Here is a 55,188-nt window from a genome sequence, read left to right on the forward strand (position 1 = left end):
ACGCTGCTGTCGCCGGCCAGCACCGAGTTCGTGCTCGGCGTGCTGCGCGCGCTCAGCGGCTACCACGACGGCGTACGCCGGGTGATGTCCTCGCCGGAGCGGGCCCGGGTGGCCAGCAAGTACGGCGCGGACTGGCAGGACGGCCTCGCGTCCCGGCACGAGGCCGGCGTGATCTTCGACGGGGACGGCCGGCCCGCGGTGGTGTTCGCGCTGTTCGCGGACCGGCTCGGCGACGTGCTCAACTACGGCTCCACGCACCCGGCCGTGCAGGCGCACGCGGTGCTCGGGCCGGCGCTGCTCAGGCTGGCGACGCCATAGCGTCGACCAGGCGCTGGCACGGGCCGGTCAGGTTCCACTTCTCCGCCAGCGCGAACAGCGCCTCCGCGTCGGCCGGCGCGGACGGCAGCGCGAACGCGGTGACCGGCAGCGGCACGTCGGTGGCGACCCGGACGACCGGCCCGGCGGCGCGCAGGTAGTCCCGGGCCGCGGCCAGCTTGGTGCGCAGACCGGCGGCGAACCCGGCGGCCGGGTCGTCCAGCGCGGTCAGGATGTCGTCCAGGCCGCCGTACCGCTCGACCAGCCGCGCCGCGGTCTTCTCGCCGACACCGGCCACGCCGGGCAGCCCGTCGCTGGGGTCGCCGCGCAGCGCCGCGAAGTCCGCGTACCGCTGGGGTGCCACGCCGTACTTCGCCCGGACCAGGGCCTCGTCCGCGTCCTCCAGCTTCGCCACGCCGCGGCCGCAGTAGAGCAGCCGGGTGCCGCGCGCGTCGTCGACCAGCTGGAACAGGTCCCGGTCGCCGGACGCGACCTCGACCGGGCCGGGCTGGGTGACGGCCAGCGTGCCGAGCACGTCGTCCGCCTCGTAACCGTCCACGCCGAACGCCGGGATGCCGACCGCGGCCAGCAGCTCCAGGATGATCGGGACCTGCGGCACCAGCGTGTCCGGCACCTCCTCGACGGCCGGTGCGACCGCGACCCGGTGCGCCTTGTACGACGGGATCAGCGCGACCCGCCACTCCGGCCGCCAGGACGCGTCCAGCGCGCAGACCACCCGGTCCGGCCGGCGGGTGCGGATCAACGTCGCGAGCATGTCGGTGAAGCCACGGACCGCGTTGACCGGGCTGCCGTCCGGTGCGCGGGCCGCCGACTCGGGAATGCCGAAGTAGGCGCGGAAGTACAGACTGGGCGCGTCGACGGCGAGCAGCGGTCGCTGGTTCACACCCGTCACACTAGCCGTCATGCGAAGGTAGTCCTCGGGAGCCACTGACTTACGGACGGTGAACGTGCGCGAAAGCTTCTCACACAACGGCCCCCCGGTCTGTGCCGCACAAGCGCGCCGACCTATTGTCTCCGGGTGTCCCCGACTCCTACCTCTCGGGCCGCTACTGTGACTTCTGACAGCGCCGCCGAAGCCCCGCAGACCCCCCGACGGCCGCTGCGCGTCGGCATGATCGTCATCAGTCAGTACGAGTCGGACCCCCGCGTCCGCCGCCAGGCCGAGGCGCTGGTCGCGCGCGGTGACGAGGTGACCGTGCTGGCGCTGGAGGCCGAGGGCCGCCCCCGCGAGGACGTGGTCGAGGGCGTCCGGGTGATCCACCTGCCGGTGAAGAAGTACCGTGGCTCGTCCGCCAAGGCGTACCTCGGCCTCTACGGCTCGTTCGGCGCCCGCGCGACCGCGTGGCTGACCCGCCACCCGCGCCGCTTCGACGTGCTGCAGGCCCACTCGATGCCGGAGGCGCTGGTCTTCGCGGGCATCGCGCAGCGGCTGGCCGGCGTGCCGCTGCTGCTCGACGTGCACGACCTGACCAGCAAGCTGTTCGCGGCGAAGTTCGAGGGCAAGAGCGCGATCATGTCCGGCGTGCGGCTCTCCGAGCGCGCCGCGCTGCGCTTCGCCACCGAGGTCATGACCGTGCACGAGCCGTACGCGGACCTGGTCCGTGCGGACACCAGGAAGCCGGTCTCGGTCGTGATGAACTGCCCGGACGAGCGCCTGTTCGCGCCGCGCCCGGAGCCGCGCCGCTGGGACCCGGACGGCGAGGTGGTGTTCAGCTACCACGGCCTGATCGCGCCGCGGCACGGCCTGGTCAACGTGGTCAAGGCGCTCAAGGGCGTGCGCGAGACGCTGCCCGGCGCGCGGGTGCAGATAAGGGGTGGCGGCGACGGCATCGACGAGGTCGCGGCCACCGCGCGCGAGCTCGGCCTGGAGGACGCGGTCGACCTGCCGACCCGGCTCTACTCGATGACCGAGATCGTCGGCGAGCTGACCGACGTGCACATCGGCCTGGTCCCCAGCATGCTCGACCAGTGGACCGAGGGCGTGCTCCCCACCAAGCTGCTGGAGTACTCCGCGCTCGGCGTCCCCTGCGTGACGTTCCGAAACCCGGTCATCGAGCGGTACTTCCCGGAGGACTCGGTCACCTACGTCGACCCGGCCACGCCGGAGACGCTGCGCGAGGCCATGATCGCGCTGGCCAAGGACCCGGACCGCGCACTGGAGCAGGCGGCCCGCGCCGGCAAGGTGATGGAGGGCCTGCGCTGGAGCGCGCAGAAGGAGATCTACTTCAGCGTGATCGACCGGCTTGCGGCCCGGAAGAACCGTGGTTGAGCAGACGACGGTGACGGCCGGGCGTCCCGCTGCGCCGGGCATGGCGCGCAGCGGGATCGCCAGCCTCGCCGCGCTGGTCGCGCTGGGCCTCACCCGGCTCGTGCACGGCGCGCTGGTCGCCCGCGCGACCGAGCCGGAGGTCTACGGCCTGGTCGGCTCGCTGGTCGCGGTCAGCACGATCGCCAGCCTGCTGCTGCCGGCCGGCCTGGCCAGCGCCGCGTCCCGGTTCATCCCGTTCCAGCAGGGCCGGGGCGACGCCGGTGCGGTCGGCGCGGTCGACCGCATGCTGTCCCGGCTCGGCCTGGTCGCGGCCGTGGTGCTCGGCGCGGGCGCGGGCGGGTTCGCCTGGCTCGTCTACGACCTGGACCCGATCGACGTGGTCCAGGTGGTGCTGCTCTGCGTGACCTTCTGCGCGTACACCGTGCAGAAGGCCACGCTCTACGCGTTCGGCGAGGTCGCACACTACGCGAAGCTGGAACTCGCCTCGTCCGTGATCGCGATCGGCGCCACCGTGGCGGTGGTGCTGACCGGCGTGCCGCTCTACATCCTGCCGCTGGCGCTCGGCTACGCGCTGTTCGGCCTGGCCGGCTGGGCCCGGCTGCGCGCCCCCCGCAGGGAACTCCCGCACGGGTACGTCCCGGACCGTCGCGAGATCTGGGTCTACATCGCGCTCGCCTGCGTCGGCACGGTCTGCGCGAGCGGCTTCCTGCAGAGCACCCAGCTGCTGGCCGGCTGGGTGGCCACGCCCGGCGTGGTCGCCTACTTCACCGCCTCGGTCACGCTGGTCGCGCCGTTCTACTTCCTGCCCCGCGCGCTCGGCATGGTGCTGTTCCCGGCGATGGCCCGGGCGCACGGTGCCGGCGACGCCGAGGCCGTGCGCACACAGGCCGACCTGTCCACCCGCGCGCTGCTGGCCGCGCTCGCGCCGCTGTTCGCCGGCGCGATCCTGCTGGCGCCGGAGGTGCTGGCGGTCTACGGCGGCGGCGAGTTCGCGGACGGCGCGCCGATCCTGCGCCTGATCCTGGCCGGTACGTACCTCGCGGTCATCCCGGTCGCGGCCGTGAACTCGCTGTCCAGCGGCGAGCACGTCCGGGTTCCGACACTGGCCGCGGTGGCCGGTGCCGGCACCGGCCTGCTGGCGGTGGCGCTGCTGACCCCCGCGTTCGGCGCGACCGGCGTGGCGGCCGGCTACGTGCTCGGCACCGCGATCACGGCCGGCGTCCCGCTGATCACGGCGTGGCGCCTGCTCCGGATGTCCTGGTTCGGCCCGGTCTTACGTGCACTCAGCGTAGTCGGATCGGCACTTGTCCTGGCGGCCGTCCTGGACCACCTCGACGCGGGTGTCCCGCTGGACGTCACGGCCGCCCTGCTAGGCGCTTTGATCGGTGCATCGGTGCTGGTCGGAGACCTTCGCAAGCTGTGGCGCGAAGGCCGCGGCACGCCCGCCACCCCGGGTAGCGGTGACGCAGCGTGAAAGGTAGCCTTTCGGCGGACGGTGGTCCCACACCGGCGTCCGCGATCCATGAATGTGGCCGGAGACCGCTCCATGGACCGGTGCGGTCCATGGTCGCCGCCACTGTCCCTGTCCGACGGCGTTCGGCCCCCACCGGGTCGACAATGACCGCCACCGGCTCGGTGGCGGCGGGAAGAGTTCAGGTTGTCTTCGATGGTTCTCGCGCGTGACGCCGAGCGGGATGATGCGGCGCCGACGGCGCGACGTCTGATCCCCCGCTGGCTGTCCGGAGTCCTGCTCGTCCTGCTGTCCCTCCTCCTCGTCGAGGTCGTGATCGAGGCGTGGGTCCAGGTGCTGTTCAGCAGCACCACGATCGACGCCCAGAACCGGGTCGTCGAAGACCTGCCGACCTGGCCCAAGACGCTCAAGAACGCCATCTACCTGTCCATGCTCGCGATCAGCGCACTGGTCCTCGCGCTCGAGTGGCGGCGGTGGCGCGAGTTCACCTCCAAGGCCGACATCGCGCTCGCCGTGCTCGGCGTGGTGCTGATCCTCGCCGGTCTGGTGAATGGCTCCGAGCTCTCACTGATCGCCCAGGCCGGCTACGTCTACCTGCGCGGCGTGATCGTGTTCTACGCGTGGCGGGTGGCGTTCCCGTCGCCGAAGCACATCCGCTGGGCGCTGATCCCGGTCGGCGCGCTCGTCGTCGTCAACTCGGTCCTCGCGATCTGGCAGACGCTCGCGGGCTACCAGGCGTACCAGATGGTCGGCTGGAACAACATGACCTGGGCCCGGATCAACCGGGCGCACGCGCTGATGGACCACCCGAACCACCTGGGTCACTTCCTCACGCTCGCGCTGCTCGGCCTGCTCTGCTGGTTCCTGGTGCGGAAGAACGTCGGCTGGAAGCTCTGGCTGCTGTTCGGCTTCATCGCGCTGGCCGGCTCCGCCACCCAGTCCCGCGAGTCCGCGCTCGGCTTCCTCGGCGCCGCGATCGTGCTGGCGATCCTGCGCCGCGGCAAGTACGTCGTGATAGCGGTCGCCACCGCGATGGTGCTCGCGTTCGCGGTCGGCCAGGTCGCCATCTCCCCGGAGAACCGCACCGAGCTGGCCCGCCGCCTGGCCGGTGTGACCAGCGCGCTCTCGCTGCCCAGCGGCGCGGAGCGGGAGGGCTTCTGCGTCCAGGGCAACGCCGGCTGCGAGGACGAGAACAGCATCCCGCAGCGCGAGGTGCGCGTGCTCTACGCGCAGCAGGGCGTCAAGCTCTTCTTCAAGCGGCCCGTCCTGGGGTACGGCATCGGCCAGTTCGGCGGCATCGCGGCCTACACCGCGGACCCGAAGTGGTTCGAGGACACCCGCTTCGGCCCGGACGGCTTCGAGCTCTACGGCTCCAACGAGAAGCAGGTCGACTCGTTCTGGCTGCACCTGTTGGTGGAGACCGGTACGCTCGGCGTCCTCGCGTACCTGACCTGGCTGTTCTTCCTGGCCTGGCCGCTGCTGCGCAGCTCCTGGGCCGACCGGAAGGAACGCTGGAAGGAGAACCGGGCCGGCCCGACCACGCTGTGGGGCATCGCGGTGCTGGTCTTCGCGGTCCTGGTCGCGGCGCTGGCGCCGTCGCTGGAGGACCCGGTGTTCCCGGCGATGCTCTTCTCCGTGCTGGGCATCTCCTGGGTGATGCTGTCCCGCGCCGGCGCCCGGACCCCGGTCCCCGCCGCCGAGACCGCCGCACCCGCCGACGAGCCGACCGCTCGCCGTACCGACGAGGAAGTTTAGGGGGCGACCATGAGTGGAGTCGCGCTGATCGGCTTCGGGTACTGGGGGCCGAACCTGGCCCGCAACCTGCAGAACCATGCCGGTTCCCGCTGGCGTTACCTGGTGGAGCTGTCGCCTGAGCGCGCCGCGCGCGCCCAGGCGCTCTACCCGCAGGTGCAGGTCGTCAGCGATCTCGACATCGTGCTCGACGACCCCGAGGTGACCGCCGCGATCGTGGCCACGCCGGCCGCCACGCACACGCCGCTGACCCGGCGCCTGCTGGACGCCGGCAAGAACGTCATGGTGGAGAAGCCGCTGGCGCTCAGCACCGAGGACGCGGCCTCGCTGGCCACCCAGGCCGACCGGGCCGGCAAGGTGCTGATGGTCGGGCACGTCTTCGAGTACGTGCCCGCCGTGCTGGAGATGAAGAAGATCATCGACGCCGGCGAGATCGGCGACCTGCTCTACCTGCACTCCCAGCGCCTCAACCTGGGCCGGATCCAGAGCGACGTGAACGCGTTCACGTCGATCGGCCCGCACGACGTCTCGATCGCGAACTTCCTGGTCGGCAAGGGCGCGGAGTGGGTCTCCGCGCGCGGCGCCCGCTACCTGAACGAGAACGTCGAGGACGTCGTCTTCGTGACGGTCGGCTACCCGGGCGGCGTGCTCGCCCACATGCACGTCAGCTGGCTCGACCCGTCCAAGACCCGCAAGACCACGGTGGTCGGCTCGCAGCAGATGATGGTCTTCGACGACGTCGACTCCGAGACCAAGCTCCGGGTGTACGACAAGGGCGCGGACCGGCTCGACCCGGACGCGTACGGCGCCTGGCAGTACAAGCTGCGCGACGGCGCCATGCGGGTCCCGAGCCTGCCGATGGCCGAGCCGCTCGGCGCCGAGCTCAAGCACTTCCTCGAGTGCGTCGACACCGGCGCCCGCCCGCGGACCGACGGGTGGAACGGCGTCGAGGTGGTGGCCGTCCTGGAGGCCGTCGAGGAGTCGCTGCGCAAGGGCGGCGACCAGATCGGGGTCAACACGCACCGGCCGGCCAGCTGATGAGCACCGTGATCAGCCCGCTGTCCGTGGTCGCCGACGGCGTCACGCTGGGGGAGGGGAGCGTGGTCGAGGAGTTCTGCGTCATCGGCCGCTCCGGTCCCACCGGCGAGAAGACCGTGATCGGCGACGGCGCGACGCTGCGCACGCACACCGTGCTCTACGCGGGCAACACGATCGGGCCGCGGTTCGCCACCGGCCACCACGCGCTGGTCCGCGAGTCGAACACGATCGGCGAGAACGTGTCGATCGGCTCGCTCTCGGTCGTCGAGCACCACGTGACGCTCGGCGACCGGGTGCGGATCCACTCGCAGTGCTTCATCCCGGAGTTCTCGGTGATCGAGGAGGACGCGTGGATCGGCCCGCGCGTCACGCTCACCAACGCGCCGTTCCCGCGCTGCCCCTCCGTCTCCACCTGCATGAAGGGCGTGCACATCGAGCGCGGCGCCAAGATCGGCGCCAACGCCACGATCCTTCCCGGGGTACGGATCGGGGCGGGCGCGATCATCGGCTCCGGCACGGTCGTCACGCGTGACGTCGCGCCCGGCGCCGTGGTGGTCGGCAACCCCGGCCGCCAGACCAAGACCACGGACGAACTGACCTGTCCGGCCGGTCTCGACCACCGTCCCTACCCACCCCTCGAGTCCATCGGAGCGAGCGCATGACGATTCCCCTGGTTGATCTCAAGGCGTCCTACGAGCGCCACAAGGCCGGCATCGACGCCGCGATGGCCGAGGTCATCACGAACACCCGGTTCATCGGGGGCAAGGAGCTCGTCGAGTTCGAGGAGGCGTTCGCCACGTTCTGCGGCGCCCGCTTCGCGATCGGCGTCGGCTCCGGCACCGCCGCGCTGCACCTGGCGCTGGCCGCGCTCGAGGTCGGCCCGGGCGACGTGGTCGCGGTCCCGGCGCACACCTTCATCGCCACCGCGGAGCCGGTCGTCTGGCTCGGCGCCACCCCGCGCTTCGTGGACATCGAGCCGGAGACCGGCTGCATGGACCCGGCCGCGCTGAAGGCCGCGCTCGCCCCCGGCGACGTCAAGGCCGTCATCCCGGTGCACATCCACGGCCAGCCGGTCGACCTGGCCGCGATCGGCGCGATCGCGGAGGAGGCGGGCGTCCCGATCATCGAGGACGCGGCCCAGGCGCACGGCTCCTCGGTCACGCTGGCCGACGGCACCGTGGTGCGCGCCGGCGCGTACGGTGCGATCTCCTGCTTCTCGTTCTACCCGGGCAAGAACCTCGGTGCGTTCGGTGACGCGGGGGCGCTCACCACGAACGACCCGGAGCTGGCCCAGAAGCTCAAGAAGCTGCGCGACCACGGCCGGCTCAGCAAGTACGAGCACGACATCGTCGGCTACGCGCACCGGCTGGACACGCTGCAGGCCGCGATCCTCAGCGTCAAGCTGACCACGCTGGACGCGGACAACGACCGCCGCCGCGAGATCGCCGCCGGCTACCGGGCCGGCCTCGAGGGCGTCGGCGACCTGCGGTTCGTGACCGAGGCCCCGGGCCGCCGCGGTGTCTACCACCACTTCGTGATCCACACCGCCGACCGGGACGCGCTGCTCGCGCACCTCAAGGCGGCCGGGATCGGCGCGGGCATCCACTTCCCGCTGCCGCTGCACCTGCAGCCGGCGTTCACGTTCCTCGGCGGCAAGCGGGGCGACCTGCCGAACACCGAGGCGTTCGAGTCGACCTGCGTGTCGCTGCCGATCTACCCGGAGCTGACGGACGCGCAGCGCGACGAGGTCATTGCCGCGGTCCGCTCGTACTTCGACGGGAACTGATGTCCGAGTCCTTCGCGGCGGCGGGCGGGTCTGCGGACCCCCCGCCGTCGCTTCGCATCCTGGCGGTCACCAACCTGTGGCCGTCCCCCGGCGGGTTCCGCGGCGTGTTCGTCCGCGACCAGGTCGAGTCGCTGCGCGCGGCCGGCCACCACGTCGACGTCGAGGTGGTCGCGCAGCAGCGCGGCAAGTCCGACTACCTGACCGCGGCCCCGCGCGTACGCGCTCGTGCGGCCGCCGGCGGATATGACCTGGTGCACGTCCACTACGGACTGACCGCGCTCGCGTCCCGGCTGGTCAAGGACATCCCCCGGGTTCTCTCCCTGTACGGCAGTGACGTCAACGAGCCCTGGCAGCGCCGGATCACCCGGGCCACCACCGGCACGGTCGCGGCTACGATCTACCCGTCCCGGCGGCTCGCGGCCGCGGCCGGCGACCCGGACGGCTACGTCGTACCGAACGCGGTCGACTTCGACCTGTTCACGCCGCCCGCCACCGCGGACGGCCGGGAGAAGATCCGCGCCTCGTTCGGGATCGCGCCCGACGACCAGGTCGTGCTCTTCGGCGCCCTCCCGGAGAACCAGGTCAAGGGGTACGACGTGTTCCGCGCCGTGCTCGACAAGCTCTCCGCCACCGGCGCGCCGATCCGCGAGCTGGTGCTGGCCGAGGCCGGTCAGGAACGCGACGCCGTGGTCCGCAAGTTCGCCGCCTCGGACGCACTGCTGCTCACCTCCCGCCGCGGCACGGAGAGCGGCCCGCTGGTGGTCAAGGAGGCGGCCGTGATGGGTGTCCCGGTGGTCACGGTCGACGTCGGCGATACTTCGGAGATCCTGGACGGCGTCACCCCGTCCGCGATCGTGCCGTTCCCGGACCCGTGGGGGACCGCGGCCGCGACGGACGAACTGGTCTCGAACCTGGCGGCCGCGCTCGCGCCGATCCTGGCGGCCCGCACCCGAGCCGACGGCCGGGAACGGCTTCGCCGCCTCGCGCCGGACGCGGTCACCGCCACGCTGGTCGACGTCTACCGCCAGGTCCTCGCGACTGCGGGTGGCGCGCGATGACCACGCCGGCCAAGTCCTCCCCGGACACCCCTTCGATACCCGACCCCACGCCGCCGGCCCCGGCCCCTGGCTCATCCGCGCCGGTCCCGACGCCGTCCGGTGGGCGATCCTGGGCGCGGCGATGGCTGGCCGACCTCGGCCCGGCCGTCCTGGCGTACCTCGTCCTGCGGTTGATCTGCCTTGCCGTCCTGGCGGTCTTCGCCCGGCTGGCCGGCACGCCGCTCACCGCCGCGCTGACCGACTTCGACGCCGGCTGGTACGTCGGCATCGCCACCGGCGGCTACGACGAGGCGATCCCGGTCAAGCCGGACGGCTCGCTCGCCAGCACCAACCTCGCCTTCTTCCCGCTCTTCCCGGCCCTGATCGCGCTGTTCAACCCGGTGCTCCCCGGCGGCGCCGCGATCAGCGGGGTGATCGTCTCCTGGATCGCGGGCCTGTTCGCCGCCGCCGGTCTCGCCGCGATCGGCCTGCACCTGCGCGACCGCCGCACCGGCATCGCACTGGCCGCCGTCTGGGCCGTCCTGCCGCATGCGCTGGTCCAGTCCATGGGCTACAGCGAAACCCTGTTCACCGCGCTCGCCGCCTGGTCGCTGTGGGCACTGCTGCGCCACCGATGGCTGACCGCCGGCCTGCTGTGCGTCCTCGCCGGCCTGACCCGCCCCACCGGCGGCGCACTCGCGGTCGCCGTCGGCCTGGCCGCCCTCCTCGCCGTCATCCAGAACCGCGGCCGCTTCACCCGCGGCGGCTGGCGCCCATGGCTGGCCGGCGCACTGTCGCCGCTCGGCATGCTCAGCTTCATCGCCTGGGTCGGCCTCCGGCTCGGCCAGCCCGACGGCTACTTCCGCGTCCAGGGCGACGCCTGGGGCATGGCCTTCGACGGCGGCTTCTACACGCTGAAGACGCTGAAGGCGATTCTGACCGACTCCCAGCCGCTCGCGCTCTACATGGCGACCGCGGTCCTCGCGGTCGCGGTCCTGCTGCTGGTCCTGGCCTTCACCGAGCGGCTCCCATGGCCGCTGCTGGTCTACGCGGCCGTGGTCCTGGCGCTCGCCCTGGGCGGCGAGGGCTACTACCACTCCAAGTCCCGCCTCCTGATGCCCGCGTTCCCGCTGCTGATCCCGGTCGCGTACGCATTGGCCCGCGCCCGGATCCCGCAGCTGGCCGTGGTCGTCGCGGCGTTGACGGCGCTGTCCGCGTGGTTCGGGTCGTACCTCGCGCTGGTCTGGGAGTACTCGCCCTGACACGTTTTGTGGCCCGGCCCTCGCGGGGGCCGGGCTTTTTCATGTTCTGGGCCGCCGGGTTCGCGACTCGCCGGTTGCGCGTCGCCTCCGGGCAGGCTGGTCCCGGACTGCCTCGGGCAGGTCTCGAGCTTCGGGGGCGGAAGGCGGGGTTGCGCCTCATCGCCTCGGCCGCGGAGCTGCTTGCCGTTCCCGCGCCCGTTACGTCGGGCATGTTCGACCGGGCTGGCATGGTCAGGACTCGCTTTCTCCGAAAGCGTCTTTCGCACGTGCCTGCATGGCGTGCAGTGCGTAGCTATATATGGCGATAAGTCGGACAGTGCCAGCGATGATCTCTGCCCGGGCGCAACGGATAGAGATCTTTCCGCCTGCATTGCCGTTTCCGGAATCCGGAAACGGCAACACGGGCTTCGATCCCGGGCGATGGAAGATGGCGGACTCCTGACGGTGCGGCGGCCGCGCGGCACGCCCTGAACGGCGTGCGCGGCGCGGTGGCACCGCTGTGACTGTGGCACGCGCGCACCGGGCAACCAGGCGCGACGCCACTCATGCCACCCGGCAACGACAGCCGGGTCAACGACGCGCGGAGACGCTGACCTCCCGGTGCGAGAGAGGCGGCCCTTGGTCCACCACCCCCGCTGCCAGGATGGCACCCGGCAACGCAAGACCGGCAACGAAGAGCGGTATGCCGGGCGCGCAGCGCCCGGGGTCGTGGAGAAAGCCGACCACCGCGGAACAAGAGCCCGCGGGAGCAAGCCCGAAGTGCCCACGCCGGAAGCGGGAATATCCCACAAGCCGCTAAACCGACTCCTCCAGCAAGGCCCGACCGAGCGCCGTTATCTGATGCAACACCAGATTCGCATGCCGCCGGCTCGTGATCAGCCCAGCTTCGCGCAGCACCGTCGCGTGGTGACTGGCCGTCGCCGGAGATATCCCGACCCGCCGGGATATCTCGCCGGTCGTCGCCGCCGCCGCGACCGCGCGGAGCACCTCCAGGCGCGTCGCGCCGATCAGTGGTCCCAGGCGGCGGCTGCCGTCGGGGCTGCCGATGGTGGGGGCCTCGCGCTGGCGGTGGGCCGGGTAGACGAGCATCGGGGGCAGTTCCGGGTTGGCCAGGGCGATGGGGTCCTGCCAGCAGAAGTACGACGGGACGAGCAGCAGGCCGCGTCCGTCGAGGTGCATGTCGCGGTCCATCGGGTAGCCGTGGATCTGGAGGACCGGGGCGTTCCACTCGCAGCGTGGGCCGAGGTCGTCGAGGAGGTGGCCGGCGCCGTGGTCGAGCATCAGGGTGCCGCGCAGTGCGCGGTCGTCGGCGACGGCGCCGGAGATCTCGGTCCAGTACGGCGCGATCGCGACCTCGTAGTAGCGGCGCAAGCCGTCGCCGAGCGCGTGCATGGCCTGTGGGCGGCCGGAGGCCAGATCGTCGAGCCAGACGTCCGCGCCGGCCGGGTCCGGGATCATCCGGATCTCCTCGTTGACCCGGGCCGCCTCGGTGTGCTGGAGCATGTCGATGCCCTGGTCGAGCGTGGTGACGTCGCCGGGCGTGAGGAAGTCGGGGAAGTAGCGGCCGAGCGGGGAGATGGGCAGCAGCGTGCTGCGCAGCAGGCCGGTCATGTTGTGCCGGCCCAGGTCCAGGCGCACCTGGCGGTGCCAGCCCTCGTATGCGGCGTAGCCACGCCGGGTCTGCAGCCGGTGCAGGCTGCACACGATCTCCCACAGCGGATCGGGGCGCCGGGCGATGCGGGTGCGGGCCACGTCCTCAGCGGTGAAGTGGATCGACAGGGTGCCCATTGTCTGAGTGTCCACACAAGGATCGGCGGGGCGCTGCCGGCGGCGCGGCAACGCGGTACTCCTGAAGTTTAAAGGGGACGGCGACCCCCCGTCAGCCGCCGTCCCGCACCTAGAGTGATGGCAGGCGGACCGGTGGGCCATGGACGTTCGAGCAGGATCGAAATACGGACTTGATTTGCACGATCCGGGTCGATTTGATGGCAGGCATGTCGTTTCGGCTCCGGCGATTCCGGTCCGTCCTGGTCGCCGGTGCCGGTGCCCTGCTGCTCACCGTGGTCGCGGCCGCGGCCCCGCTGATCGCCGCGGTCTACGGCACCGGGCCGCAGGACACGTTCGCGGACGACCTCGACGCGTACGGGATGCCGTACGGCATCGCCGGTGGCGTGTCCACTGTGCACTGGCTCGGGCTGGAACCGGGCCTCGGTCGTGACCTGCTGATTCAGATCATCTACGGCGTACGTACGTCGCTGGCCGTGGTCGGCCCGGCCGTGCTGCTGGCCACGCTGCTGGGCACGGTGATCGGCGGGCTGGCCGGGCTGCTCGGCGGCTGGGTCGACGCGCTGCTCACCTGGATCACCGACGTGGCGATCGCGTTGCCGCTGCTGCTCTGCGCGATCGCCGTGATCCGGCCGTTGGAGCTGGCGTTCTACGGCCCGCGGGACGCGGTGCCGGGCTGGTTCCGGATGGTCACGCTGATCGGTCTGTTCGCGGTGCTCGGCTGGACCGGCGTGGCCCGGATGGTCCGCACGCAGGTGCGGTCGTTGCGCGAGCGGGACTTCGTGACCGCGGCGGTCGCGCTCGGTGCCCGGCCGGGCCGGATCCTGCGCCGCGAGGTGCTGCCGCATCTCGGCCCGCCGATCGTGGCCGGTGCGTCGCTGCTGCTGCCGATCTTCACGTCCGCGGGGGCGGCGCTGAGCTTCCTCGGGCTGGGCGTGCTGGAGCCGACGCCGGATCTCGGGCGGACCATCCAGCGCAGCCTCGGCTACCTGCAGACCGACCCGGCGTACGTGCTGTTCCCGGGTCTGGCACTGGTACTCGTGGTGTTCGTGTTCACGGCGCTGGGCGAGTCGGTGCGGCGTGCGTTCGACCCGGGTTCGGGCCGTTGATCCGCCGTCTGCTGCGCCGGTGCGTGCTCGCGCTGCTGACGCTGGCCGGGGTGAGCGTGCTGGCGTTCCTGCTGCTGTTCGCGGTGCCGCGGGACCCGGCCGCTGCGATGTGCCCGAAGAACTGCGACACCGCCCGTCTGGAGCGCATCCGCGAGGAGTGGGGACTGGCCGACCCCGTACCCGTGCAGTATCTGGCTTTTGCCCGGAAGCTCGTCACCGGCGAGGACGGCTGCCCGGCGCCGTGCCTGGGACGGTCCTATGTGACCGGTGAGCCGGTCGGTGCGATGCTGGCCCGCGCGCTGCCGGTCACCGCGAGCGTGGTGCTGCCCGCCGCGGTGCTCTGGGTGACCTCCGGTGTGCTGCTCGGCACGGTCGCGGCGGCCCGGCCCCGCTCGGCCGTGGACCGGCTGATCGGCGCGCTCTCGCTGGCCGGGCTGGCACTGCCGCTCTACCTGGTCGGTGCGGTGCTGCTGCTGATCCTGGTGTACGGCACCGCCGCGCTCCCGCCACCCGGCTGGACCGCGCTGAGTGACGACCCGGCACAATGGGCGTCCGGTCTGCTGCTGCCCTGGGTGACGCTCGGTGCGATGCTCGCGCCCGGCTACACCCGGCTGGCCCGGGCCCAGGTCGGTGACGCGCTCGGCTCCGACTTCGTGCGCACCGCCGAGGCCAAGGGCCTGACCGGGCGCGCGGTCGTCGGCCGGCACGCGCTGCGCGCCTCGGCCGGTCCGCTGGCGACGCTGGCCGCGCTCGACGTCGGTGCCGCGCTCGGCGGCACCGTGATCACCGAGATCACGTTCGGCCTGAACGGCCTGGGCCGGACCGTGATCGAGGCGGTACGCACGGACGACCTGCCGGTCGTGCTCGGCGCCGTGCTGCTCGGCGCCGTGTTCGTGATCGGTGCCAACACGATCGTCGACGGCCTCCAGGCCGCGATCGACCCCCGTTTGCGCAGATAGGAGATCGATGAGGAGAGCGGTGACCCGACGGCGAGTTCCACGACGGAGCCCGGGCTGCGGCGAGGCCCAGGCGCCGCCTGGCCGGACGTCGCACAAGCCCACATCCAACACCGGTATGCGGGCTCTCGCGTCGCGCACCCAGACGACACCTGGACCGCGCCTCGCACCCCGCCCCATCGTGACACTCGCCCTCGCACTGGTCCTGGCGGCCTGTGCGGCCTGCACCGACAACCCCCGCGACGGCGGTACGCCGCCGGACGGGGAGATCCGGCAGAACACCGGCGTGATCGCCACCGACCCGGCCGCGTCCCGTGGACCGGCCGCCGAGGTGCCCGGCGCCACGCGGGGCGGCACCGTCACCGTCTTCCGGGAGACCACGCTGGCCCGGCTGGACCCGCAGCGCATCTCCGCGTTCATGGGCCTGAGCATCTCCCAGCTGTACGCGCGGCGGCTCACCACCTACGCGGACGACGGCAACGGCAAGCTCACGCTGGTCGGCGACCTCGCGGAGACGCCCGGCACGGACGTGCACGGGGACTGCCGCACCTGGGAGTTCCGGCTCAAGCAGGGCATCCGGTTCGAGACCGGTGCGCCGGTCACCGCGCGCGACGTCGCGTACGGCATCGCCCGCTCGTTCGACATCACGCTCACCGGCGGGCCCACGTACCTGCAGGAGTGGCTGGCCGGCACGCCGCAGTACGACACGGTGTACGACTTCGCGGCGGACCGGACCGCGCTGCCGCCCGGCGTCGAGGTGCCGGACGACCGTACGCTGCGGCTGAACTTCCCCAAGGCGCACTGCGACCTGCCGTTCGCCGCGGCGCTGCCGGCCACCGCGCCGGTACCGGCCGACGCGGACACCGGGCTCGGCTACGACAAGAAGCCGATCGCGACCGGGCCGTACCTGATCGAGGGCCGCACCGGCGACACCGAGCTGCGGCTGGTCCGCAACCCGCAGTGGGACCCGGCCACGGACGCGGTCCGGCACGCCTACCCGGACCGGTTCGTGCTCGCGTTCGGCGCCGACCCGGTCACCCAGACCAACCGGATCCTCGCGGCACAGGGCGCGGACGCGGCCGCGGTCTCGTTCGACGGCGTGCCACCGTCGCTCATCCCGAAGGTCACCGGCGACAGCCTGCTGCGCTCGCCGACCCCGCGGCACAGCGTGCTGAACATCAACACCCGCCGCGTCACCGACCTGGCGGTCCGCCGGGCGCTGAACGCGGCCATCGATCGGGACGACCTGGTCAAGGCGCTCGGCGGTGCGGCCGTCGCCCGTCCGGTCACCACTCTGCTGGCGCCGAGCACGATCGGCTGGCGCGACTACGACGCGTACCCGTCCCCGGCGTCGCCGCCCGCGGGCACGCCGGAGCTGGTGCTGGCCCACCCGGACGACGCGGAGGGGCAGATCCTGGGCACCGCGCTGGCCAACAGCCTCCGCCGGGCCGGGTTCCGCATCCTCACCAAACCGGTCCCGGCCGACGGCTTCCTGAACGACATCAAGGAGCCGGACAACCCGTGGGACCTCTACCCGGACCACTGGGCGCCGGACTGGCCGAGCGGCGCCGCGGTCCTGCCCGCGCTCTACGACGGTCGCGCGATCAAGGCATCCGGCGGCAACAACGGTACGTCCTACCTGGACGCCCGCCCGCTGGACGCGGAGTTCGACCGCATCCTCGCCATGCCGCTGGACGCGCAGGGCGCGGAGTGGGCGACGCTGGACGAGAAGATCATGCGGGAGTACGCGCCGGCGGTGCCGCTCTACGTCGAGCTGACCTGCACCGTGCGCGGACCCCGGCTGGGCGGCCTGTTCGTCGACGGGGTGTTCGGCAGCCCGTCGTTCGTGAACGTCTTCGTCCGGTCGTGAAAAGCTTCGAACCACCTTTTCCCGCTTCCGGCGGGGGCTCAGTGTTTACTCCGGCTTAGGGGTGAGGGCCGGGGCGGCAGCAGGGCGTGCTCCCGCGGGCCCCGGTCCAATGCCACTCAGCTTAAGTTGATCACGGACTCTGACCTGGGTCCTACAACGCACCCCACCGTGTCTGCTCCCCGCCCGTCGAACCGCACGGGACACCATCTGCGCTGGCCGGAGATTCGTGGCCTCGCCAGCTCCGCTTCAAGATCAAATAAGCTGAGTGGCATCGGGCCCCGGTGCCGGCGTGGCCGGCGGCGGGGCCCCGCTCCGGCACGTGCTCGGGTGACGGGTGACACGGCGGTGCGCCGCCGGCGCTCAGTGCACCGCCGGCGCTCAGTGCACCGCCGGCGCTCGGTCCACCGCCGTGGCGAACGTGCGGTAGCGGCGCATCGCGATCAGCAGCCAGCCCACGCTGACCAGCCCGAGCACCGCGTAGGCCAGCACCGCGCCGATGCTGTCCCACAGCGTGTGCAGCGCGATCGCGCCCGCGAACGTGCCGGCGAACACGGCGAGGCGGCGGCCGCCGGGCCGGGCCGCGAGTGCCCAGAGCGCGCCGGCGGTCAGCCCGGTCCAGGCGATGTGCCCGGCCGGGGCGAGCACGCCGCGCAGGAACAGCGTCTGCTCGACCGCGCCGATGCCGCCCTTGGAGGACAGCAGCGCGGTGAACGCGTACCCCATCGTCTCCAGTGCGGCGAAGCCGACGCCGCTGGCCACGCCGATGACCAGGCCGTCCGCCGGGTCCCGGCGGCCGGACGACAGCGTGGCGACCAGGATGATCACCGGCACGACGAGTTTCGCGGTCTCCTCGATGACGGCCACGAACAGCATCGGGAGCGTGCCGAGGCTGCGCAGCGCGTCCCACTCCAGCCAGCCGGCCACCACCACGCCGATCACGCCGCCGATGAACGCGGTGCCGGCCAGCACGGCCGGTGACACCTGCCACCGGCCGCTCCGGCCCTCCGCGAAGACCAGGAACGACACCGGCACGACCGTGGCGCCGAGCAGGATCACCGACGGTACGAGGTTGGGGTTCTCCGTGCGGACCAGCGTGATCAGCACGAGCGCGTAGAGCCCGCCCAGCACGAGCAGCGTGCCGAGCCATGCGTACCGCCGCCACCGGCGCGCCCCTCGGGGCATCAGCGTCATGGCGGACAGTGTGCCGGAAAGGTGACCCCGGCGCCGTCCCGCGCGTTGTCCCCTCGAACCCCGAAACCGAGGAGTGGAGTACAGCGATGTTCATGGTGACCGGGAACGCGGCGGAGGTGATCCGCCGGCTCGCGGAGCGGGAGCGGGCACCGTCCGGTGCGGGGCTGCGGATCGCGGCTGACCCGCGGGCCGGCGAGCTCACCGTCGGGCTGTCGCCGCGCCCCAGCCAGGGCGACACGGTGTTGCAGGCGGGCGGCGCGTACCTGTTCCTCTGTCCGGTGGCGCTCCAGGCGCTGGACGACAAGGCGCTGGACGCGACGATGACCGAGGACGGCGACGTCGACTTCGTGATGGCCGACCAGCCCCGGTGAACGGAGAAGGGGCCGGGAAGACCCGGCCCCTTCTCGGCGAACGGCTCAGTGACCGCTGAGGGTGATCATCTCCTCGCGCGGGACGACCTTGATCCGCTTGCGGCCGTGCGGCTCGCCCAGGCTGATCTCGTGCGCGTCCAGCAGCTGCCAGCCGGCCCAGCTGGTGTGCCGGACACCCTTGCGGGTCAGGTACTCCACCACCGCGTCCGCGTCGCGCTGAGTGGCCTCCGGCAGCTCGTCCGCGAGCAGGCTGGTGATGGTCTCGTTCGCGTCGCCCTTGGTGTGACCGATCAGGCCGACCGGACCGCGCTTGATCCAGCCCGTGACGTACACGCCCGGGATGTGGTTGCCGTCGATGTCCAGCACCCGGCCCGCGTCGTGCGGGACCGTGCCGCTGCGGGTGTCGAACGGCAGGTCGGCGAGCGGGCGGCTGAGGTAGCCGATGGCCCGGTAGACCGCCTGCACGTCCCAGTCGGTGAACTCGCCGGTGCCGCGCACGTTGCCGTCGCCGGTCAGCTCCTGCGTCTCGGTCCGCAGCCCGGTGACGCCGGTCTCCGGGTCGCCCAGGATCTCCGCCGGGGCCTGCAGGAAGTGCAGGTGCAGGCGGCGCTTGCGGTCCTCGCGCGGGTCGCGCATCGCCCAGTTCTGCAGGATGTCCACGCACATCTTGACGTGCCGGGTCTTGCGCATCTCCTCGAGGCTGCCCTCGTCGAACTCGATGCCCTCGGGGTGCACGATCACGTCGACGTTGGGGGAGTGGTCCAGCTCCCGCAGCTCCATCGGGGTGAACTTCACCTGGGCCGGTCCGCGCCGGGAGAACAGGTGCACGTCCGTCACCGGGCTGGCCAGCAGACCCTGGTAGACGTTGTCCGGGATCTCCGTCTCGAGCAGCTCGTCCGCGGTCTTGGCGAGCACTCGGGCGACGTCCACGGCCACGTTGCCGGCGCCGATCACGGCGACCTTGGTGGCGGTCAGCGGCCACTCGCGCGGCACGTCCGGGTGGCCGTCGTACCAGCTGACGAAGTCCGCGGCGCCGAAGCTGCCGGGGAGGTCGACGCCCGGGATGTGCAGCACCCGGTCCTTGTCCGCGCCGGTCGCGAAGATCAGCGCGTCGTAGAACGGGCGCAGCTCCTCCAGCTTGACGTCCACGCCGTAGTCGACGTTGCCGATGAACCGGATCCGCGGGTTGTCCAGCACCTTGTGCAGGGCGTTGATGATTTCCTTGATCCGCGGGTGGTCGGGGGCGACACCGTACCGGATCAGGCCGTACGGCGTGGGCAGCCGGTCAAAGACGTCGACGGTCGCTGTCGGGTGGTTCTTCGACAGGATGTCGGCCGCGTAGATGCCGGCCGGACCGGCGCCGATGACGGCGACCCGCAGTGGGCGCTGCTCCTCCATGGTGGGTTTTCCCTCGCTCGATCGCGCGTAAGTCTGACCGCCCAGGTTAGGTCAGCCTTAGTTCGAATCTCGGCACCAGCGGGTGTGAGCCTGATCATGTTGTGGTGTTTTCGCAGCTCAGAGCGCCTGGTTGCCGCGGGGTTTCTGCTCAGTTCGCGGGACGGTACGCCGAACGTGGCGGCCATGAGGTTCGAGTCCATCGACGACGACTACCAGGTCGAGCACTGGACCCGGCAGATCCGGATGGGCTGCTGGATCGCCATCGTGATCTCGACGGTGGGCGCCGTGCGGGTCTTCCTGGACTGGCCCGAGGCGGACCGCTGGCTGGTCTTCGTGCTCGGCGCGGCCGCGCTCGCCCAGATCGGGCTGCTCGCCCTGCCCTGGGCCCGGATCATCACGCGCCGGCACGCCCGGGAGTGGTTGTTCCTGTGGTGGCTGCTCGAACTCCCGCTGCTCTACGTGTTCGCCCGCGGTGACGAGGCCGCGCTGGCGATCTTCCCGGCCGGCGCGATCGTCGTCATGGTGACCGCGGCCGTGCTCTACCCGCCGGCCGCGATCGCCGCCCTCGGCGTGCTCTCCACGGGCGCGTTCCTGGCGCTCGCGCGCGGTCAGTCGGAGGCACAGCCGACGATGATCGCCGGTCTGCTGGCCGTGCTGGTCTCCGTCGTCGCCACCTGCGTGCTCACCGCGCAGAGCCGGCTCGCGCAGGACGCCCGCCGCCGGGCGGCCGAGGACCGCACCGAGGCGCTGCTGCAGAACGCGTCCGACCTGGTGCTGGCGATCGGCGAGGACGGCGCGGTGACGTACGCCAGCCCGTCCGCGCGGGACCTGCTCGGCCGCGACCCGGCCTGGATCACCGGCGAACGGCTCGGCGCGATGGTGCACCCGGAGGACCTGGCGCAGGCGCGCGAGTTCATGGCCGCGCTGTTCGCCGGCGGGCGCGAGCACACCGGCCGGATCGAGACGCGGCTGCGGCACGGCGACGGCAGCTGGGTCTACACCGAGGCGATCGGCGTGAACCGGCTGTGCGACCCGAACCTGCGCGCGGCCGTGCTCAGCATCCGCGACGTCGGCGCCCGCAAGTACATGGAGGCGGAGCTGACCCGGCAGGCGTTCACCGACTCGCTGACCGGGCTGCCGAACCGCGCGCTGTTCCACGACCGGGTCACCCACGCGGCGGCCAGGCACCACCGCGAGTCCGGCCGGATCACCCTGATGCTGATCGACCTGGACGACTTCAAGCTGGTCAACGACGGTCTCGGGCACACCGCCGGCGATCAGCTGCTGCGCGTCGTCGCGCAGCGGCTCTCCGCGCAGCTGCGCCCGGCGGACACGCTCGCCCGGCTCGGCGGCGACGAGTTCGCGGTGCTGATCGAGGACCTGACCGAGATCGAGGCCGCGGAGCTGGCCGACCGGCTGGTCCGCGCGGTTCGCGAGCCGGTCACGCTCGGCGTCCGCGACGTCATCTGCACCGCCAGCATCGGCATCTCGGTGATCAAGGCGGGCACGCACGACCTCGGCGAGGCCGACGAGCTGCTGCGCGACGCGGACCTGGCGATGTACGCGGCGAAGGCGGCCGGCCGGGACGGCTACGCGGTGTTCGACCCGGCCACGCACGCGGACGTGCTGGCCGAGGCGGAGCAGCGGGCCGCGCTGGAGCGGGCGCTGCTGGAGGAGCAGTTCGTCGTGCACTACCAGCCGATCGTGGAGCTGCCGGCCCGCGAGCTGATCGGCTTCGAGGCGCTGGTCCGCTGGAACCACCCGGAGGCCGGGCTGGTCGGGCCGCTCACGTTCATCCCGCTGGCGGAGGCGACCGGGCTGATCGTGCCGCTCGGCCGCTGGGTGCTAGACCAGGCCTGCCGCCAGCTCGCGACCTGGATCGCGGAGCACCCGGAGGCCGCGGGGCTGCGGATGAGCGTGAACCTCTCGCCCCGCCAGTTCCAGCACACCGGACTGGTGTCCGAGGTCGCGTCGATCATCGAGCGCACCGGCGTACCGGCCGGCAAGCTCGTCCTGGAGATCACCGAGTCGCTGCTGATGAAGGACACCGAGGCCACCGTCCGTACGCTCGAGGCGCTGAAGGCGCTCGGCGTCCGGCTGGCGGTCGACGACTTCGGCACCGGCTACTCCTCGCTCAGCTACCTCAAGCGGTTCCCGGTCGACATCCTCAAGATCGATCGTTCGTTCGTGGACGGGATCACCGCGGACTCTGGCGACGCCACGCTGGCCGAGGCGGTCGTGCAGCTCGGCCGCACGCTGCAGCTGCAGACCGTGGCCGAGGGCATCGAGACCGCCGACCAGTGGTCCACGCTGCGCGAGCTGGGCTGCGAGTACGGCCAGGGCTACCTGTTCGCGCGGCCGGTCGCGGCGGACGAGATCGTGCCGTTGATCCGGCAGGCCCCCATAAAGGGTTAAACACCTCAGGCCGGGCCGTCCGCGGCCGATAAGGGCTCCGATGGACCAGACCTTCCGTCCGCTGATGGACGCGCTGAAGCGGCGTGGAGTCGACCCGCAGATGGTCGACTACGCCGCCGAGGAGGCGGAGCGCAGCGGACGCTCGATGCGCGCGGTGCTGATCAACGATCAGATCGTCACCGAGCAGGAGCTGACCGCCGCCGCGGCCGACGCGTACGGCGTCCAGACCGTGGACCTGGTCGGCTACCCGATCGAGCAGGCCGCGCTGCAGAAGATCCCGCTGTCGCTGGTCCAGCGGCATCGCGTCATCGGCATCACGATCGAGGGCAACGAGCTCACGGTCGGCGTCACCGACCCGGCCGACGTGGTCGCGCTGGACGACGTGCGCGCCGCCACCGGCATGGTGATCCGCCCGGTCGTGGTCGCGCGCACCGAGGTCCGCAAGATCATCGAGAAGCTGCAACGCGAGGAGAGCGACCTCGGCGACATGGCCGAGACGCTGCGCGTCGAGCAGCCGTCCGCGATGACCGCGGTCACCCAGGGCGACGAGGACGCGCCGATCGTCCGGTACGTCAACTCGCTGCTCGAACAGGCCATCCAGAACCGCGCGTCCGACCTGCACCTCGAGCCGACCGAGACCGATCTGCGGGTCCGCTACCGGATCGACGGCGTACTGCACGAGGTCGACACCGTGCCGCAGGCCGTGCAGAGCGCGCTGATCTCCCGGCTGAAGATCATGTCGAACGTCGACATCACCGAGCGCCGCATCCCGCAGAACGGCCGGATCACGATGCAGCTCAACAACCGCAAGGTGGACCTGCGCGCCGCCACGCTGCCGACGGTCTGGGGCGAGAAGATCGTCCTGCGCGTGCTCGACACCGGCGGCATCAACCTGGACCTGGCCGGCTTCGGCTTCACCGAGGACAACTACGAGCGCTTCTCCGCGTCGTTCGCCAAGCCGCACGGCATGCTCCTGGTCACCGGCCCGACCGGTTCCGGAAAATCCACCACGCTGTACGCCACGCTGGCGAAGATCAGCAAGCCGACCGTCAACATCATCACGGTCGAGGACCCGGTGGAGTACCGGCTGCCCGGCATCAACCAGGTCCAGGTCAACGCCAAGGCCGGCCTGACGTTCGCCGCCGTGCTCCCGGCCATCCTCCGCTCCGACCCCGACGTGGTGCTGATCGGTGAGATCCGGGACGGCACCACCGCCCAGTTCGCGGTCGAGGCCGCGCTCACCGGCCACCTCGTGCTCTCCACGCTGCACACCAACGACGCGCCGAGCGCCATCGTCCGCCTCACCGAGATGGGCATCGAGCCGTTCCTGGTCGGCTCGTCCGTCGACTGCGTACTGGCCCAGCGCCTCGCCCGCCGTCTCTGCGACTGGTGCAAGACCGAGTACTACCCGCCGGACGCGGAACTCGAGGCCGCCCGCTGGCCGTTCGACCAGTGGGACCCGCCCGCCCAGCTCTGGAAGCCGGTCGGCTGCCGCAGCTGCGCCGGCACCGGCTACAAGGGCCGGCTCGCGGTCCACGAGGTCATGCCGGTCACCGAGGAGATCGAGAAGCTCGCGGTGGCACGCGCCCCCGCCAGCGACATCCACGCCGTGGCGCAGGCCCAGGGCATGTTCGACCTCCGTATCGACGGCCTCCTCAAGGCCGCCAACGGCCAGACCTCCATCTCCGAGGTCCTCCGCGTCGCCATCTAGCCCTCACATCTCACGCCCCGTCGCCGTGCCCTCGGTCCCGCCGCACGTCGCTTCGGCCGGCACGAGAGGTTCGGGCAGATTCGGACGCCTGCGCGGCATAAGCGCTGAATACCATGCCGGTGGCGCGGCCGGGGGTGGCGGCGCCGGGAATCGCGGCTCGTGGTGACCGGCGGCGGGACCGGCTCCGCCGCGGCGGCCGGAGCGGAGCCAGCGGAGTCGGAGGCCTCCGCGCGGTTTGCCCGCTCCGAGCATGCGGGCCGCACTACGCCGGGAGCGGGAAAAACCGTTTCCGATCCTGGTTCGGCACCGCGGTGAGCCCGCCGATCGGGTGTGCGGTCCGGGAATGCCGCGGGCCGGGAATCCTACGTGGCGGTGCCTAAGGTCCGCAGGCCTTCTGCCGAAGTCATCGGTGTCCCGCTGAGAGGCGGGCCCCCCGTTCGACCTCGAAGGAGCCGCGGTGATCGTAGAGCAGACGCTCGACGACCTGGTGGCGGGCGGTGACCGGAATGACAACCGGGATTCCCTGGACGCCATGCTTCAGTCGCTGATTGAGGCGCAGGGCTCGGATCTGCACCTGACCGTCGGTGCCCCGCCGACGATCCGGGTGCACGGCGCGCTCAGCTACCTGCCCGACTACGAGCGGATGAGCCAGATCGACGTCGCGATGCTGGCCCGCGCGGCCACCAGCGACAGCCAGTGGGAGATCTTCCGGGACAACAGCGAGCTGGACTTCGCGTACAGCGTGCCGCACATCGGGCGATTCCGGGTCAACCTGTACCAGCAGCGCGGGTCGGTCGGCGCCGCCTTCCGGGCCATCGCGCAGCGGATCCGGCCGCTGGACGAGCTCGGCGTGCCCGACGCGGTCGCCCGGTTCGCGGCGCTGCACCGCGGGCTGGTGCTGGTCACCGGCCCGACCGGATCCGGCAAGACGACCACGCTGGCCGCGCTGCTGGACCTCGCCAACCGGACCCGCTCGTCGCACATCGTGACGATCGAGGACCCGATCGAGTTCCTGCACCCGCACAAGAAGAGCCTGGTCAATCAGCGCGAGGTGGGCGCGGACACGAAGGACTTCTCGACCGCGCTGAAGCACGCGCTGCGACAGGACCCGGACATCATCCTGGTCGGTGAGCTCCGCGACCTGGAGACCACGCAGACCGCGCTGACCGCGGCCGAGACCGGTCACCTGGTGCTGGCCACGCTGCACACGCAGAGCGCCACCCAGACCATCGACCGCATCATCGACATCTTCCCGCCGCACCAGCAGCAGCAGATCCGCGCGCAGCTGTCGATGGCGCTGCAGGGTGTGGTCACGCAGGCGCTGTGCGCGCGTGCGGACGGCACCGGCCGCACCATCATCACCGAGATCATGACGGCGACGCCGGCCATCCGGTCGCTGATCCGCGAGGGCAAGACCCACCAGATCCCGTCCTTCATGCAGGCCGGCAGCGCCGACGGCATGTTGTCGTTCGACCAGCACCTGGCCGAGCGGGTACGGCACCAGGTCATCACGATCGAGCAGGCCCTCGACCTCTGCCACTCGGCGGAGGAACTCCGCCGCCTGACCGGACGGATGTGACGTCGTGGCAGCCACGAAGACGTTCGACTACAGCAGCGTCGACGCCACCGGTAAACGCAGCAAGGGCAAGATCGACGCCACGAACGAGGCGGCGGCGGCCCAGCTGCTGCGCCAGCGCGGCATCGTGCCGCTCTCCATCGCGGAGGCCGGCCAGGGCATGAACCGGGAGGTGAGCATCCCCGGCCTGAGTGGCCGGGTGACGCTCAAGGACCTGTCCGTGTTCTCCCGCCAGTTCGCCACGCTGACCGCGTCCGGCATGTCGTTGCTGCGCACGCTCGCGGTGCTGGAGGAGCAGACGGCCAAGCCGAAGCTGCGCAAGGCGGTCGGCGACATCCGCACGGACGTCGCGGCCGGTGTTGCGCTGTCGGCCGCGATGGCGAAGCACGACCGCATCTTCCCGACCCTCATGATCGCGATGATTCGAGCCGGTGAGGCCGGCGGTTTCATGGACGACGCACTGGAGCGGATCGCGGTCAACTTCGAGAAGGACGCGGCGCTCCGCGGCAAGATCAAGAGCGCGCTTACGTACCCCGTGATCGTCCTTCTCTTCAGCTTCGTGCTGATCGCCGGTGTGCTGATCTTCATCGTTCCGGTCTTCGAGAACATGTTCCAGCAGCTCGGCGGCGATCTGCCGCTGCCCACGAAAATCATCGTCGACGCCAGCCACAGCCTGGTCTGGTCCGGGCCGCTGACCGTCGGCGTGATAGTCGCGGCCGTGGTCGGGATCAAGTACGCGCTGCGGACCCAGCCCGCTTTCCGGCTGTGGTTCGACCGGGCGAAGCTGCGTCTGCCGGTCTTCGGCGGCCTGTTGCGGAAGATGGCGATCAGCCGGTTCTCGCGCAACCTCAGCACGCTGCTCGGCGCCGGCGTGCCCGTACTCCAGGCGCTCGACGTCGTCGGCGCCACCACGGGCAACACCGTCGTGACCGAGGCCATGAAGGACCTCCAGGCCGCGATCCGTGACGGTCAGCCGATGTCGTCGTCGCTGCGCAAGCACGCCATCTTCCCGCAGATGGTCGTGCAGATGGTCGAGGTCGGCGAAGAGAGCGGCCAAATCAGTCAGATGCTCGGCAAGATTGCCGACTTCTATGACCGCGAGGTTGATGACGCTGCTGAGTCCCTCACCGCGTCGATCGAGCCACTGATGGTCGTCTTCATGGGCGTCGCGGTCGGCTCGATGGTCGTCTGCCTCTACCTGCCGATGTTCTCGGTCTACCAGAACATCGGCGGGGCTTCCTGAGACACGCATCCCCTGCAACACCCCCGGTCAAGGACGACCGGATCCCCCTCCCCCCGAGCGCCACAGGAGGCACTCAATGCAGCACCTCATCGCCAAGTCCCAGCAGAAGCGGGCGGAGAGCGACAAGGGCTTCACCCTGATCGAGCTGCTGGTGGTCGTCGTGATCATCGGCATCCTGGTCGCCATCGCGGTTCCGGTGTACCTGAACTACCGGAAGGGCGCGATGAACAAGTCGGCTCAGTCCGACATCCGCGCGGCGATCAGCACGGTGGAGCAGTTCTACACGGAGAACGGCAACAAGTACCCGGACACCGGCACGATGAACACCGAGGGCACCGCTCTGCAGCTCAGCCTGACGGGCGCCGCCACCGGCACCGCTGTCCCGGCGAACGTCTCCAGCGGCAACGAGCTCGCCTACCGCCTGACGCCCGCCACCGCCAGCGTCGCGACGTACTACGTGATCTGCTCCTGGAACAAGGACAGCAAGAAGATCTACGTCTACAGCGGCCTGGCCGGTGGCTCGGTCAAGGAGTCGAGCGCGCAGGCCAGCCTGACGGCCTGCCTCGACGCCGGCAACTGATTCTGCACGTGACGACCTGAGGGCCGGCGGGTCACCCGACCCGCCGGCCTTCGCTCGGCATCCATCACCGCACGAACCGAAAGGAGTTCCGACGTGCTGCCCTTGTTGCTCGTGCTTGCCGCCGTCCTCGGCCTGGCCGTCGGCTCCTTCCTGAACGTGGTCATCCACCGGGTACCGCGCGGCGAGTCACTGATCCGCCCCGGCTCGCACTGCCCCCGCTGCGGCGACGCGGTTCGGCCTCGGCACAACGTGCCGGTGTTCGGCTGGCTGGCGTTGCGCGGGAAGTGCGCCACCTGCAAGGAGCCGATCAGCGCCCGCTATCCACTGGTCGAGGTCGGCACCGCGCTGCTGTTCGCCGCGATCACCGCCCGGTTCGGCTGGTCGCCGGAGCTGCCCGCCTACCTCTACCTGGCCTCCATCGCGGTCGCGCTCGCGATGATCGATCTGGACGTACAGCGGCTGCCGGACGCGATCGTCCTTCCCTCGTACCTCGTCGGCCTGATCCTCCTGGCGCCCGCGGTCATCGCGAGCGGCGACTGGGGGCAGGGCCTGCGCGCGCTGGCCGCGATGGCCGCGCTCTGGGTCTTCTACAAGCTGCTCACGATCGTCCGCCCCGGCGGCATGGGCCTGGGCGACGTCAAGCTCGCCGGAGTGCTCGGCCTCTACCTCGGCTGGCTCGGCTGGGACGCCCTGCTGATCGGTGCGTTCGCCGCATTTCTGATCGGAGGCCTGGCCGGTGGCGCACTGCTGGCCGCACGCCGCGCGAACGGTAAGACCGCGGTCCCCTTCGGGCCGTACATGCTGCTTGGCGCGTTTCTCGCGATCTTCGCGGCCGGCCCGGTCGCCGGCTGGTACCTCTCGCTTCTCCCGCCCGCCTGATTCACCCACCCTGTTGAACGCTAGGAAGGACGCTCGATGGCTGCCACCAATCCCATCGGCCTGGACATCGGATCGATGTCAGTGCGCGCCGTCGAGACCACGCGCACCAAGGAGGGACTAGGAATCCTGAACTTCGCCCAGGCGCCGCTGCCCGCGGGCGCGGTGGTGAGCGGTGTGGTGAAGGACGACCTTGCGGTCACCGCCGCGATCAAGGAGATGTGGGCCGCCACGAAGTTCCGCAGCCGGCACGTCACGCTCGGCGTGACCAACCCGCAGGCGGTCGTCCGCGAGATGTCGGTGGCGAAACTGCCGAAGAACCAGCTGAAGAAGTCGCTGCCGTTCCAGGTGCGCGACATGCTGCCGCTGGCCGTGGAGCGTGCGCTGCTCGACTTCTATCCGCTGGAGGAGCCGTCCGGTGACACCGTCCGCGGCCTGCTGATCGCAGCCCCGAAGGAAGCTGTGCTCACGGCGGTGCACGCGGTCGAGCGGGCTGGTCTGCATGTCGACCGGGTAGACCTGGCCACGTTCGCGCTGCTGCGTTCCGCGTCCTGGCTGGACACCGCGGTGGAGGCGCTCGTCGACATCGGCGCGCAGGCTACCAGCGTGGTCGTGCACGCGGACGGTGAGCCGCTGATCGTGCGTACCGTGCCACGCGGTGGTCAGGAACTCACCGAGGCGCTCTCCGGCCGGCTCGGCATCGGCGCCACAGAGGCCGAGGCGGTCAAGTGCTGGGTCGGTCTGCGGCGTGAGGAGGGTCCTGAGGTCGCCGACTTCCTTAGGGAGGCGCTCCGGCCGCTCATCGCAGAGATCCGCAGCTCGTTCACCTACCTCAGCTCCAGCGAGCGTCCCACCCAGGTTCAGCGGCTGTCGCTGTCCGGCGGCGGGTCGCTGTTGCCCGGTCTCTCCGAGTTGCTCGCGCACGAGCTGCGCGTTCCCGTGGTGATCGCGGACCCGACGAGCCGGCTGCGCGCGGCCGACCGGAGCCAGCACGACAACCTGGAGCGTTTTCGCTCCTCCGCGGCCGTCTCCATCGGCCTCACCCTCGGAGCTGCCTGATGAGCACCGACATGTACCCGGCCGAGCAGGGTTTCACGGCCCAGATGCCGCAGGCCCAACAGGACCCGACGCGCACGCTGCGTATTGCTGCCAACCTGTTGCCGGACGAGATCATGGGTGGCCGTCGCGCCCGGCGTACCCGCACCGCGGCTGTGGCCGGTGTCGGTGCGGTTGTGCTGGTGCTGGCCGGCTGGTACGCCACCACGTTCGTCAAGGCACAGGGCGCCGACGAGGAGCTGGCGGCCGCAGAGGTACGGAGCCGGGCCGTCCAGCAGGAGCAGCAGCAGTACAGCGAGCTGACCGGCGTCAAGACGGAGCTGAGCACGGCGAAGGACCGGCTCGGCGCGCTGATGGCGCACGACTCGCAGTGGCAGAGGCTGCTCTCCGACGTCCGCGGCGCCGCGCCCGCCGAGGTCACGATCTCGGCACTCAGCGGCGGGATCAGCAATCAGGTCCTCGCCCAGGGCAACCAGCTGCCGTCGCAGGTCACCGAGGAGGTGGTGGGTACCGTGACGCTGATCGGGTCGGCGGCCGACAAGGCCAAGGTCGCGCAGTACGTCGACAATCTACGCGCCGTCACCGGCCTGGCGAACCCGCTGCCGACCGACATCACCAGTGAGGAGAGCGGCGCCGAGACGTTCACCATCCAGGTGGACATCACCCAGGCCGCGCTCGGGGGCCGGTTCACGCCCGAGGCGACGGCGACGCCGGTGCCCGGAACCACCACGGGAGGCAACTGATGCGCGCCCACGCGGACAAGCTCTGGATCGCCGGTGGCGTGCTCGTCGCCGCGGTGCTGGTCGTGCTCACCTGGACCCTGCTCGTGATGCCGAAGAACGACGAGGCGAAGACGACCCGGCAGGCCGCAGCCGAGGAGGTGCGGAAGGCGGACGACGCCCGCCAGGTGCTGGAGGATCTGGAGAAGGACAGCGCGAACCTCCCTGTCTACAAGGCCGAGCTGGAGAAGTACTCGACCGCGCTGCCGGCCACGGACGAGTTCCCCGATCTGCTCCGGGCACTCCGGACGGCCGCCGACGGGCACAAGGTCGACGTCACCACACTCTCCGTCGGTGGCGCGACCAAGATTGACGGCACCACGCCGAGCATCTACGACATGCCGCTCAGCATGACGGTCACCGGCGCCATGGACGACGTCGAGAGCTTCCTCAACGACCTGCAGCAGCGGCAGGCCCGCGCGGTGCTGATCGATTCGATCACGGTCGCGGGCGAGGAAGGTTCCATCGGCGCCGGTGCCGCGACCGCGACGCTCGCGCTGCACGTCTTCGTCTCCGGTGACGGTCCGCCGCCCGCCGACGCTCAAGCCGCCGTCAGCTAACCGCCGGCGGGGTTCTGTCCGGACCCCGCCAAGCCCCCTACCGGGTACGAGAGGAGGTGCGTGATGCGCACCGTCAAGCACCGACGCACCACACCACCCGCACCCGACGCGGGGTTCACGCTGGTCGAGACAATCGTCTCGATCGGCATCATCGGCGTCGTGATGGCCGGGCTTGGAACGTTCTTCGTCAGCTCCATGCGCACCACCAACAACCAGACCGGCACGCAGGCCGCGGTTCAGGTCGCGGGCGATGCGATGGAGCGGGTGCGCTCCCTCACCCCCTCGCTGCTGACGAAGGGCCGTGGCCAGGCGGCTTCCACGGCGCAGTGGAACAGCCCGGTCACCGGTGTCGCGCCGTGGTTGGCCGGCATGCAGATGGCCTTCGACTCCGGTGCGGCTGCCGGTGACGGCGCGTCCGCCGCGGTCCCGACGTCGCCGCTCACCGTGACGCTGGCCGGTGTCCCGTTCAAGCAGAACTACTACATCGGGCGGTGCTGGCAGCCCGCCGTAACCGGCGGCGACTGCACGCAAGCGAAGCCGGCCAACGCCGTCGAGTTCTGGCGCGTGGTCATCGGTGTGACCTGGCCGGACAACGGCTGCAAGACCGGCACCTGCTCCTACGTCACCACGACGTTGATCAGCAACGCCGAGCGGGAGCCGAGGTTCGACACCAACGACCAGGCAACGCCGCCGGTGATCGTGCCGCCCGGCGACCAGACCGACGACATCGACAGCACGGTCTCCTTCCAGCTGGTCGCGAACGGTGGCACCGCACCGCTGAACTGGACGACCGCGCAGGGCCTGCCGACCACGATGAGCATGAACACGTCCGGACTGATCACCGGCCGGACGCCGGCTACGCCGGGCAGCCACTCGATCACGGTCACCGTGCAGGACGACTACGACCTGACCAACACGGCCACGTTCACCTGGATCGTCAACGCCCGGCCGACCATGAACGCGCCGGCGGCGCAACGCAGTATGGAGGGCAAGGCGATCACCGCCGTGCAACTCTCCGCGTCCGGTGGTACCGGACCGTTCACCTGGAGTGCCACCGGGCTTCCGCCCGGTGTCAGCCTGAACACCGGCACCGGCCAGATCACCGGGACGCCGACCGACGACGGCCCTTACCGGGTCACCGGCACCGTGCGGTCCAAGAACGGCAACACGTCCTCCGCGTCGTGGGACTGGAACGTGCGTCCTGCACTGACCATCACCAACTTTGCGATCACTGCCGGGCAGCGGAGCACGAACCGGAACACGACGGTCGACCTCCAACTCGCCGCGTCCGGCGGTTCCGGCACCGGATATCGGTGGAGTGCGACGAACCTGCCGTCCTGGCTTACCCTGACCAGTGCCGGGAAGCTCAGCGGCAAGGCGCCGAACGCGGCGTCGACGACGTCGAACATCAAGATCACGGTCACCGACTCGGAGTCGTGGACGACCGAGACCGTCACCTTCAGCTGGAGGGTTCCATGAGCCGGCGACATGACCGGGACCGGCCGCGGGATGCCGGCATCACCATGATCGAGATGGTGGTCAGCATGTCGGTGATGTCGGTTCTGATGGTGCTGGTGACCACCGCGATCGTGCAGGTCTACCGGACCTACAACAAAGTGGAGGCGACCAACCTGGCGCAGTCCCAGGTGAACACCGTGTTCCTGCGCCTGGACAAGGAGATCCGGTACGCCAGCGGCATCACGGCCGCGCTTAACAGCGGCCCGAGCAGCGTGATCGAGTACCACATCATGGTGGACAACGTGAAGAACTGCGTGCAGCTGCGCATCCGGACCGACACCAGGACGCTTCAGCGCCGCAGCTGGGTCGCCCAGGGCGGCGCCGTGCCGACGACCTGGACCACGCTGCTCACCGGCGTCGGCCTGGTTCCGGCCGTGAGCGCGACGCCGGTGCCGACCGGTGGTGCCACCGCGGCGCCGCCGATGACCCGGCTGTTGCCCAGCGGTGACCAGAGCTACCAGCGTCTCCGGCTCTATTTCACCACCACCGGTGGTGGCGGGGCCGCCTCGACCACCCGGCTGACGGACGTCACGTTCACGGCGCTCAACACGTTCGGCAACCCGGACACCAACTTGATCTGCAACACGGGAAGGGTGGGGCTATGACCCGGATGTGGCGTCTCCCGTCGCCCAGTGACGACCGCGGCTCGATTCCACTGGCGATGATGGTCGTGGTGGTCGGCTCGATGATCGGCGGGCTCGTCGGCACGCTCGTGCTCAGCCAGTTCGTCGGTACCCGCGTCGACCTGCGCCGCACGCATGCGCTGCACGCGGCCCAGGCCGGCCTGGACGTGGCGACCGGGCACATCCGCGCGATCGCGGACTCGACCGGTTCGGACCGGAGGAAGCTGCCGTGCGGCCCGATCACCGGGTCGCTCGGCAACGGGAGCACCGCGGTCTACAAGGTGACCATCCGCTACTACCTCGCGGACCCGCAGAACAAGACCGAGAGCTGGATGAACGCGAACAAGCTGCGGTGCAACGCCGGCAACGGCGTGGGCGCGGTCCCGGCGTACGCTTATCTGTACTCCATCGGTGCGGACCAGGCCACCACCACGTTCACGGACGTGCCGACGCGCGAGCTGAACGGCACGTACACGTTCAAGATCGGCAACACCAACGTGGTCGGCGGCCTGATCCACGTGAAGAACAACGGCGGCACCGACCTGTGCCTCGACGCCGGCCCTGGCCCGTTCGAGACGAAGTCGCCGTGGACCAAGCCCACCATGCAGCGCTGCGAACCCGGCCTGGCGTCGCAGTCCTGGGCCTACAACTCCAACCTGACGATCAGCCTGAGCTCGTCGCGGACCGGCTCCGAGTTGCTCGGCTGGTGCATCGAGGCTGAGTCGACGACCCAGGGCACGCCCGTGGTGCTGAAGCCGTGTGCGTCGCCGACCCGGCAGCAGCAGCGCTGGGGCTTCGACGACAGTTCGCACTTCCGGCCGACCAACGCCAGCGGCACTCAGAGCAATTACTGCATGATCGTGAATGCGCCGCGTACCATCGGCGCCGCGCTCAACGTCAACAGCTGCTCCGGCGATGAGACCACCCGCGTGTTCAAGCAGGACTCCGGTGTCGGCGCCGGTTCGGCGGGTGCCTCTACCGGGCAGCTCATCAACTATCGCCAGTTCGGCCGATGCCTGGACATCACGGACTTCAAGACCGACAGCCCGGCGCTGATCGCCTGGCCCTGCAAGACGACGGTGAACGCGAGTGACCTCGCCTGGAACCAGAAGTTCACGCTCCCGACGGTGCCGAACGGCGCCAAGCTCGGACAGCCGGACAACCACTCATTGGCCCGTGTGATCCGCAGCGGCTCCACCAACAACAACTGCATGAGTAGCCCAGGCGCCACGACCGCCCGTGCGTACGTCCGGTTCAACCTCACCTGCCCGGCGGATCCGAACAACCCACCGAAGAACCAGCAGTGGACGATCTACGGGAAGACGGACAGCTACGGCACCAGCTATCAGATCGTCGACGGGTACGGTTACTGCCTGCAGCCGCAGGATCAGAATGCGGCCAACTTCGACTACTTCGGCGACATCACGAACAAGGTCGCGAAGATCTTCGTCCAGCCCTGTGACGGTTCCACTCTGCAGAAGTGGAACGCGGAGCCGAACGAGCTGGAAGCCGTACGCCTGAAGGATCTCAACGAGAAGTGACCGGGTAGGCCTCGTCGAGGAAGCGTTCGAGGAATGTGATGGTGTCGGACGGCTGGAGTGCCTCTACGCAGAGGCGCTCCATCGCCGCTGCGTAGTGGTCCACGTCCTCGCGCTTGTCGAGATAGAGCGCGCTGGTCAGCTGCTCCATGTAGACCACGTCCGGCAGTTCCTGGTCCTGGAAGCGCAGGATGCTGAACGCGCCGCCGGCCGCGGCGTGGCCGCCGGCCTCGAACGGGATGACCTGCAACGTGATGTTCGGCAGTTTGGCCAGCTCGAGCAGGTGCAGGATCTGGTCGCGCATGACGGCGCGGCCGCCGATCGGGCGGCGCAGCGCGGCCTCGTCGAGCAGGCCCCAGAAGCGGGGTGCGTCGGGGCGGTTGAGCACCTGCTGGCGGGCCATGCGCAGTTTGACCCGGCTCTCGATCTCGTCGGTGGGGGCGAGATTGTGGCCGAGCAGGATCACGCCGCGCGCGTAGTCCGCGGTCTGCAGCAGGCCCGGGATGTACTGCACCTCGTAGTTGCGGATGATCGTGGCGGTCGCCTCGAGGCCCAGGTAGGCCTGGAACCAGTTCGGCAGGACGTCACTGTGTTTGTGCCACCAGCCAGGCGTGTTGGCCTCCCGCGCCAGGGCCAGCAGGCTGGCCCGCTCCTGATCGTCGTCGACGCCGTAGAGGGTCAGCAGGTCGGCGACGTCGCGCTCCTTGAAGCCGACGCGTCCGAGCTCCATCCGGCTGATCTTCGACTCCGAGGAGCGGATCTCCCAGCCGGCCTTCTCCCGGGTGACGCCCTTGGCCTCGCGGAGCTTGCGAAGCTGGGAGCCCAGCAGCATCCGGAGGACGGTCGGGCTGCCCGCCGAACCGCCGTCTTTGTCTGCCGTGCTCACCGTCGTCAGCCTCCGCCTGCTGAACCGAGTTCCCCGCCGCCGTGGCTTTGGCATGCGGAAGTTCCACGGCACGCCATGAGCCGCCGCTCAGCCTAGCGCGTCGGAGCCGGATGTCTTCCAGTCCCGTGGGTCGGACTTTCGGTTGGAACCCCGGTGCGCGACCGGCGCACCGGGGCACCGGTTACTACAGCGCGAGGTGGTCGAACTCGCCGTCGCGGGCGCCGAGGATGAATGCCTCGATCTCAGCCGGGGTGTAGATCAGTGCGGGGCCCTCCGGGTCCCGGCTGTTGCGCATGGCCACGCCGCCGCCGGGAAGCTGCGCGAGTTCCACGCAGTTGCCGCTCGGGTTGCTGAAGCTGCTCTTCTGCCAGGTCACCGGAAGCTGTCCGGCCGGTACGCCGTTGTATGTCGTCTGCTGCATGGGCTGTTCTCTCCACTTGGTTGGGTTGGGGGACGTGACCGCGACGCCGACCGCCCCCAATGGGCCGACGAGTGTGCGGCTCAACCAAACCTCCGCGCCGTGCTTGTGCACGCCGTGGATGCACGTGCATCGGCTCTTGCGTCTGCACTGCATACCGAGGATGATAGCTCATGTGCATAAGCACATACTCGTTCACTCTCTGTGATCGGAAATCGGATATCTGGTGGCGAATCAGACATTTTCTCGCGGTGGCGTAGCCGTAACTGGCACACTGAGTGATCAGTCAGTTAGTGGTTCCGCCCGTCGCCGGCCGCCCGCGTGCGGGTCGGGCGGACGCGCGCGGGACTGCTTCGCCACCGCTCCGATCCTCATGACCGGGGCGCGCGCGTGGACGTGACGCTGCTGCTCGGCGGCCTGCTGCTCGCGGGCACGTCCGCGCTCGCCTGGCGGTCGCACCGCCGGGCACGACGCGCGGAAGCCGAGGCGGCCGGTCTCCGCCTCGCCCTCGACGCGGAGCGCCACGCGGCCGGCCACGACCCGCTGACCGGCCTGCCGAATCGGCGGGCTTTTTATCGGTACGGCGCCGAACTCGTCGCCGACCGCCACCGCCCCGCGATCGCCGCGGTCGTGGTGGACCTCGATGACTTCAAGCAGATCAACGATCAGTACGGCCATGCGGCCGGTGACACGGTGCTGCGCGCCGTGGCCCGCCGCCTGGCCGATTACGCCGGTGACGACCTGGTGGCCCGGCTGGGTGGCGACGAGTTCGCCGCCCTGCTGACCGGAGCCGCGATCGACGTCGCCCGCGGACGCCCAGCGGACCGCCTCTCCGCGGTGTTGTCCACGCCGATCCCCCTCGGGGGAACAGCGGACGACACCACGGTCACGGTGACCGCCTCGGTCGGACTCGTCCCGGTACCACCGGGTGCGAGCCTCGCCGAGGCACTCGGCCGTGCCGACGAGGAGATGTACGCCGCGAAGAGCGCCCGCTGCCGCGAGCCCCAGGCCGCGCCGGCCCATCCACCACCGGACACCGCGAGTCCGGAGATCACCGGGCAGCCGGCCGAACTGGCGCGTTCCAAGGCAGGAGGGTCATGAACATGTCCGCCCCCACGATTGATCCCGATCGGCGAGACCCGGCCTCGGTGGCCGCGACCGACACCTACCACCCGTCCGACCGGGTCTGGGTCTACCGGGGTGGCGCCTGGCGGGCCGGCATCGTCGAGGTCGCGTCGCGCGACGCGGCGACCGTGACCTACCGGCCGAGCAGCTCCCGGGGGACCGGCGTGGACACGCTCACCGCCCGGTTCATGCAGCCGCGCTCCGAGATCGACCCGATGCTGGACAAGAAGATCGTCCTGCCGGAGAGCCGGACCGCCTGATCAGCCCGTGGCGCAGGTGAGGCCGCGGGGACATAAAGAAGCGGTGGTGGCCGGAGGACCGGCCACCACCGCGTCAGTTCTTCCGGGCCACGCCCGCCCAGTAATAGGCCGCGGTCGGGTCCTCCGGCTCCACCGGCGGGTGCCAGGCCATCACGGGGACCAGTCCCGGTTCGACCATCTGCCAGCCGGGGACCGCGAAGTAGGCCTCGACGTCCTTGCGCCAGCGTGGCACGAACGTCATCTGGCCCTCGGTGATCGCGACCAGCTTCTCGATCGCGGGCGGGTCGAAGTCGTACGCCGGGTGTGTGATCACCACGTAACTGCCGGGCGGCAGCGCGTCCATCAGCTGGCGCACCGCGTGGCCCGGGTCGTCCGCGTCCGCGATCAGCATCAGCACCGCGATCAGCGTCAGCGCGACCGGCTTGGTCAGGTCGAGCGTGCGGGTCAGCGCCGGGTCGCCGAGCAGGCCGGCGGCGTCCCGCATGTCCGCGTGGATGTATTCCGTGGCGCCCTCGGGGCTGCTGACCAGCAGTGCCCGCGCGTGGACCAGCACGATCGGGTCGTTGTCGACGTAGACCACCCGGCACCGCGGGTCGATCGCCTGCGCCACCTCGTGCAGGTTCGGACTGGTCGGGATGCCGGTGCCGACGTCCAGGAACTGCGTGACGCCCTGGTCCCGCACCAGATATTCGACCACGCGGTGGATGAAGTCGCGGTTCTCCTTCGCCATCGCGCGGACGGTCGGGATCGTGTTCAGGAAGGCCTGGCCGACCGCGCGGTCGACCGCGAAGTTGTCCTTGCCGCCCAGCCACCAGTCGTAGATCCGCGCGGAGTGCGGTGTGCTGGTGTCCACCCCGGGTGGCGCGTGCTCGCTGTTGTCCGCAGACACCGCTGGTCCTCTCCTGGCGTTCGTCGTTCCACGACCGCCACAGGGTAGCGCCCGGCGCCGCGCCGCGGGAGCCGCGTCCCGCGACTGTGGACAGTCGGCTACAACTCGCGGACCACCACGTCGAGCGCGCCGGGGGTGGGCTCCTCCACCGTGTACTTCAGGTCGCGCAGCACGCTGACCAGCGCGGGGACGGATCGCGGCGCGGCGCCGGCGAGCAGCAGATCCCGGACCAGGCGGCCCTTCGTGGCCTTGTTGAAGTGGCTGACCACGGACCGTTTCGGCGTGCCGTCCACGATGCGCTCGTGCAGCACCCGTACCGTCGCGACGTTCTTGATCTGGTCCTTGGCCGGCCGCCAGGCCGCGGCGTAGGACGAGGAGCGCAGGTCCAGGACCGGGCCGCCGAGATCGGCCAGCGCGTCCGGGAGCGCGCGGCGCCAGTGACCGCTCATCGCGCCCAGCGGTGACACCTTCACATCCATGCCGCAGCGGTACGCCGGGAGGCGGTCGCCGAGCCGGGACACGCCGAACAGGCCGGAGAAGATCAGGATCTGGCCGTTGGCGCGGCGCTTCGCGGCCGGCGGCAGCGTGGCCAGGCCGAGCGCGTCGTAGAGCACGCCGGTGTAGAGCTTCGCGGCCGTGGTGGTGGGCGCGGTCCGCAGCAGCGCGTTGCGGCGCACCTCGTCGCGCTGCCCGGCGGACAGCCCGAGCGCCGTCACCGCCGCGTCCTCGTCGCCCGCGCACAGTGTGACCAGCGCGTCCAGCGCCGCCTCGCGTGCCGCGGTCAGCTCCGGGAAGGCCAGAGACGCCAGGTCGAGCGCGGCGCCGCGCGCGGGGTGGGCCTTGCCCTCGGACGGCGGAAGCAGGATGTGCACGACCGGCAGGTTACCCAAGCCCTTCCGTGTGCCGCCGGACACCTGCCAGAATGACGTGCGTGCGCACATTCATCGATGTTCTTCGACGTGGCGCGTGGTGGATCGTGCCCGAGGTGCTGGTCGCGGTCGGGCTCGCCGCCGGAGGCCTCTACTACAACGCGGTCGCGCCGGAGCTGTCCGAGCCGGAGCTGCGCGTGCGAGCCACCGAGATGCTCGCGGTCGAGCTGGAGCAGGCGACCGTGGACGAGCACGCCAAGCACGGCCACGTGCTGTCCGCCCAGGACCGCATGCTCTGCGAGGTCGAGATCTTCGGCGTCGACCCGGCCGGTGCAGGGCGGGAGCGGCACCTGCGCACCGCGTACGGCTACTACCTCTGCGCGGCCGGGAAGCCCGGCACGCCGTTCCTCGGCGCGCTGATGAACGCGGGGCCGGCCGTGCTGCACCTGGACGCGGCGCCGGGCGCGGACCGGGTGCGGACCGTCACGCTCCAGCAGGACTTCGACGCGCAGCTCGCCGCGATGATGCCGGAGCGCTACCGGGCGCAGGCGAGCAAGGGCTTCACCACGGCGGATCCGCCGCGGGCGCTGAAGGAGCGGTTCGAGCGGGAGGTCACGAACGTGGCATAGCCTGGGTTCGTGGAAGACGGGATATCGCGGCTGTCCGCGCTGGTGGCGGGCGGTGACGTGGCGGTGCTGAGCGGTGCGGGCCTGTCCACCGAGTCGGGCATTCCGGACTATCGGGGGCCGAGTGGGCAGTCCCGGGCGCGGACCCCGATGACGTACCAGATGTTCACCGGTGAGCCGGACGCACGCCGCCGCTACTGGGCGCGCAGCCACGTCGGCTGGCGCACGATCGCGCGCGCCGCGCCGAACGCGGGGCACGAGGCGGTCGCCGCGCTGGAACGGGCCGGGCTGCTCACCGGCATCATCACGCAGAACGTGGACGGGCTGCACCAGGCCGCCGGTGCCACCGACGTGGTCGAGCTGCACGGCGGGCTGGACCGGGTGATCTGCCTGGACTGCGGCGACGTCAGCGCGCGCGAGACGCACGACGCCCGGATGGCCGCGGCGAACCCGGCGTTCTCCGCCGAGGCGCTCTCGGTCAACCCGGACGGCGACGTGGAGATCGACGAGGGGCTGGAGGCGGAGTTCCGGGTGCCGGCCTGCGCCGCCTGCGGCGACGGGCTGCTCAAGCCGGACGTGGTCTTCTTCGGCGAGACCGTGCCGCGCGACCGGGTGCAGGAGTGCTTCGCCCGGGTCGAGTCGGCGCGGCTGCTGCTGGTCCTCGGGTCGTCGCTGACTGTCATGTCCGGGCGCCGGTTCGTGCTGCGCGCGGCCAAGCTCGGCATCCCGGTGGCGATCGTCAACCGCGGCGTGACCAGGGGCGACGCGTACGCGGGCCTGCGCCTGGACGCGCCGCTCGGCATTACCCTCAGCACGCTGGCCCGCCAATTTCAGGCTTGACTTATATAAGGCGTGACCGTTAGAAACGTAGTCGCTGTCAACACGAGGGGAGCGGCTCATGATCGATGTGGAAGCCACGGTCAGCACGGTCCGGCGCCGGGTCGGCGCACGCACGCTGGAGGCGGGTGAGGCGCGCGTGGTCACCGCGAGCCGGGTCTACGACGCACCGCTGGACGACGTCTGGGACGCGTGCACGACGCCGGACCGGCTCGCACGCTGGTTCCTGCCGGTCAAGGGCGACCTGCACCTGCACGGCCGGTACGAGCTGGAGGGCAACGCGTCCGGCACGGTCACCGCGTGCGACCCGCCGCGCGGCTTCGACGCGACCTGGGAGTTCGGCGGCGAGGTCTCGTGGATCGAGGTCCGCTTCGCGTCGGAGGGGCCGGACCGCACCCGCTTCACGCTGGAGCACATCGCGCACGTCGGCGACGAGCGGTGGGCGCAGTTCGGGCCGGGCGCGGTCGGCGTCGGCTGGGACCTGACCCTGATGGGCCTCGGCCTGCACCTCGCCGCGCCGGACTCGGTCAACGACCCGGCCGAGATGGAGGCGTGGTCGGTCTCCGCGGAGGGACGCCGGTTCATCACGCTGGCCAGCGAGGACTGGGGGCGGGCGAGCGCGGCCGCAGGGACGCCGGCCGACGCGGCCGCGGGTGCCGCGGCGCGGACGACGGACTTCTACGCCCCGCCGGCTTAGGTCCTGTATCGAAGTGGGCCTCGCCGCAGCCCGGCCATCCACTTCGATACAGGACCTAGCAGCGCACGCAACCGCCGCGCCGCCGGCGCCCCGGGCCGGGTGAACCGGGAGCGCCGGCGGACTGTGCGGCGGTTGCAGTGGTCGGCTCAGTGGGGGTCACGCTACCCGTACCGTGTGATCGTTATCTATGCCAGATTCCGGAGCCGGCGGTAGGCGTCGAAGCCGTCCGGCACCCAGTCCCACTCCGGCAGGCGGGCCTCCAGCTCCTCCGCCGTGAGGAACGCGTGCCACTCCACCTCCTCCGGCTGCGGCGCGACCGGCGACGTGCACCGCACCTCGTAGACCGCGGACCACCAGGTGTGCTCCGGCGTCTCGTAGAGGAACCTGAACAGCGGCGTCGGCTGCGGCAGGCCGGTCACGCCCAGCTCCTCGGACGCCTCCCGGTGCGCGGCCAGGTCGTAGGACTCGCCGGTGCCGACCACGCCGCCGACGAACATGTCGTAGTGCGACGGGAAGACCAGCTTGTGCGGCGTACGGCGATGCACGAAGATCCGGTCCTCGGCGTCCCGGGCCAGGATGAACACGGCCCGGTGGCGCAGCCGCCGCGCGTACACCTCGCCGCGCGGCGCCTGGCCGATCACCTCGTCGTTCTCGTCGACGATGTCCAGAATCTCGTCCTCGTTCACGCGGTCCATCCTCTGCTATCCGCAGAAGTCCTGGCCGTCCGGGTGCCGGGTGGGCGAGGCTGGCCGGGTGACGACGTTCTCGCTGCAGGCCGTGCCCCGGGACGGCGGGGCGGCCTGGCTCGGCCTGGCCCGCCGCGCGGAGGAGGCCGGCTTCGACACGCTGCTCACCGCGGACCATCCGGGCTCGTGCCCGGATCCGTACCCGGTGCTCGCCGCGGCCGCCGCTGTCACGTCCCGGATCCGGCTCGGCGTCTACGTCTCCAACGCGGGCGTCCGCGAGCCGCTGCCGCTCGCCTCCGCGGTCGCCACGCTCGACCTGCTCTCCGGCGGCCGCGCCCGGTTCGGCATCGGCGCCGGGCACACCCCGGCCGAGTGGGCCGCGATCGGCCGCACCCGGCCCGGCGTGGCCGGCCGCGTCCGGCGGTGCATCGAGGTCGCGGAGGCGGTTCGCCGGCTGCTCGACGGCGAGGAGGTCACGGTCGCCGGTCCGGCGCTGACCATGACCGGGGCCCGGCTGGACGAGCCGCGGCCGGTGCAGGCGCGCATTCCGCTGACGTTCGGCGGTGGCAACAGCGAACTGCTGCGCTGGGCCGGGCGGAACGCGGACGTCGTCGGGCTGAGCGGCCTCGGTAAGACGCTGGCCGACGGCCATCGGCACACCGTGCGCTGGTCGCTCGGCGAGATCGACGCGCAGGTCGAGCTGACCGACGGCGCCGCGCTGGAGGCGCTGGTCCAGGTCGCGGCCGTCACCGACGACCCGGTGTCCGTACTGGGACCGGTCGCCGCGGAGATCGGCACGACGGTCGAGGACCTGCGGCAGACGCCGTTCGTCCTGGTCGGCACGGAGGAGGAGATCGCCGCCGCGATCGACCGTAACCGGAGACGCTGGACCGTCGACCGGTACGTGATCCGCGCCCCCGCGCTGGAGTCCTTCGCCCCGATCGTGGCCCGCCTCTGACAGGCGGCCCCGGGGCGCCCCGGGTCAGATCCAGCCGAAGCCCTGGGCGATGCGGGCGGCCTCGTGGCGGTTGGCGGCGTTCATCTTGCCGGCGGCGGAGGAGAGATAGTTGCGGACGGTGCCGGGGGAGAGATTGGCACGGCGGGCGATGTCGTCGATCGGGGCGCCGGTGGCGGCCAGCGCGAGCACGTCCGTCTCGCGCGCGGTGAGCGGGCTGTCGCCGACGCTGATCGCCTCCGCGGCGAGCTGCGGGTCGACGTAGCGGCCGCCGGTGTGCACGGTGCGGACCACGGTGGCCAGGATGTCGGCGGAGACGGTCTTGGAGAGGAAGCCGCGCACCCCGGCGGAGAGCGCGCGCTTCAGGTGGCCGGGGAGCCCGTGGCTGGTGACGATCACGGTACGGCAGATCGGCTGGATCTCCCGGGCGACCGCGACGCCGTCGGTGTCCGGGAGTTGCAGGTCGAGCAGTGCCACGTCCGGCCGCAGCGCGCGGGCCATCCGGACCGCCTCGGCGCCGGTGGCGGCCTGACCGGCGACCGTGAGGTCGTCCTCCAGCGAGAGCAGTGCGGCCATCGCGCCGCGGATGAGGTGTTCGTCGTCGGCGAGCAGGATGCTGATCATGTATGCGGGACCGTGACCGTGAGCAGGAACGAGCCGGGCCTCTCGACACCGGCGGCGAGCGTGCCGCCGAGCGCGCTGATCCGTTCGGTGAGGCCGAGCAGGCCGCTGCCGAAGCGGACCCGGCCCGGGGAGACGCCGTCGTTGGACATGGTGAGCGTAACCGTACCGGGCGGGGCGGTCCGCAGCGTGATCGTGCAGGTGCGGGCCTCGCTGTGCCGGAGCACGTTGGTGACGGCCTCGCGGACCACCCAGCCGAGCGCGCCCTGCACGTCCGGTGGCAGGTCGTGGCCGTCGCCGATGATCCGGGCCTCGATACCGGCGGATGCGAGCAGCGAGCGCGCCCCGGCGAGTTCGTCGTCGAGGCCGGCGCTGCGGTACCCGCCGACGACCGCGCGGACGTCGGTGAGCGCGTCCTGGGCGATCCGGCGGACCTCCAGCATCTCCTCGACCGCCTGCTCCCGGCCGCGCTTGGCGAGCTGCGCGGCCAGTTCGGCCTTGAGCGCGATCACGGACAGGTTGCGGCCCAGGACGTCGTGCATGTCGCGAGCGATCCGCAGCCGTTCCTCGGCGACCGCGAGCCCGGCCTGGACGGTGCGGGCCCGGTCGAGTTCCCAGACCACGGCGAGCATCCAGAGCGAAGACCGGTACGTGACCAGCACCGTACCGCCCATGAGCAGTAGCGAGAACAACGACGGGGCCAGTTCCGGGCCGGTGATCGCGGCCGCCACCGACAGCGTCCCGAAGCCGGCGCCGATCGCCAGCAGGGACGGCCAGATGTTCCGCAGCGTCGCCAGCCCGATGATGTACGTGCAGATCAGCGCGACCACGATGAGCCCGGCCGGCTCGCCGTCCGGCGGCAGCCCGCGCAGCGCGACGGCCGAGCCGAGCGCCGTGACCGTGCCGACCGCGACCAGGAGTCGCGTCGGGCGGCCACGGCGGCCCAGGTAGTGCTCGATCCCGGCGTGCATCATCGCCGCGACCAGCACGGTGTATCCGACCGCGAGCAGCCCGGCCGTGAGCGCGACGGTGTCGGTGCTGACCGTCGCGGTGGACGAGCCGATCAGCAGCGGGATGAAGATCAGGAACACGTAGAACGAGCTGCGGAACGAGATGTCGAACCGTTCGGCCTGGCTGCGGGCGTGCCACCACGCGAGCGGGTGCATCGGTCGGGCCTCTCTAGCGGCGCGGTTCCCAGCGGAACCAGCGTTGGACGATCGTGGTGCCGGCCGCCACCCAGGCGACGAGCAGCAGCAGCGGCCGGAGCGCGTCCGACGCGGTGCCGGTACCGGCCCACCCTATGGTGATCAGCTCGATCACCGGGCCGAGCGGCAGCATGGTGAACGCGGTCTCCACCGGTCCGGGCAGCGTGCTCAGCGGGAACATCAGGCCGGCGCCGAGGAAGCAGGCGAGCAGCATCGGCATCGTGGTGATCTGGGCGAGTTCGACGGTACCGGTGATGATCGCGGACGCCGCGGCCAGCACCACGAACATCGCGACGCCGCCGATCAGGCCGATGGCGAGCAGCAGCGGGTTCGACGGCATCGGCAGGTCCAGGAAGACCGCCGTGATCACGACGATGAGCAGCGACTGGGCGAGCGCGATCACGACGGCCGGGCTCGCGGTCCCGGCGATGATCTCCGCGGCGTTGAGCGTGCCGGAGCGGAGACGTTTCAGCGTCAGCTCCTCACGGCGGGCCACGTACGCGCTGACCAGGTTGTAGTAGACGACGATGGAGAGGATGACGCCGACCATGCCGCCGGCCAGCGTCGCGCCGGCGGCCGGGTCCATGCCGGCCCGGGCCAGCTGCGGGATGAAGAGCAGACCGAACACCGGCGGGACCACCAGCGCGTTGACCAGGGCGAAACGGTTGCGCCAGAGCAGCAGCAGCTCGGCGGCGCCGATCGAGACGAGGCGGGTCATCGGGTTCCTCCGGCGATGGTCAGGAAGGCCTCTTCCAGCGAGGCGGAGCGGGCGTCGAGGTCGTGCAGCGGGAGCGCGTGGTCGTCGGCCCAGCGGAGCAGCGCGCTCAGCGTCGCCTGCAGCGCGTCCGTCTTGATCACGACGGCGGCGCCGTCCCGGGTTATCGTCGGCGAGCCCGGCAGGTCCGGGATGTCGGTTCCGATGGAGGCCGAGAAACTGATCCGCGCCGGGTACGCGCTCACCACCTGCGCCACCGTGCCGGTCGTGACAACGGTGCCGGTGTGCATGATGGCGAGCCGGTCGGCCAGCGCCTGCGCCTCGTCCAGGTAGTGCGTGGTCAGCAGCACGGTGGTGCCGGCCACCAGCAGGTCCCGGATCACCCGCCAGGTGTTCCGCCGGCTCTCCGGGTCGAGGCCGGTGGTCGGCTCGTCCAGGAACAGCACCTCCGGGCGGCCGAGCAGAGCCAGCGCCAGATCCAGCCGGCGCCGCTCGCCGCCGGAGAGCTGCTTCACCCGGACCCCGGCGCGGTGGCCGATCCCGGCCAGCTCCAGCGCCTCCGGTACCGGGCGCGGGCCGGGCAGCGTGCCGGCCCACATCCGGGCCGTCTCGGCCACGGTCAGGTCCGCCGGGAAGCCCGCGTCCTGCAGCATCACGCCGATCCGTGGGCGTACCGTGGCGCGGTCCCGGTAAGGGTCCTGGCCGAGGAGCCGGACCGTGCCGCCGCTCGGCCGGTCCAGCCCTTCGACTATCTCCATGGTGGAGGTCTTGCCCGCGCCGTTCGTGCCGAGCAGCGCGAACAACTCGCCGTGCGCGACGTCGAAGGAGATGCCCTTCACCGCCTCGAATCCGCGCGGCCCGCCGTAGCGGCGGCGCAGATCCCGTACCTCGATCGCCTGTGTCATGTCCATGAGTCTGTTGCCCGGAAGGGCATGACATCAGTACGCCGGATCATGGATAACCACGGCACTCTCACGGTTCGGACATGACAAATGTCAGTCGGTCACGTCCCGGCGGGCGAGTCCGATCGCGACGGCGAGCGCGCCCGCGGTCCACGCGCAGAACTTGACCAGCTGCTCCGGCTTGCCGCTGATCGAGGCCAGGAACATGGTGACCGGCAGCGGGTAGTCCAGCTGGAAGATCGCACCCTCCACGATGATCAGCCAGCCGGTGAAGCCGAGGATCAGCCACAGTGGACGGCGGACGATCGTGGCCAGCGCGGCCGCGAAGATCGCGATGACCGGGACCGCGGACAGCCCGGCCACGACCAGCCCCGGCTGGTCCCGCACGCCGATCGCGCTGACCACCGCGATCAGCGCACCGACGATCGCGGACGCGATGATCTGGCCGGCCAGCACGACCAGCCGGTTCGGCCGGGCCAGGTAGGTGAGCACCATCGTGCGGTGCGCGAACTGGGAACCGACCACGTTCGCGGTGACCGCGAACGTGCCGGCGCCGACGATCAGGCCCCAGAACGCGGCGCCGAACCAGGAGACGGCATAGCTGGCGGCGACCACCACGATGACGGACAGCCACACGGACCGGATGGTGGCGAACCGGTACAGCTCGGACGCGACGATGGAGATCATCTGGTGCCCACCATCTCGAGGAAGACCTGTTCCAGATCGGGTACGTGCGTGGTCAGCTCGCCCAGCGGCACCCCGGCCTCGAACGCCAGCTCGCCGATCCGCGCGGCGTCCAGCCCGTACACGTCGATCGCCTCGCCGTCCGGTGACTCCAGCGTCGCGCCGGTGGGCTCCAGCGCCTCCCACAGTCGCTGTGGGTCGCGCCCGCGGACCCGCACGTGTGCCGTCGCGCCGGCGGTGAACTCGGCCAGCGGCCCGGTGCTGACCACCCGCCCCTGCGAGACCACCACTACGTCGTCGACCAGCTGGGACAGCTCGGCCAGCAGGTGACTGGAGATCAGCACGGTGCCGCCGCTGTCCGCATGCTCGCGCAGCAGCCCGCGCATCCAGGCGATGCCCTCCGGGTCGAGGCCGTTCGCCGGCTCGTCCAGGATCAGCACCGGCGGCTCGTGCAGCAGCGCGGTCGCGATGGACAGCCGCTGCCGCATGCCGAGCGAGTAGCCGGCCGTGTGCTGCGCGCCCGCCTCGGCGAGCCCGACGGTCTCCAGCACCTCGTCGATGCGCCCGGTGGGCGCACCGGAGAGGATCGCGTGCGTCCGCAGGTGCGCCCGGCCGGTCTGGCCCGGGTTCGCGATGCCCTGCTCGACGACCGCGCCGACGGTGCGCGCCGGAGCCTTGAGCTTCCGGTACGGCACGCCGTCGATCAACGCCTGCCCGCGGGACGGCCGGATCAGCCCCAGCAACATGCGCAGCGTGGTCGTCTTCCCCGACCCGTTCAGCCCGAGGAAACCGGTCACCCTGCCCGGCGTGGCGGTGAAGGTCGCACCGTCGACGGCGGCCGCCTTCCCGTACCACTTGGTCAGCTCAACAGCCTCGATCATCGCGCCATCATGCCGGTTCCGGCCGTCACGCGGGGCGTAGGATTCTCGCCGTGAATCTTGATCTTGTGGCGATCGTGGTGACGGACTATGACGAGGCGATCCGGTTCTTCGTGGACGTGCTCGGGTTCGAGCTGGTGGAGGATTCGCCGTCGCTGACGAACGACGGGCGGGCGAAACGCTGGGTGGTGGTGCGGCCACCGTCCGGTGGGACCGGGCTGCTGCTCGCCAAGGCGGACGGCGAGGCGCAGGAGGCGGCTGTCGGGAATCAGACCGGTGGCCGGGTCGGGTTCTTCCTCCGCGTCGACGACTTCGACGCGACGTTCCAGCGGCTCCGGGCGTACGGCGCCGAGATCACCGGGGAGCCGCGGCACGAGGAGTACGGCACCGTCGTCGTGTTCCGGGACCTGGCCGGGAACCGCTGGGACCTGCTCGGACCGCGCCCCTAGAAAGGTCCACTGCGCGCGGCCCGGGCCTGTCCTACATTGAGGACAGTCACGCGCGGAGGAGGTTCACCATGGACCGGCGTAGTGTGCTGGCACTCGGCGCAGGCGTGGCGGCGGCACCGCTGCTCACCGCCTGCGCCGGTGCCTCGACCAGCGGCGGCGGTGGCGACGGCACGGTCACGCTGCTGTCCAACCAGTTCAGCCCGGTCGAGGAGCGGCAGCGCTTCGAGACGATCCTGAAAACGCGGGTGACGGCCGCGCCGGTCGCGTTCAACCAGGTCGAGACCGGCATCTTCGCGTCCACGCTGCAGAGCCAGGTGGACTCCGGCAAGCCGCAGATCAGCGTTCTTCCCGGTCACGAACGCGCCGGTCCCGGCGGACCTGCCGGCCGCGGTCGCGCTCGCGGAGGCGGCCATCTCGGCGCAGCGCGACGCGCCGAACGCGATCCTGTCACTGCCGCCGGTCGGGCTCGGCGCCCGCGACGGCGAGGTCGCCCAGGTCTTCAAGGACACGTTCAAGGAGATCCTGATCGACGGCAACGACGTCAAGGCCGTGGTCGACGCGCAGGGCGCCCGGCTGGACAGGATCGTGGCCGAGGCGAAGGTACCGTGCTGGGCGCCGGACCCGGCCGGGGCGGAATGCCGTGTCGCCTAAGCGGCTCACCGCGGTCTGGCTGATCCTGCCGTCGCTGGTCTTCATGACGCTGCTGTTCCTCTGGCCGCTGCTCACCGGTCTGGCCGCCGCGTTCACCGGCGCGGACGGGCCGACCACCGTGCACGTGCGGCGCATGCTGGAGGACGCGTACTTCTGGGAGGCGATGCGCAACACCGCGCTGCTGATCGTGGTGCCGCGGCAGCGCGTCGCGGTCGCCCGCGCGATCGTGGTGGACGCGGCCGTGCTGCTGATGGACGAGCCGCTGTCCAACCTGGACGCGCTGCTGCGGCTCCAGTTCCGGGCCGAGCTGAAGAAGATCGTCGGCCGGCTCGGCACCACCACGCGCTGGGCCGGTCACGAGCTGAAGGTCAGCACCGGTCCCGGCTTCCCGGCGAAGAGCGGTGACACGGTACGGCTGACGCTGCCCCCGGCCGCGCTGCGCTTCTTCGATCCGGAGACCGGGCTGGCGCTCACGCTGTGATCCCGGCCGGGTCTCCCGCCGAGATCTCGGCCAGCACGCGGCGCTGGAACGCGCGGGCCGCGTCCGGGTCCGGTGCGGCGCCGTCGCCGGCCGCGACGCACCGGGCGATCAGGTCCGCGTCCGGGTCGCCGTCCGCGATGATCCGCCGGCCGGCCGCGAGCTTGTCCAGCCAGGCGCCGTGCCGGATGCGGGCCAGCGCGCGGCAGGCGCCGAGCACCGCGTCGCCCGGTACCGGGCCGGGCCGGGCCAGCCACCAGGTCAGCGCGTCGCGCAGCGGCGGGCGCAGGTCGTCGATCTCGGCGAACGCGCCGGCCGCGGGCTCGCCGAACAGTGCCCGGCCGTGCTGGTGCAGGATGCTGCGGTCCAGTGCGTACCAGAACAGGCCGTCCGCGGGCGGGCGCTGATCGGGCGCGTAGGTGGCCCGGAAGTCCATCCGCTCGCCGCTGTTCAGCTCCAGCTCGAAGCCCGGCTCGGCCGTACCCGAGCGGGCGTTGTCCCGGGTGTAGACCACCAGCTCCAGGCCACGGGCCGGGCAGGGCAGCGCCTCGTGCCGCAGTCGTGCCACCAGCGCGCGCTTCACCGGCTCGGCCAGCGGCGCGGCACAGACCAGCGCGACGTCGACGTCACTGCGGCCCGGCCGGTAGGCGTCCAGCGCGACGGACCCGGCCGCGTACGCCCCGACCAGGGCGTCGCCCAGCACGTCGCGCGCGGCGTCGGCCAGGGCATCCAGGTAACGGGCGACGTCGGTGTCCACGTCACCATCTCTACCAGGTCGTTGCGGGTACTCCGTACGGTTGTCCGGGTGATCAAGCGTTTCGTGCTCGCGGCCGTCCTGCTGGTCCTGGCCGGGTGCGGCGGGCCGGCGGCGGACGGGCGGGACGACCCGTGGAGCGCCGCGGGCGTCGACGCACCCGCGATCGCGGAGCGGCAGGAGAACGGCCGGACCGTCGTGGTCGTCTCCGCCACCACGACGCTGCCGCTCCCGGCGGAGAAGAACCGGACCGGTTTCGACCGGCGGGCCGCGAAGATCGTCTGGCGCCACCACGTGGGTCGCGTCGACGCGATCGACCTGACCACGGACAGCGGGAGTTCCGAGCCGTACCGGCGGACGTGGGAGCGGCCCGGTCTGGAGGCCGCGTTCGGTCCGCGACCGGCCGGGCCGGATCTCGGGCGTGCACCCGAGCCGGGTCCGGCGCCGTCGGCCGGGCCGTTCGCGGATCCGCACCCGGCCACGGCCGGTGACGCCGCCGGGATCATCATCGACGTGCTGCACCGGACGTCCCGCGACCACTTCGGCATGGCCCCCGCGCCGCTCGCGCCGGAGGACGGCGACGAGTGCTACGAGGACGGGCTGTTCGGTGACCGGCCGAGCGGCACCGTGCAGAGCGGATACCCGGTCGAGTTCCCGGCCGGCTTCACCACCGCGGACCCGGAGTCGCTGCTGCCCGGCCTGGCCGAGTACTGGGCATCGCTCGGCCTGCGGGTGGACACCGGGCGGCTGGACGACGGGCTGGCCGACCTGACCGCCACGGTCCCCGGCACCGGCGGCGTCGCGGTGACCGTGCGCGACTCCGGCGAGCATCCGATGAACATCCATGGGTACACGGTCTGTCTGCCGCCGCGATGATCGGGGAGGAGCATGATGTGGGGGTCATACGAAGCTACCGATGGGCAGGATGCAGATGAGCACAGCCGCCGACAGCGTCATCGCCGTGCTGCGGGCCGGTCATGACGAGCTGGTCGCGTTCGTGGGCAAGCTCTCGCCGGACGACCTGACCCGGCGGTCCGCCGCCGACGAGTGGACGGTCGCGCAGGTGCTCAGTCATCTGGGCAGCGGCGCCGAGATCCACCTGGCCACGGTGATCGCCGGCCGGGACGGCACGGACATGCCCGGCCCGGACTTCAACCGGGGTGTCTGGGCACGCTGGGACGCGATGGCACCGGCCGAGCAGGCCGCCGGGTTCGCCGAGTCGAACGCCCGGCTGATCGAGATGTTCGAGGCGCTGGACGACGACCAGCGGGAGAACGTGCGGGTCGTGTTCGGCTGGCTGCCGTCCCCGGTCGACGTGGCCGCCTCGGCCCGGCTGTGGCTCAGCGAGTTCGCGCTGCACGCCTGGGACGTCGAGGCCGCGCTCGACCCGCGGGCCCACGTGCGCGCGGACGCGGTGGCGATCCTGCTCGACCACGCGCCGCACATGTTCGGCTTCATGGGCCGGACCGACTCGCTCGGCGGCGGGGAGCACCGGCTCGCGGTGCGGCTGACCGACGCGGACCGGTCGTTCGGCCTGCACCTGGGCGGCGTGGTGGCGAAGACGGAGACCCCGGCGGAGCCGGACGGCACGCTCACGCTGCCCGCGGAGGCACTGATCCGGCTGCTGTACGGCCGGTTCAAGGAGCCGTACGACACGGACGGGGTCTCGGTCACCGGGCCGCTGGGCCTGGACGGCCTCCGCCGCGTCTTCCCGGGCTTCTGAGCATGACGGATCTGCAGCGGTTCGTGGACGCCCAGGCGGGCGTCCACGAGCGCGCCCTGGCCGAGCTGACCGCGGGCGACAAGCGCAGCCACTGGATGTGGTTCGTCTTCCCGCAGCTGGCCGGCCTGGGCCGCAGCGACATGGCCCAGCGGTACGCGCTCGCCTCGCTCGACGAGGCCCGCGACTACCTGGCCCATCCGGTCCTCGGCCCGCGCCTGCGCGCGTGCACGCGCGCGGTGCTCGGGGTCCGGGACCGCACCGCGGCGGACATCCTCGGCGTCGTCGACGCGCAGAAGCTCCGCTCGTCGATGACGTTGTTCGCGCTGGCCGCGCCGGACGAGACGCTGTTCGGCGAGGTCCTGGACCGCTACTACGACGGTGAGCGGGACCCGCTCACGGAGGAGCTGATCGCCCGATGATCCTGATCGTGCCGTCCGACCCGATGCGGCCGCGCCGGCCCGACGAGCACTTCGCGGCCGAGGCCGCGGCCGCGCGGGAGGCCGGTGCCGAGGTCGCGGTGGTCGACCACGACGCGCTGGCCGCCGGTGCCGACGCGGACCGCGCGGTGGCGCGGGTCTCGGCCGGCCCGGACGTGGTCTACCGCGGCTGGATGCTGCCGGCCGGCGGCTACGCGACGATGGCGGACGCGCTGGCCCGGCGCGGCGCCACGCTGCGGACCGGCGCGGCGGACTACCGGCGGGCGCACGAGCTGCCCGGCTGGTACGACGCGCTGCGCCCGGTCACGCCCGAGTCGGTCTGGACCCACGGCGACGGCCGCGCCGCCTTCGACCAGGCCCGTGAGCTGCTGACGGACGGGCCCGCGATGCTTCGCGACTACACCAAGAGCGTGAAGCACCACTGGCACGAGGCCGCGTACGTGCCGGAGCTGGCCGACGCGGACGCGGCCTGGCGGGTCGCGTCCCGGCTTCGGGAGCTGCGCGGCGAGGACTTCACCGGCGGGTTCGTGCTCCGCCGCTTCGAGCCGCTGACCGCGCCCGAGGTCCGGACCTGGTGGATCGCCGGGGAGGCACGCCTGACCGGGCCGCACCCGGACACACCGGGGGATACCGGCACGCCGGACCTCACCGCGGTCGCGCCGCTGGTCGCGCGGCTCGGGCTGCCGTTCGTCACGGTCGACCTGGCACGCCGGGAGGACGGCGTGTGGCGGGTGGTCGAGCTGGGTGACGGGCAGGTCAGCGACCGGCCGGGCGCGGTACCGGCGGAGGCGTTGATAGCGGCGCTGCTCGCGGGGTAACACTGTGCGATGAACACCCTCCAGCCCGAACCCGGGCCCGGCACCGACGTGCGCGAGCTGTTCCTCACCTACCTCGACTACTACCGGTCGTCGATCGCGGACACAGTGGCCGGCCTCTCCGAGGAGCAGCTCCGCGACTACCGGCTTCCCTCCGGCTGGTCACCGATCGAACTGGTCAAGCACCTGGTGCACATGGAGCGCCGCTGGCTCGTCTGGGGCGTGGCCGGTGCCGCCGTCACGGATCCGTGGGGGGAGAGCGCGGACGAGCGCTGGACCGTACGGCCGGACGAGTCGATCGACGACCTGCTGGCACAGCTGCGCGCGGGTGGCGCCGGCACGCGCCGGATCATCGGCAACCGCGCGCTGTCCGCGTCGTCCGCGACCGGTGGACGGTTCCCGAAGGGCAAACAGGCGCCGCCGAGCGTGGCCGCGGTGCTCTTCCACGTGCTGCAGGAGTACGCGCGGCACGCCGGTCACCTGGACATCGCGCGCGAACTGATCGACGCCGGTCAGCGTACTCGCAGCTCCAGCACGGAGTAGCCGTACCGGCTGTTGCGCGCGGTGGCGTACAGCCGGACGTAGCGGGCGACCGCGGGCTCGCGCACGGTGACCGTACCGCCGCTGCCGCCGGCCGTCCGGTAGAGCACGGTCCAGGTCCGGCCGTCCGTCGACGCCTCCACGCGGTACGCGGTCGCGTACGCGTGCTCCCAGGCGATCTGCACCTCGCGCACCGCCCACGCCTCGCCCAGGTCCACGGTCAGCCAGCCCGGATCGGTGAACGCGCTGCTCCAGCGCGTGCTCAGATCGCCGTCGACCGCGTTGGACGCCTTCCACGGGTCGCCCTCCACGCCGGAGACCTCGACCGGGCGGCGCAGCGCCAGGTTTCCCCCGCCCGGATTGGCCCGCCCGGCCGGCTTCGGTGGCGTCTTCTTCACCGCCGGTGCCTCCGGCGCCCCGCCGGACGCGCTCGGGCTCGCCGACGGGCTCGCGGAGGGGGTGCCGGACGGCGACGCGGACGGGGTTGCGGACGCCGGTGCCGGCGAGCCGGGGCCGGCCTCCGGCGGCACCCGCACCTCCACCGTGGTCACCGGCACCACCACACCGGCCCGGTCGGGACGCGGCGCGGACCTCGCCGCGACGAACACCGCCGTCGCGGCGGCCACGGCCAGCACGGCCAGCGCGCCTCCGATCATCAGCAGCGGCCGGCGGCGCCGGTCCTCCGCCGCGGGCGCCGCCGGGGCATCGTCCGGCGCCGGCGTCTCCGGTACGTCCGCCACCCGGCGCGGGAACATCGTGCGCAGCGCGTGCGCCCGGTCGGCCGCGTAACCGGCCCGATTCGCGTCGTCAGGTGGAACCGTCACGTCGTCGTGCCTCCGAGGTGCATCAATTGTCGCTTACGGTGGTATCAGCGCCGGTGTGGCGCGTTTCGTCACGGTCCGGCCGTACCGCCCCGCGCGGGTCACCGCGACGGTAGGAGCGCCGGGAGTCCGGCGGACAGCCCACCCGCTGCCCACCGGTGCTCATGCCGGTCCCAGGCGGATGGCAGATTCTTCTCAGCCGAGCCGGGTAAGAAGCCGGGATGGACGTGAAGACCTGGTGGGCGCGCAGGACCGATCGGCACGACTGGCTCGGTCTGCGGATGACGCTCGCGGCCGTCGCCGCCGCGCTGATCCTCATCCCGTTCTCGATGATCGCGATGCTGGTGGTGTCGCGCTGGGAACCGTTGCGCGCGCTCGACCAGCGGGTGGCGGAGGCGCTCTACACGTTCGTGCGGGCCCGGCCGGACTGGGTCGACGCGACGCAGACCTGGACCGACGTGTTCGCGCCGACGCCGCTGCGGATCACCGTGGTGCTGCTCGCCGTGCTGCTCTGGTGGCGCGGCGCGCACCGGGTCGCGCTCTGGGCGGTCACCACGATCGCGGCCGGTGGCGTGCTCGGTCTGCTGCTCAAGCTGCTGTTCGGCCGAGCCCGGCCGGAATGGCTGGACCCGGTGTCGTCCGCGCCCGGCTACTCGTTCCCGTCCGGCCACGCGATGACGGCCGCGCTCGCCCCCGCCGTGCTGCTGCTCATGCTGCTCCCGCTCACCGACCGCCTGCCGCACCGCGGTCTGGTCCGCGCCGTGCTGTGGGCCGGCGCGCTCGCGGTCGCGCTCGGCACCGGGCTCAGCCGTGTCGTGCTCGGCGTGCACTGGATGAGCGACGTCCTGGGCGGCTGGATCATCGGCATCGCCGTCGTCGCCGCCACCACCGCCGCGTTCGAGACCTGGCGCGGCGCCGCCCACCGCCCCCTGACCGAGGGTCTTCGCGAGGCCCAGCCGGCCGGCCGCTGACGGCGAGCGGCGGGCCGTGCGGTCGTCGTGCGGCCAGATGACGGACGGCGGGGTTTGATGTCGAGTGACGCCAGGGTATGGAATCGGCCATGTCACTCGCCGGAACCTGGGCCGTGGTGCGGCAGGCCGCCGCGCGGCTGGTGCTGCCCCTCGCCCTGCTCTACGCCGCGCTGGTCGGCCTGGGGCTGTT

The 55,188-nt window shown here is 71.4% G+C and carries 59 protein-coding genes (2 of these 59 running past the window's edge); 40 read left to right on the plus strand and 19 right to left on the minus strand.

Annotated features, from left to right (window positions below):
• Positions 1-318, plus strand: partial view of a serine hydrolase gene (locus J2S42_RS35545; RefSeq protein ID WP_307246413.1) — the end only. 498 nt of this gene lie to the left of the window's left edge; the window shows 318 of its 816 coding nt (coding positions 499-816); the start codon falls outside the window, past its left edge; its stop codon occupies positions 316-318.
• Here the strand turns inward: J2S42_RS35545 and J2S42_RS35550 are convergent.
• A complete protein-coding gene (locus J2S42_RS35550) occupies positions 299-1,240 on the minus strand; it encodes a 5'-3' exonuclease (protein ID WP_307246415.1) in 942 nt (313 codons plus the stop codon). The genes J2S42_RS35545 and J2S42_RS35550 overlap by 20 nt on opposite strands.
• A 147-nt stretch (positions 1,241-1,387) precedes the next feature.
• On the opposite strand from J2S42_RS35550, the gene J2S42_RS35555 reads away from it, so the two are divergent.
• From J2S42_RS35555 to J2S42_RS35590, 8 genes are all read left to right on the plus strand, one after another.
• Positions 1,388-2,605 carry a glycosyltransferase family 4 protein gene (locus tag J2S42_RS35555; protein WP_307246417.1) on the plus strand — a complete coding sequence of 406 codons (1,218 nt, stop codon included), beginning with the start codon at positions 1,388-1,390 and terminating at the stop codon, positions 2,603-2,605.
• Positions 2,598-4,079 carry a lipopolysaccharide biosynthesis protein gene (locus J2S42_RS35560; protein WP_307246419.1) on the plus strand — a complete coding sequence of 494 codons (1,482 nt, stop codon included), beginning with the start codon at positions 2,598-2,600 and terminating at the stop codon, positions 4,077-4,079. Before J2S42_RS35555 ends, J2S42_RS35560 begins: the two co-directional genes overlap by 8 nt.
• Before the next feature lie 192 nt (positions 4,080-4,271).
• On the plus strand, positions 4,272-5,831 hold the full coding sequence (locus tag J2S42_RS35565) for an O-antigen ligase family protein (protein WP_307246421.1): 1,560 nt from the start codon (positions 4,272-4,274) through the stop codon (positions 5,829-5,831).
• Between the two features lie 9 nt (positions 5,832-5,840).
• Positions 5,841-6,866, plus strand: a complete 1,026-nt coding sequence (locus J2S42_RS35570) for a Gfo/Idh/MocA family protein (RefSeq protein ID WP_307246423.1) — start codon at positions 5,841-5,843, stop codon at positions 6,864-6,866.
• Positions 6,866-7,528, plus strand: coding sequence for an acyltransferase (locus J2S42_RS35575; RefSeq protein ID WP_307246425.1), 663 nt, complete (start codon positions 6,866-6,868; stop codon positions 7,526-7,528). The genes J2S42_RS35570 and J2S42_RS35575 overlap by 1 nt, the downstream gene beginning before the upstream one ends.
• Positions 7,525-8,652 carry a DegT/DnrJ/EryC1/StrS family aminotransferase gene (locus J2S42_RS35580; protein ID WP_307246427.1) on the plus strand — a complete coding sequence of 376 codons (1,128 nt, stop codon included), beginning with the start codon at positions 7,525-7,527 and terminating at the stop codon, positions 8,650-8,652. The genes J2S42_RS35575 and J2S42_RS35580 overlap by 4 nt, the downstream gene beginning before the upstream one ends.
• Complete coding sequence (locus J2S42_RS35585) at positions 8,652-9,710, plus strand: glycosyltransferase family 4 protein (protein ID WP_307246429.1); 1,059 nt, start codon at positions 8,652-8,654, stop codon at positions 9,708-9,710. Before J2S42_RS35580 ends, J2S42_RS35585 begins: the two co-directional genes overlap by 1 nt.
• Positions 9,707-10,951, plus strand: coding sequence for a hypothetical protein (locus tag J2S42_RS35590; protein ID WP_307246430.1), 1,245 nt, complete (start codon positions 9,707-9,709; stop codon positions 10,949-10,951). Before J2S42_RS35585 ends, J2S42_RS35590 begins: the two co-directional genes overlap by 4 nt.
• Before the next feature lie 795 nt (positions 10,952-11,746).
• On the opposite strand, the gene J2S42_RS35595 is transcribed toward J2S42_RS35590, so the two are convergent.
• Positions 11,747-12,739 carry an ArsR/SmtB family transcription factor gene (locus tag J2S42_RS35595; protein ID WP_307246432.1) on the minus strand — a complete coding sequence of 331 codons (993 nt, stop codon included), beginning with the start codon at positions 12,737-12,739 and terminating at the stop codon, positions 11,747-11,749.
• Positions 12,740-12,945: 206 nt separating this feature from the next.
• Between J2S42_RS35595 and J2S42_RS35600 the strand changes: the two genes are divergently transcribed.
• From J2S42_RS35600 to J2S42_RS35610, 3 genes are all read left to right on the plus strand, one after another.
• Positions 12,946-13,845, plus strand: a complete 900-nt coding sequence (locus tag J2S42_RS35600; RefSeq protein ID WP_307246434.1) for an ABC transporter permease — start codon at positions 12,946-12,948, stop codon at positions 13,843-13,845.
• Positions 13,842-14,804: an ABC transporter permease gene (locus J2S42_RS35605; RefSeq protein ID WP_307246435.1), complete on the plus strand. Its 963-nt coding sequence runs from the start codon at positions 13,842-13,844 to the stop codon at positions 14,802-14,804. The genes J2S42_RS35600 and J2S42_RS35605 overlap by 4 nt, the downstream gene beginning before the upstream one ends.
• A gap of 178 nt (positions 14,805-14,982) precedes the next feature.
• Entirely contained in the window at positions 14,983-16,671 is a 1,689-nt protein-coding gene (locus tag J2S42_RS35610) for an ABC transporter substrate-binding protein (RefSeq protein WP_307246437.1), read from the plus strand.
• A 378-nt stretch (positions 16,672-17,049) separates the two neighbouring features.
• On the opposite strand, the gene J2S42_RS35615 is transcribed toward J2S42_RS35610, so the two are convergent.
• Positions 17,050-17,862: a PrsW family intramembrane metalloprotease gene (locus tag J2S42_RS35615; protein WP_307246439.1), complete on the minus strand. Its 813-nt coding sequence runs from the start codon at positions 17,860-17,862 to the stop codon at positions 17,050-17,052.
• 86 nt (positions 17,863-17,948) lie between these two features.
• Here J2S42_RS35615 and J2S42_RS35620 point away from each other — a divergent pair, with 86 nt between their 5' ends.
• On the plus strand, positions 17,949-18,233 hold the full coding sequence (locus tag J2S42_RS35620) for an adhesin (protein WP_307246441.1): 285 nt from the start codon (positions 17,949-17,951) through the stop codon (positions 18,231-18,233).
• A gap of 45 nt (positions 18,234-18,278) precedes the next feature.
• Here the strand turns inward: J2S42_RS35620 and J2S42_RS35625 are convergent, their stop codons facing one another.
• Positions 18,279-19,631, minus strand: a complete 1,353-nt coding sequence (locus tag J2S42_RS35625) for an FAD-dependent oxidoreductase (RefSeq protein WP_307246443.1) — start codon at positions 19,629-19,631, stop codon at positions 18,279-18,281.
• A 183-nt stretch (positions 19,632-19,814) separates the two neighbouring features.
• Between J2S42_RS35625 and J2S42_RS35630 the strand changes: the two genes are divergently transcribed.
• The 12 genes from J2S42_RS35630 to J2S42_RS35685 all read left to right on the plus strand — a co-directional run bounded on the left by J2S42_RS35630 (position 19,815) and on the right by J2S42_RS35685 (position 34,109).
• Positions 19,815-22,046, plus strand: coding sequence for a putative bifunctional diguanylate cyclase/phosphodiesterase (locus tag J2S42_RS35630; RefSeq protein WP_307246445.1), 2,232 nt, complete (start codon positions 19,815-19,817; stop codon positions 22,044-22,046).
• A gap of 40 nt (positions 22,047-22,086) precedes the next feature.
• Positions 22,087-23,757, plus strand: a complete 1,671-nt coding sequence (locus J2S42_RS35635) for a GspE/PulE family protein (RefSeq protein WP_307246447.1) — start codon at positions 22,087-22,089, stop codon at positions 23,755-23,757.
• 457 nt (positions 23,758-24,214) lie between these two features.
• Positions 24,215-25,336, plus strand: a complete 1,122-nt coding sequence (locus J2S42_RS35640; RefSeq protein WP_307246449.1) for a type IV pilus twitching motility protein PilT — start codon at positions 24,215-24,217, stop codon at positions 25,334-25,336.
• A 4-nt stretch (positions 25,337-25,340) separates the two neighbouring features.
• Positions 25,341-26,576, plus strand: coding sequence for a type II secretion system F family protein (locus J2S42_RS35645; RefSeq protein ID WP_307246452.1), 1,236 nt, complete (start codon positions 25,341-25,343; stop codon positions 26,574-26,576).
• A 76-nt stretch (positions 26,577-26,652) separates the two neighbouring features.
• Positions 26,653-27,156, plus strand: coding sequence for a prepilin-type N-terminal cleavage/methylation domain-containing protein (locus J2S42_RS35650; protein ID WP_307246454.1), 504 nt, complete (start codon positions 26,653-26,655; stop codon positions 27,154-27,156).
• A gap of 93 nt (positions 27,157-27,249) precedes the next feature.
• Complete coding sequence (locus J2S42_RS35655) at positions 27,250-28,035, plus strand: prepilin peptidase (RefSeq protein WP_307246456.1); 786 nt, start codon at positions 27,250-27,252, stop codon at positions 28,033-28,035.
• A 36-nt stretch (positions 28,036-28,071) separates the two neighbouring features.
• A complete protein-coding gene (gene pilM, locus J2S42_RS35660; protein WP_307246458.1) occupies positions 28,072-29,091 on the plus strand; it encodes a type IV pilus assembly protein PilM in 1,020 nt (339 codons plus the stop codon).
• Positions 29,091-29,831: a PilN domain-containing protein gene (locus J2S42_RS35665; RefSeq protein ID WP_307246460.1), complete on the plus strand. Its 741-nt coding sequence runs from the start codon at positions 29,091-29,093 to the stop codon at positions 29,829-29,831. The genes pilM and J2S42_RS35665 overlap by 1 nt, the downstream gene beginning before the upstream one ends.
• Positions 29,831-30,427, plus strand: a complete 597-nt coding sequence (locus J2S42_RS35670) for a type IV pilus inner membrane component PilO (RefSeq protein ID WP_307246461.1) — start codon at positions 29,831-29,833, stop codon at positions 30,425-30,427. The genes J2S42_RS35665 and J2S42_RS35670 overlap by 1 nt, the downstream gene beginning before the upstream one ends.
• 63 nt (positions 30,428-30,490) lie before the next feature.
• Positions 30,491-31,906: a putative Ig domain-containing protein gene (locus J2S42_RS35675; protein WP_307246462.1), complete on the plus strand. Its 1,416-nt coding sequence runs from the start codon at positions 30,491-30,493 to the stop codon at positions 31,904-31,906.
• Positions 31,903-32,550: a prepilin-type N-terminal cleavage/methylation domain-containing protein gene (locus J2S42_RS35680; protein ID WP_307246464.1), complete on the plus strand. Its 648-nt coding sequence runs from the start codon at positions 31,903-31,905 to the stop codon at positions 32,548-32,550. Before J2S42_RS35675 ends, J2S42_RS35680 begins: the two co-directional genes overlap by 4 nt.
• Positions 32,547-34,109, plus strand: coding sequence for an RICIN domain-containing protein (locus J2S42_RS35685; RefSeq protein WP_307246466.1), 1,563 nt, complete (start codon positions 32,547-32,549; stop codon positions 34,107-34,109). The genes J2S42_RS35680 and J2S42_RS35685 overlap by 4 nt, the downstream gene beginning before the upstream one ends.
• Here the strand turns inward: J2S42_RS35685 and J2S42_RS35690 are convergent.
• Together J2S42_RS35690 and J2S42_RS35695 are read right to left on the minus strand one after the other, a co-directional pair.
• On the minus strand, positions 34,096-34,992 hold the full coding sequence (locus tag J2S42_RS35690) for a Sco1979 family transcriptional regulator (protein WP_307246467.1): 897 nt from the start codon (positions 34,990-34,992) through the stop codon (positions 34,096-34,098). The genes J2S42_RS35685 and J2S42_RS35690 overlap by 14 nt on opposite strands.
• A gap of 184 nt (positions 34,993-35,176) precedes the next feature.
• Positions 35,177-35,413 (minus strand): DUF397 domain-containing protein, encoded by a 237-nt coding sequence (locus J2S42_RS35695; RefSeq protein ID WP_306831612.1) that lies wholly within the window; start codon positions 35,411-35,413, stop codon positions 35,177-35,179.
• Positions 35,414-35,800: 387 nt separating this feature from the next.
• Between J2S42_RS35695 and J2S42_RS35700 the strand changes: the two genes are divergently transcribed.
• Positions 35,801-36,511: a GGDEF domain-containing protein gene (locus tag J2S42_RS35700; protein WP_307246469.1), complete on the plus strand. Its 711-nt coding sequence runs from the start codon at positions 35,801-35,803 to the stop codon at positions 36,509-36,511.
• Positions 36,512-36,513: 2 nt separating this feature from the next.
• The gene (locus J2S42_RS35705) at positions 36,514-36,795 is read left to right on the plus strand and encodes a hypothetical protein (protein ID WP_307246470.1); all 282 of its coding nucleotides are present in this window, start codon (positions 36,514-36,516) and stop codon (positions 36,793-36,795) included.
• Positions 36,796-36,868: 73 nt separating this feature from the next.
• Here the strand turns inward: J2S42_RS35705 and J2S42_RS35710 are convergent, their stop codons facing one another.
• Together J2S42_RS35710 and yaaA are read right to left on the minus strand one after the other, a co-directional pair.
• Positions 36,869-37,684 carry an SAM-dependent methyltransferase gene (locus tag J2S42_RS35710; RefSeq protein WP_307246472.1) on the minus strand — a complete coding sequence of 272 codons (816 nt, stop codon included), beginning with the start codon at positions 37,682-37,684 and terminating at the stop codon, positions 36,869-36,871.
• Between the two features lie 98 nt (positions 37,685-37,782).
• Complete coding sequence (yaaA, locus tag J2S42_RS35715) at positions 37,783-38,556, minus strand: peroxide stress protein YaaA (RefSeq protein WP_307246474.1); 774 nt, start codon at positions 38,554-38,556, stop codon at positions 37,783-37,785.
• Between the two features lie 59 nt (positions 38,557-38,615).
• Here yaaA and J2S42_RS35720 point away from each other — a divergent pair, with 59 nt between their 5' ends.
• The 3 genes from J2S42_RS35720 to J2S42_RS35730 are packed head-to-tail and all read left to right on the plus strand — an operon-like array spanning position 38,616 to position 40,713.
• On the plus strand, positions 38,616-39,182 hold the full coding sequence (locus J2S42_RS35720) for a hypothetical protein (RefSeq protein WP_307246476.1): 567 nt from the start codon (positions 38,616-38,618) through the stop codon (positions 39,180-39,182).
• A 9-nt stretch (positions 39,183-39,191) separates the two neighbouring features.
• On the plus strand, positions 39,192-40,019 hold the full coding sequence (locus J2S42_RS35725; protein WP_307246478.1) for an NAD-dependent protein deacetylase: 828 nt from the start codon (positions 39,192-39,194) through the stop codon (positions 40,017-40,019).
• A 58-nt stretch (positions 40,020-40,077) separates the two neighbouring features.
• Positions 40,078-40,713 carry an SRPBCC family protein gene (locus J2S42_RS35730; protein WP_307246480.1) on the plus strand — a complete coding sequence of 212 codons (636 nt, stop codon included), beginning with the start codon at positions 40,078-40,080 and terminating at the stop codon, positions 40,711-40,713.
• 185 nt (positions 40,714-40,898) lie between these two features.
• Here the strand turns inward: J2S42_RS35730 and J2S42_RS35735 are convergent, their stop codons facing one another.
• Positions 40,899-41,399, minus strand: coding sequence for an NUDIX hydrolase (locus J2S42_RS35735; protein ID WP_307246482.1), 501 nt, complete (start codon positions 41,397-41,399; stop codon positions 40,899-40,901).
• Positions 41,400-41,466: 67 nt separating this feature from the next.
• Between J2S42_RS35735 and J2S42_RS35740 the strand changes: the two genes are divergently transcribed.
• A complete protein-coding gene (locus J2S42_RS35740) occupies positions 41,467-42,357 on the plus strand; it encodes an LLM class flavin-dependent oxidoreductase (protein WP_307246484.1) in 891 nt (296 codons plus the stop codon).
• A gap of 24 nt (positions 42,358-42,381) precedes the next feature.
• On the opposite strand, the gene J2S42_RS35745 is transcribed toward J2S42_RS35740, so the two are convergent.
• The 6 genes from J2S42_RS35745 to J2S42_RS35770 all read right to left on the minus strand — a co-directional run bounded on the left by J2S42_RS35745 (position 42,382) and on the right by J2S42_RS35770 (position 47,362).
• Entirely contained in the window at positions 42,382-42,978 is a 597-nt protein-coding gene (locus tag J2S42_RS35745) for a response regulator transcription factor (RefSeq protein ID WP_307246486.1), read from the minus strand.
• Positions 42,975-44,141: a sensor histidine kinase gene (locus J2S42_RS35750; RefSeq protein WP_307246488.1), complete on the minus strand. Its 1,167-nt coding sequence runs from the start codon at positions 44,139-44,141 to the stop codon at positions 42,975-42,977. Before J2S42_RS35750 ends, J2S42_RS35745 begins: the two co-directional genes overlap by 4 nt.
• 13 nt (positions 44,142-44,154) lie before the next feature.
• Positions 44,155-44,898: an ABC transporter permease gene (locus J2S42_RS35755; protein ID WP_307246490.1), complete on the minus strand. Its 744-nt coding sequence runs from the start codon at positions 44,896-44,898 to the stop codon at positions 44,155-44,157.
• The gene (locus J2S42_RS35760) at positions 44,895-45,800 is read right to left on the minus strand and encodes an ABC transporter ATP-binding protein (protein WP_307246492.1); all 906 of its coding nucleotides are present in this window, start codon (positions 45,798-45,800) and stop codon (positions 44,895-44,897) included. Before J2S42_RS35760 ends, J2S42_RS35755 begins: the two co-directional genes overlap by 4 nt.
• Positions 45,801-45,890: 90 nt before the next feature.
• Positions 45,891-46,484, minus strand: coding sequence for a hypothetical protein (locus J2S42_RS35765; protein WP_307246494.1), 594 nt, complete (start codon positions 46,482-46,484; stop codon positions 45,891-45,893).
• A complete protein-coding gene (locus J2S42_RS35770) occupies positions 46,481-47,362 on the minus strand; it encodes an ATP-binding cassette domain-containing protein (protein WP_307246497.1) in 882 nt (293 codons plus the stop codon). The genes J2S42_RS35765 and J2S42_RS35770 overlap by 4 nt, the downstream gene beginning before the upstream one ends.
• Positions 47,363-47,412: 50 nt before the next feature.
• Here J2S42_RS35770 and J2S42_RS35775 point away from each other — a divergent pair, with 50 nt between their 5' ends.
• Positions 47,413-47,808, plus strand: coding sequence for a VOC family protein (locus tag J2S42_RS35775; protein WP_307246499.1), 396 nt, complete (start codon positions 47,413-47,415; stop codon positions 47,806-47,808).
• Between the two features lie 46 nt (positions 47,809-47,854).
• Here the strand turns inward: J2S42_RS35775 and J2S42_RS35780 are convergent, their stop codons facing one another.
• The gene (locus J2S42_RS35780) at positions 47,855-48,136 is read right to left on the minus strand and encodes a hypothetical protein (RefSeq protein ID WP_307246501.1); all 282 of its coding nucleotides are present in this window, start codon (positions 48,134-48,136) and stop codon (positions 47,855-47,857) included.
• A 119-nt stretch (positions 48,137-48,255) separates the two neighbouring features.
• Positions 48,256-48,504 carry a hypothetical protein gene (locus J2S42_RS35785; protein ID WP_307246503.1) on the minus strand — a complete coding sequence of 83 codons (249 nt, stop codon included), beginning with the start codon at positions 48,502-48,504 and terminating at the stop codon, positions 48,256-48,258.
• Between J2S42_RS35785 and J2S42_RS42145 the strand changes: the two genes are divergently transcribed.
• Positions 48,503-48,940: a hypothetical protein gene (locus tag J2S42_RS42145; RefSeq protein ID WP_307246504.1), complete on the plus strand. Its 438-nt coding sequence runs from the start codon at positions 48,503-48,505 to the stop codon at positions 48,938-48,940. The two genes, J2S42_RS35785 and J2S42_RS42145, sit on opposite strands and share 2 nt — an antisense overlap.
• Here J2S42_RS42145 and J2S42_RS35795 read toward each other — a convergent pair.
• On the minus strand, positions 48,930-49,694 hold the full coding sequence (locus J2S42_RS35795; protein WP_307246506.1) for a nucleotidyltransferase domain-containing protein: 765 nt from the start codon (positions 49,692-49,694) through the stop codon (positions 48,930-48,932). The genes J2S42_RS42145 and J2S42_RS35795 overlap by 11 nt on opposite strands.
• Before the next feature lie 48 nt (positions 49,695-49,742).
• Here J2S42_RS35795 and J2S42_RS35800 point away from each other — a divergent pair, with 48 nt between their 5' ends.
• From J2S42_RS35800 to J2S42_RS35820, 5 genes are read left to right on the plus strand one after another with little or no spacing between them, the layout of a single operon-like run.
• Complete coding sequence (locus tag J2S42_RS35800) at positions 49,743-50,567, plus strand: hypothetical protein (protein ID WP_307246508.1); 825 nt, start codon at positions 49,743-49,745, stop codon at positions 50,565-50,567.
• Positions 50,568-50,622: 55 nt separating this feature from the next.
• On the plus strand, positions 50,623-51,414 hold the full coding sequence (locus J2S42_RS35805; protein ID WP_307246510.1) for a maleylpyruvate isomerase family mycothiol-dependent enzyme: 792 nt from the start codon (positions 50,623-50,625) through the stop codon (positions 51,412-51,414).
• Positions 51,415-51,416: 2 nt separating this feature from the next.
• Complete coding sequence (locus J2S42_RS35810) at positions 51,417-51,833, plus strand: DUF1810 domain-containing protein (RefSeq protein WP_307246512.1); 417 nt, start codon at positions 51,417-51,419, stop codon at positions 51,831-51,833.
• Complete coding sequence (locus J2S42_RS35815) at positions 51,830-52,669, plus strand: ATP-grasp domain-containing protein (RefSeq protein WP_307246514.1); 840 nt, start codon at positions 51,830-51,832, stop codon at positions 52,667-52,669. Before J2S42_RS35810 ends, J2S42_RS35815 begins: the two co-directional genes overlap by 4 nt.
• A 9-nt stretch (positions 52,670-52,678) precedes the next feature.
• Entirely contained in the window at positions 52,679-53,209 is a 531-nt protein-coding gene (locus J2S42_RS35820; protein WP_307246516.1) for a DinB family protein, read from the plus strand.
• Here the strand turns inward: J2S42_RS35820 and J2S42_RS35825 are convergent.
• Positions 53,179-54,030 (minus strand): discoidin domain-containing protein, encoded by an 852-nt coding sequence (locus J2S42_RS35825; RefSeq protein WP_307246517.1) that lies wholly within the window; start codon positions 54,028-54,030, stop codon positions 53,179-53,181. The two genes, J2S42_RS35820 and J2S42_RS35825, sit on opposite strands and share 31 nt — an antisense overlap.
• Positions 54,031-54,248: 218 nt before the next feature.
• On the opposite strand from J2S42_RS35825, the gene J2S42_RS35830 reads away from it, so the two are divergent.
• Positions 54,249-54,998, plus strand: coding sequence for a phosphatase PAP2 family protein (locus tag J2S42_RS35830; RefSeq protein WP_307246519.1), 750 nt, complete (start codon positions 54,249-54,251; stop codon positions 54,996-54,998).
• An 89-nt stretch (positions 54,999-55,087) separates the two neighbouring features.
• Positions 55,088-55,188, plus strand: partial view of a phosphatase PAP2 family protein gene (locus J2S42_RS35835; protein ID WP_307246521.1) — the 5' end (the start) only. It continues 619 nt past the right edge of the window; only the first 101 of its 720 coding nucleotides appear in the window; it begins with the start codon at positions 55,088-55,090; its stop codon lies beyond the right edge, outside the window.

This window comes from Catenuloplanes indicus, from assembly GCF_030813715.1.
GTDB classification, from domain to species: Bacteria; Actinomycetota; Actinomycetes; order Mycobacteriales; family Micromonosporaceae; genus Catenuloplanes; species Catenuloplanes indicus.

Bases quoted from the DNA above. Each gene is read 5' to 3' on its own strand.
- J2S42_RS35550 (WP_307246415.1), bottom strand. From the start codon at position 1,240: ATGACGGCTAGTGTGACGGGTGTGAACCAGCGACCGCTGCTCGCCGTC.
- J2S42_RS35565 (WP_307246421.1), top strand. From the start codon at position 4,272: ATGGTTCTCGCGCGTGACGCCGAGCGGGATGATGCGGCGCCGACGGCG.
- J2S42_RS35570 (WP_307246423.1), top strand. From the start codon at position 5,841: ATGAGTGGAGTCGCGCTGATCGGCTTCGGGTACTGGGGGCCGAACCTG.
- J2S42_RS35575 (WP_307246425.1), top strand. From the start codon at position 6,866: ATGAGCACCGTGATCAGCCCGCTGTCCGTGGTCGCCGACGGCGTCACG.
- J2S42_RS35580 (WP_307246427.1), top strand. From the start codon at position 7,525: ATGACGATTCCCCTGGTTGATCTCAAGGCGTCCTACGAGCGCCACAAG.
- J2S42_RS35585 (WP_307246429.1), top strand. From the start codon at position 8,652: ATGTCCGAGTCCTTCGCGGCGGCGGGCGGGTCTGCGGACCCCCCGCCG.
- J2S42_RS35590 (WP_307246430.1), top strand. From the start codon at position 9,707: ATGACCACGCCGGCCAAGTCCTCCCCGGACACCCCTTCGATACCCGAC.
- J2S42_RS35595 (WP_307246432.1), bottom strand. From the start codon at position 12,739: ATGGGCACCCTGTCGATCCACTTCACCGCTGAGGACGTGGCCCGCACC.
- J2S42_RS35600 (WP_307246434.1), top strand. From the start codon at position 12,946: ATGTCGTTTCGGCTCCGGCGATTCCGGTCCGTCCTGGTCGCCGGTGCC.
- J2S42_RS35615 (WP_307246439.1), bottom strand. From the start codon at position 17,862: ATGACGCTGATGCCCCGAGGGGCGCGCCGGTGGCGGCGGTACGCATGG.
- J2S42_RS35620 (WP_307246441.1), top strand. From the start codon at position 17,949: ATGTTCATGGTGACCGGGAACGCGGCGGAGGTGATCCGCCGGCTCGCG.
- J2S42_RS35625 (WP_307246443.1), bottom strand. From the start codon at position 19,631: ATGGAGGAGCAGCGCCCACTGCGGGTCGCCGTCATCGGCGCCGGTCCG.
- J2S42_RS35630 (WP_307246445.1), top strand. From the start codon at position 19,815: ATGAGGTTCGAGTCCATCGACGACGACTACCAGGTCGAGCACTGGACC.
- J2S42_RS35635 (WP_307246447.1), top strand. From the start codon at position 22,087: ATGGACCAGACCTTCCGTCCGCTGATGGACGCGCTGAAGCGGCGTGGA.
- J2S42_RS35650 (WP_307246454.1), top strand. From the start codon at position 26,653: ATGCAGCACCTCATCGCCAAGTCCCAGCAGAAGCGGGCGGAGAGCGAC.
- pilM (WP_307246458.1), top strand. From the start codon at position 28,072: ATGGCTGCCACCAATCCCATCGGCCTGGACATCGGATCGATGTCAGTG.
- J2S42_RS35665 (WP_307246460.1), top strand. From the start codon at position 29,091: ATGAGCACCGACATGTACCCGGCCGAGCAGGGTTTCACGGCCCAGATG.
- J2S42_RS35670 (WP_307246461.1), top strand. From the start codon at position 29,831: ATGCGCGCCCACGCGGACAAGCTCTGGATCGCCGGTGGCGTGCTCGTC.
- J2S42_RS35675 (WP_307246462.1), top strand. From the start codon at position 30,491: ATGCGCACCGTCAAGCACCGACGCACCACACCACCCGCACCCGACGCG.
- J2S42_RS35680 (WP_307246464.1), top strand. From the start codon at position 31,903: ATGAGCCGGCGACATGACCGGGACCGGCCGCGGGATGCCGGCATCACC.
- J2S42_RS35685 (WP_307246466.1), top strand. From the start codon at position 32,547: ATGACCCGGATGTGGCGTCTCCCGTCGCCCAGTGACGACCGCGGCTCG.
- J2S42_RS35695 (WP_306831612.1), bottom strand. From the start codon at position 35,413: ATGCAGCAGACGACATACAACGGCGTACCGGCCGGACAGCTTCCGGTG.
- J2S42_RS35705 (WP_307246470.1), top strand. From the start codon at position 36,514: ATGTCCGCCCCCACGATTGATCCCGATCGGCGAGACCCGGCCTCGGTG.
- J2S42_RS35730 (WP_307246480.1), top strand. From the start codon at position 40,078: ATGATCGATGTGGAAGCCACGGTCAGCACGGTCCGGCGCCGGGTCGGC.
- J2S42_RS35745 (WP_307246486.1), bottom strand. From the start codon at position 42,978: ATGATCAGCATCCTGCTCGCCGACGACGAACACCTCATCCGCGGCGCG.
- J2S42_RS35750 (WP_307246488.1), bottom strand. From the start codon at position 44,141: ATGCACCCGCTCGCGTGGTGGCACGCCCGCAGCCAGGCCGAACGGTTC.
- J2S42_RS35755 (WP_307246490.1), bottom strand. From the start codon at position 44,898: ATGACCCGCCTCGTCTCGATCGGCGCCGCCGAGCTGCTGCTGCTCTGG.
- J2S42_RS35760 (WP_307246492.1), bottom strand. From the start codon at position 45,800: ATGACACAGGCGATCGAGGTACGGGATCTGCGCCGCCGCTACGGCGGG.
- J2S42_RS35765 (WP_307246494.1), bottom strand. From the start codon at position 46,484: ATGATCTCCATCGTCGCGTCCGAGCTGTACCGGTTCGCCACCATCCGG.
- J2S42_RS35770 (WP_307246497.1), bottom strand. From the start codon at position 47,362: ATGATCGAGGCTGTTGAGCTGACCAAGTGGTACGGGAAGGCGGCCGCC.
- J2S42_RS42145 (WP_307246504.1), top strand. From the start codon at position 48,503: ATGACGCTGCTGTTCCTCTGGCCGCTGCTCACCGGTCTGGCCGCCGCG.
- J2S42_RS35785 (WP_307246503.1), bottom strand. From the start codon at position 48,504: ATGAAGACCAGCGACGGCAGGATCAGCCAGACCGCGGTGAGCCGCTTA.
- J2S42_RS35805 (WP_307246510.1), top strand. From the start codon at position 50,623: ATGAGCACAGCCGCCGACAGCGTCATCGCCGTGCTGCGGGCCGGTCAT.
- J2S42_RS35810 (WP_307246512.1), top strand. From the start codon at position 51,417: ATGACGGATCTGCAGCGGTTCGTGGACGCCCAGGCGGGCGTCCACGAG.
- J2S42_RS35815 (WP_307246514.1), top strand. From the start codon at position 51,830: ATGATCCTGATCGTGCCGTCCGACCCGATGCGGCCGCGCCGGCCCGAC.
- J2S42_RS35820 (WP_307246516.1), top strand. From the start codon at position 52,679: ATGAACACCCTCCAGCCCGAACCCGGGCCCGGCACCGACGTGCGCGAG.
- J2S42_RS35830 (WP_307246519.1), top strand. From the start codon at position 54,249: ATGGACGTGAAGACCTGGTGGGCGCGCAGGACCGATCGGCACGACTGG.